Source organism: Klebsiella sp. K47 (genome assembly GCF_051858335.1).
GTDB classification, from domain to species: domain Bacteria; phylum Pseudomonadota; class Gammaproteobacteria; order Enterobacterales; family Enterobacteriaceae; genus Klebsiella; species Klebsiella pneumoniae.
Window position 1 is genome coordinate 1 of sequence record NZ_JBPYUI010000035.1, and the last position, 41,029, is coordinate 41,029.

General features: G+C 54.6%; 38 protein-coding genes. 26 read left to right on the top strand and 12 right to left on the bottom strand.

Annotated features, from left to right (window positions below):
- Window positions 1–187 (top strand): hypothetical protein (locus RRF55_RS24115; protein WP_049243997.1); only part of this gene is annotated, 187 nt, incomplete at its 5' end.
- Between the two features lie 162 nt (window positions 188–349).
- Window positions 350–1,081 (top strand): transporter substrate-binding domain-containing protein, encoded by a 732-nt coding sequence (locus RRF55_RS24120; protein WP_004177719.1) that lies wholly within the window; start codon window positions 350–352, stop codon window positions 1,079–1,081.
- A 43-nt stretch (window positions 1,082–1,124) separates the two neighbouring features.
- Here RRF55_RS24120 and orn read toward each other — a convergent pair whose 3' ends face one another.
- On the bottom strand, window positions 1,125–1,670 hold the full coding sequence (orn, locus tag RRF55_RS24125; protein ID WP_002885538.1) for an oligoribonuclease: 546 nt from the start codon (window positions 1,668–1,670) through the stop codon (window positions 1,125–1,127).
- Window positions 1,671–1,764: 94 nt separating this feature from the next.
- Here orn and rsgA point away from each other — a divergent pair, with 94 nt between their 5' ends.
- The 3 genes from rsgA (at window position 1,765) to mscM (ending at window position 7,302) form a co-directional block, all read left to right on the top strand.
- Window positions 1,765–2,826 (top strand): small ribosomal subunit biogenesis GTPase RsgA, encoded by a 1,062-nt coding sequence (rsgA, locus tag RRF55_RS24130; RefSeq protein WP_004178332.1) that lies wholly within the window; start codon window positions 1,765–1,767, stop codon window positions 2,824–2,826.
- A 160-nt stretch (window positions 2,827–2,986) separates the two neighbouring features.
- Complete coding sequence (asd, locus tag RRF55_RS24135; RefSeq protein ID WP_002885536.1) at window positions 2,987–3,949, top strand: archaetidylserine decarboxylase; 963 nt, start codon at window positions 2,987–2,989, stop codon at window positions 3,947–3,949.
- A 23-nt stretch (window positions 3,950–3,972) separates the two neighbouring features.
- Entirely contained in the window at window positions 3,973–7,302 is a 3,330-nt protein-coding gene (gene mscM, locus RRF55_RS24140; RefSeq protein ID WP_004146716.1) for a miniconductance mechanosensitive channel MscM, read from the top strand.
- Window positions 7,303–7,339: 37 nt separating this feature from the next.
- Here the strand turns inward: mscM and yjeM are convergent, their stop codons facing one another.
- Together yjeM and epmA are read right to left on the bottom strand one after the other, a co-directional pair.
- Window positions 7,340–8,842, bottom strand: a complete 1,503-nt coding sequence (gene yjeM / locus RRF55_RS24145) for a glutamate/gamma-aminobutyrate family transporter YjeM (RefSeq protein ID WP_004178330.1) — start codon at window positions 8,840–8,842, stop codon at window positions 7,340–7,342.
- Window positions 8,843–9,024: 182 nt separating this feature from the next.
- Window positions 9,025–10,002, bottom strand: a complete 978-nt coding sequence (gene epmA, locus RRF55_RS24150; protein WP_004146714.1) for an elongation factor P--(R)-beta-lysine ligase — start codon at window positions 10,000–10,002, stop codon at window positions 9,025–9,027.
- 275 nt (window positions 10,003–10,277) lie between these two features.
- Here epmA and frdA point away from each other — a divergent pair, with 275 nt between their 5' ends.
- From frdA to RRF55_RS24175, 5 genes are all read left to right on the top strand, one after another.
- Window positions 10,278–12,068: a fumarate reductase (quinol) flavoprotein subunit gene (gene frdA, locus RRF55_RS24155; protein WP_048332303.1), complete on the top strand. Its 1,791-nt coding sequence runs from the start codon at window positions 10,278–10,280 to the stop codon at window positions 12,066–12,068.
- The gene (frdB, locus tag RRF55_RS24160) at window positions 12,061–12,795 is read left to right on the top strand and encodes a fumarate reductase iron-sulfur protein (RefSeq protein ID WP_032439119.1); all 735 of its coding nucleotides are present in this window, start codon (window positions 12,061–12,063) and stop codon (window positions 12,793–12,795) included. The genes frdA and frdB overlap by 8 nt, the downstream gene beginning before the upstream one ends.
- A 10-nt stretch (window positions 12,796–12,805) precedes the next feature.
- Complete coding sequence (frdC, locus tag RRF55_RS24165; protein ID WP_002885530.1) at window positions 12,806–13,201, top strand: fumarate reductase subunit FrdC; 396 nt, start codon at window positions 12,806–12,808, stop codon at window positions 13,199–13,201.
- Between the two features lie 10 nt (window positions 13,202–13,211).
- Complete coding sequence (frdD, locus tag RRF55_RS24170; protein WP_002885526.1) at window positions 13,212–13,571, top strand: fumarate reductase subunit FrdD; 360 nt, start codon at window positions 13,212–13,214, stop codon at window positions 13,569–13,571.
- 113 nt (window positions 13,572–13,684) lie between these two features.
- Window positions 13,685–14,218: a lipocalin family protein gene (locus tag RRF55_RS24175; protein ID WP_048332302.1), complete on the top strand. Its 534-nt coding sequence runs from the start codon at window positions 13,685–13,687 to the stop codon at window positions 14,216–14,218.
- Here RRF55_RS24175 and sugE read toward each other — a convergent pair.
- From sugE to efp, 4 genes are all read right to left on the bottom strand, one after another.
- On the bottom strand, window positions 14,215–14,532 hold the full coding sequence (sugE, locus tag RRF55_RS24180) for a quaternary ammonium compound efflux SMR transporter SugE (protein WP_002885521.1): 318 nt from the start codon (window positions 14,530–14,532) through the stop codon (window positions 14,215–14,217). The genes RRF55_RS24175 and sugE overlap by 4 nt on opposite strands.
- A gap of 143 nt (window positions 14,533–14,675) precedes the next feature.
- The gene (ecnB, locus tag RRF55_RS24185; protein ID WP_002885518.1) at window positions 14,676–14,822 is read right to left on the bottom strand and encodes a lipoprotein toxin entericidin B; all 147 of its coding nucleotides are present in this window, start codon (window positions 14,820–14,822) and stop codon (window positions 14,676–14,678) included.
- 159 nt (window positions 14,823–14,981) lie between these two features.
- Window positions 14,982–15,113: an entericidin A/B family lipoprotein gene (locus RRF55_RS24190; protein ID WP_002885511.1), complete on the bottom strand. Its 132-nt coding sequence runs from the start codon at window positions 15,111–15,113 to the stop codon at window positions 14,982–14,984.
- Window positions 15,114–15,186: 73 nt separating this feature from the next.
- Window positions 15,187–15,753: an elongation factor P gene (efp, locus tag RRF55_RS24195; RefSeq protein WP_002885506.1), complete on the bottom strand. Its 567-nt coding sequence runs from the start codon at window positions 15,751–15,753 to the stop codon at window positions 15,187–15,189.
- 41 nt (window positions 15,754–15,794) lie between these two features.
- On the opposite strand from efp, the gene epmB reads away from it, so the two are divergent.
- Window positions 15,795–16,823 (top strand): EF-P beta-lysylation protein EpmB, encoded by a 1,029-nt coding sequence (gene epmB, locus RRF55_RS24200; RefSeq protein WP_032439117.1) that lies wholly within the window; start codon window positions 15,795–15,797, stop codon window positions 16,821–16,823.
- A gap of 121 nt (window positions 16,824–16,944) precedes the next feature.
- Here epmB and RRF55_RS24205 read toward each other — a convergent pair whose 3' ends face one another.
- On the bottom strand, window positions 16,945–17,589 hold the full coding sequence (locus RRF55_RS24205; RefSeq protein WP_016831379.1) for a winged helix-turn-helix domain-containing protein: 645 nt from the start codon (window positions 17,587–17,589) through the stop codon (window positions 16,945–16,947).
- A gap of 480 nt (window positions 17,590–18,069) precedes the next feature.
- Between RRF55_RS24205 and RRF55_RS24210 the strand changes: the two genes are divergently transcribed.
- From RRF55_RS24210 to yjeJ, 8 genes are all read left to right on the top strand, one after another.
- On the top strand, window positions 18,070–18,633 hold the full coding sequence (locus RRF55_RS24210) for a fimbrial protein (protein ID WP_004177738.1): 564 nt from the start codon (window positions 18,070–18,072) through the stop codon (window positions 18,631–18,633).
- A gap of 58 nt (window positions 18,634–18,691) precedes the next feature.
- Window positions 18,692–19,378, top strand: a complete 687-nt coding sequence (locus RRF55_RS24215) for a fimbrial biogenesis chaperone (protein ID WP_004177740.1) — start codon at window positions 18,692–18,694, stop codon at window positions 19,376–19,378.
- A gap of 35 nt (window positions 19,379–19,413) precedes the next feature.
- Complete coding sequence (locus RRF55_RS24220) at window positions 19,414–21,957, top strand: fimbria/pilus outer membrane usher protein (protein ID WP_023301363.1); 2,544 nt, start codon at window positions 19,414–19,416, stop codon at window positions 21,955–21,957.
- A gap of 23 nt (window positions 21,958–21,980) precedes the next feature.
- Window positions 21,981–22,997 (top strand): fimbrial protein, encoded by a 1,017-nt coding sequence (locus RRF55_RS24225; protein ID WP_004177744.1) that lies wholly within the window; start codon window positions 21,981–21,983, stop codon window positions 22,995–22,997.
- Window positions 22,998–23,332: 335 nt separating this feature from the next.
- Window positions 23,333–23,683: a hypothetical protein gene (locus RRF55_RS24230; protein ID WP_004177746.1), complete on the top strand. Its 351-nt coding sequence runs from the start codon at window positions 23,333–23,335 to the stop codon at window positions 23,681–23,683.
- A 103-nt stretch (window positions 23,684–23,786) separates the two neighbouring features.
- Window positions 23,787–25,073, top strand: coding sequence for an HlyD family secretion protein (locus tag RRF55_RS24235; RefSeq protein ID WP_004177748.1), 1,287 nt, complete (start codon window positions 23,787–23,789; stop codon window positions 25,071–25,073).
- Window positions 25,066–27,189 (top strand): peptidase domain-containing ABC transporter, encoded by a 2,124-nt coding sequence (locus RRF55_RS24240; RefSeq protein ID WP_439419181.1) that lies wholly within the window; start codon window positions 25,066–25,068, stop codon window positions 27,187–27,189. The genes RRF55_RS24235 and RRF55_RS24240 overlap by 8 nt, the downstream gene beginning before the upstream one ends.
- 14 nt (window positions 27,190–27,203) lie before the next feature.
- Entirely contained in the window at window positions 27,204–28,067 is an 864-nt protein-coding gene (yjeJ, locus tag RRF55_RS24245; protein ID WP_004177752.1) for a YjeJ family protein, read from the top strand.
- 54 nt (window positions 28,068–28,121) lie between these two features.
- Here the strand turns inward: yjeJ and RRF55_RS24250 are convergent, their stop codons facing one another.
- The 3 genes from RRF55_RS24250 to RRF55_RS24260 all read right to left on the bottom strand — a co-directional run bounded on the left by RRF55_RS24250 (window position 28,122) and on the right by RRF55_RS24260 (window position 30,713).
- Window positions 28,122–28,475, bottom strand: coding sequence for a DUF4156 domain-containing protein (locus RRF55_RS24250; protein ID WP_004152419.1), 354 nt, complete (start codon window positions 28,473–28,475; stop codon window positions 28,122–28,124).
- A 260-nt stretch (window positions 28,476–28,735) separates the two neighbouring features.
- Window positions 28,736–30,382 carry a chaperonin GroEL gene (gene groL, locus RRF55_RS24255; protein WP_032439114.1) on the bottom strand — a complete coding sequence of 549 codons (1,647 nt, stop codon included), beginning with the start codon at window positions 30,380–30,382 and terminating at the stop codon, window positions 28,736–28,738.
- Between the two features lie 37 nt (window positions 30,383–30,419).
- Complete coding sequence (locus tag RRF55_RS24260; protein ID WP_004152420.1) at window positions 30,420–30,713, bottom strand: co-chaperone GroES; 294 nt, start codon at window positions 30,711–30,713, stop codon at window positions 30,420–30,422.
- 232 nt (window positions 30,714–30,945) lie between these two features.
- On the opposite strand from RRF55_RS24260, the gene yjeH reads away from it, so the two are divergent.
- On the top strand, window positions 30,946–32,196 hold the full coding sequence (gene yjeH / locus RRF55_RS24265) for an L-methionine/branched-chain amino acid transporter (protein ID WP_025368533.1): 1,251 nt from the start codon (window positions 30,946–30,948) through the stop codon (window positions 32,194–32,196).
- Window positions 32,197–32,247: 51 nt separating this feature from the next.
- Here the strand turns inward: yjeH and RRF55_RS24270 are convergent, their stop codons facing one another.
- Entirely contained in the window at window positions 32,248–32,724 is a 477-nt protein-coding gene (locus RRF55_RS24270) for an FxsA family protein (RefSeq protein WP_002885425.1), read from the bottom strand.
- Between the two features lie 337 nt (window positions 32,725–33,061).
- Here RRF55_RS24270 and aspA point away from each other — a divergent pair, with 337 nt between their 5' ends.
- The 6 genes from aspA to RRF55_RS24300 all read left to right on the top strand — a co-directional run bounded on the left by aspA (window position 33,062) and on the right by RRF55_RS24300 (window position 40,883).
- On the top strand, window positions 33,062–34,498 hold the full coding sequence (gene aspA, locus RRF55_RS24275; RefSeq protein ID WP_002885424.1) for an aspartate ammonia-lyase: 1,437 nt from the start codon (window positions 33,062–33,064) through the stop codon (window positions 34,496–34,498).
- A gap of 115 nt (window positions 34,499–34,613) precedes the next feature.
- Window positions 34,614–35,915: an anaerobic C4-dicarboxylate transporter gene (locus RRF55_RS24280; protein WP_002885423.1), complete on the top strand. Its 1,302-nt coding sequence runs from the start codon at window positions 34,614–34,616 to the stop codon at window positions 35,913–35,915.
- A gap of 124 nt (window positions 35,916–36,039) precedes the next feature.
- The gene (gene cutA, locus RRF55_RS24285) at window positions 36,040–36,363 is read left to right on the top strand and encodes a divalent cation tolerance protein CutA (protein ID WP_002885422.1); all 324 of its coding nucleotides are present in this window, start codon (window positions 36,040–36,042) and stop codon (window positions 36,361–36,363) included.
- Window positions 36,339–38,117, top strand: coding sequence for a protein-disulfide reductase DsbD (locus tag RRF55_RS24290; protein WP_064153599.1), 1,779 nt, complete (start codon window positions 36,339–36,341; stop codon window positions 38,115–38,117). The genes cutA and RRF55_RS24290 overlap by 25 nt, the downstream gene beginning before the upstream one ends.
- Window positions 38,118–38,152: 35 nt before the next feature.
- A complete protein-coding gene (locus tag RRF55_RS24295) occupies window positions 38,153–38,728 on the top strand; it encodes a transcriptional regulator (protein WP_004218175.1) in 576 nt (191 codons plus the stop codon).
- Between the two features lie 67 nt (window positions 38,729–38,795).
- On the top strand, window positions 38,796–40,883 hold the full coding sequence (locus tag RRF55_RS24300) for a DUF1176 domain-containing protein (RefSeq protein ID WP_020325135.1): 2,088 nt from the start codon (window positions 38,796–38,798) through the stop codon (window positions 40,881–40,883).
- Window positions 40,884–41,029: the final 146 nt, after the last annotated feature.

Here is a 41,029-nt window from a genome sequence, read left to right on the forward strand (position 1 = left end):
AACTCGCGACCCCGACCTTGGCAAGGTCGTGCTCTACCAACTGAGCTATTCCCGCGTTACTGCATTTTTTGCCATATTTCGATGGCGTCGTAATTTGCATTTCTGCGTCGTTACGGGAGGCGCATTATACGAGAATTCGATGCCCCTGCAACCCCCTGACGATCACTTTTTTGCGTTTTTTGTTTAAATGGACATTTTCTCGCCATCTACGCCGCTGAATTGTATAAATAAGCGTCATAACGGGCAAAATCGCTTTTTCCGCCCGGCTGAATGACGCAAAATCGCTCGCATCATACAGCGGTGGCGCGACGTATAACGAGGCCACCCCGACGCCAAACAGGGAATTAGCATGAGAAAAGTCCTCACCGTCCTGCTGCTGAGCACGCTGGCCATCGGAACCGCGTCAGCCGAGACGCTCCATTTTGGCACCACCACGGCCAATCCACCGTTTGTCACCGCCAACGGCAAAAATCAGCCCGTTGGCTTCGATATCGATCTCGCGCACGCCCTGTGCCAGCAGATGCAGGCGCAGTGCCAGTTCACGGCGCAGCGTTTCGATACCCTGATCCCGGCTTTACGCTTTAAGAAATTTGACGCGGTGATTGCCGGCATGGAAGTGATCCCGATGCGTGAGAAGCAGGTCGCCTTCAGCCGCCCCTATCGCCAGGCGCTCTCCGGGGTAGTGATCGTCAACAAAGATGTCGCCCATACCTTTGCCGATCTGAAGGCTAAAAAAGTCGGCGTGGTGAAAGGCACGCTGCATCAGCGCTACCTGCGTGATAAACAGAAAGCCGTACAGGCTGTCCCTTACGACGATGTCGCCAGCGCCCTGGCCGCGCTGAAAGCCGGGCAAATAACCGGCGTCATGGGCGACTTCGCCACCCTCGACGCCTGGCAGCAGGAGAACCCTGACTACGCCATCATGGATGAACGGGCCACCGACCCGGCTTATTACGGTAAGCAGTATGCGATTGCGGTGCGCAAAGACGATCCGGAGCTGCTGAACGCCATCAACGATGCCCTGGCCGCGGTCATGGCGACACCTGACTTCCAGCAGATGCAGCAGAAGTGGTTTAAATAACGCAGAAAAGTGTACCGGGCCGCGCACAGGGCCCGGTCGCGGTTTACAGCTTAATGAAGTGTTCGCGGTAGTAAGCCAGCTCGGCGACCGACTCGCGGATATCGTCCATCGCCTGATGAGTGCCCTGCTTTTTAAAGCCGTCGAGAATTTCCGGCTTCCAGCGGCGCGCCAGCTCTTTCAGCGTGCTAACGTCCAGATAGCGATAGTGGAAATAGGCTTCCAGTTGCGGCATGTACTTAAACAGGAAGCGACGATCCTGGCCGATACTGTTGCCGCAGATCGGCGACTTGCCCGCCGGCACCCACTGCTTAAGAAACTCAATGGTCGCCAGTTCGGCATCGTGCTCGCTGACGGTGCTGGCCTTTACGCGATCCACCAGACCGCTGCCGGTATGCGTCCGCACATTCCACTCGTCCATTAATGCCAGCTGAGCGTCCGACTGATGCACCGCGATGGTCGGGCCCTCAGCCAGAATGTTCAGGTTGGCATCGGTCACCAGGGTGGCGATTTCGATAATGCGATCGCGCTCCGGATCCAGCCCTGTCATCTCAAGATCGATCCAAATGAGGTTGTTTTCATTTGCACTCATGCTATTTTCCACCCTTCTCGCGTGACTATATTCATCTAAAATAGCGTGTATCATAGAGGTTTTGCCCCATCAGGGCGACCAGGAGCCAGTTCGATTGAGTAAAAATAAACTCTCCAAAGGCCAGCAGCGCCGCGTCAAAGCCAACCACCAGCGCCGTCTGAAAACCACTGCGGAGAAGGCCGACTACGATGACAACCTGTTTGGCGAAACGTCGGAAGGCATTGTCATCAGTCGCTTTGGTATGCATGCCGACGTCGAATCCGCTGACGGCAGCGTGCATCGCTGCAATATCCGCCGGACGATCCGCTCGCTGGTCACCGGCGACCGCGTGGTCTGGCGGCCGGGCAAAGACGCCGCCGACGGCGTAAGCGTCAAAGGGATCGTCGAGGCGGTGCACGATCGCGCCTCCGTCCTGACGCGTCCGGATTTTTACGACGGCGTGAAGCCTATCGCCGCCAATATCGACCAGATCGTGGTGGTTTCCGCGATCCTGCCTGAGCTGTCGCTGAATATTATCGATCGCTATCTGGTGGCCTGCGAAGCGCAGGATATCGAGCCGCTCATTGTGCTGAATAAAATCGATCTGCTGGATGATGATGGTCTGCGCTTCGTCAATGAGCAAATGGATATCTACCGCAACATCGGTTACCGCGTGCTGCTGGTTTCCAGTCGGACTCAGGACGGCCTTAAGCCGCTGGAAGCGGCCCTGACCGACCGCATCAGTATCTTCGCCGGGCAGTCCGGGGTCGGTAAATCGAGCCTGCTGAACGCCCTGCTCGGGTTGAACGAGGATCAGATCCTCACCAATGATGTCTCGGACGTTTCCGGCTTAGGTCAACACACCACCACCGCGGCACGCCTCTATCACTTCCCGCACGGCGGCGATGTGATTGATTCACCGGGGGTACGTGAGTTCGGCCTGTGGCATCTGGAAGCGGAACAAATCACCAACGGCTTTGTCGAATTCCATGATTATTTAGGCCGTTGCAAATATCGCGACTGTAAACACGATACCGATCCTGGCTGTGCGCTTCGCGAAGCGGTAGAGAACGGCAAGATCGCCGAAAGCCGTTTTGAGAACTACCACCGCATCCTGGAAAGCATGGCGCAGGTACAGGTAAAAACGCGTAAAAACTTTTCCTCGTCCGATGACTGATCATTAAGCTGAGCATCACGTCAGGCGCTGCCGGGCAGCGATGATGACGCAGCTTACGCGGATGCCATTTGGCGAGTTTTACGTATAGAATCGTCCCCTTTTTTCAGGTCCCCGCCCGCAGGCGGGGTCAGGAACGACATATCATGGCCTGGAGGCTACTTTGTTAAACGATCTTAAACTTTCACTGCAATACATTCTGCCTAAACTGTGGCTCACCCGCCTCGCAGGCTGGGGTGCGAGCAAACGCGCAGGTTGGCTGACGAAGCTGGTCATCGATCTGTTCGTGAAATACTACAAGGTCGATATGAAAGAGGCGCAGAAGCCGGATACCGCGGCTTATCGCACCTTCAACGATTTCTTCGTGCGCCCGCTGCGCGACGACGTTCGCCCGCTGAATACCGATCCAAACGTGCTGGTGATGCCGGCCGATGGCGTGATCAGCCAGCTTGGCGCCATTGAGAACGATAAAATCCTGCAGGCTAAAGGTCATGACTACAGTCTGGAAGCCCTGCTGGCCGGCAACTATCAGATGGCCGACCTGTTCCGTAACGGCAGCTTCGCCACCACCTACCTGTCGCCGCGCGACTATCACCGCGTACACATGCCGTGCAACGGCATCCTGCGCGAAATGATCTACGTTCCTGGCGACCTGTTCTCTGTTAACCACTTGACGGCGCAGAACGTGCCGAACCTGTTCGCCCGTAACGAGCGCGTCATCTGCCTGTTTGATACTGAGTTTGGCCCGATGGCGCAAATTCTGGTGGGCGCAACTATCGTCGGCAGCATCGAGACCGTGTGGTCCGGCACCGTGACCCCGCCGCGCGAAGGCATTATTAAACGCTGGACCTGGCCCGCTGGCGACAACGAAGGCTCCATCGCCTTGCTGAAAGGCCAGGAGATGGGCCGCTTCAAACTGGGTTCCACCGTGATCAACCTGTTTGCTCCGGGCCAGGTGAAGCTGGTCGACACGCTGCAAAGCCTGTCCGTGACCAAGATCGGCCAACCGCTGGCGACAGCAGTGGAAGCGACCGCCGCCGCTGAACCCGCGCCGTTACCGGAAGAAGAGATCCGCGCCGAACACCGCGCCAGCCCGCTGGTTGACGATAAACAAGACCAAGGTTAATTCTTCAGCAAAAGGGTTATGCCGTGCGCCTGATATACACTTTCCTGTTGGCCTTGAGCCTCAGTTTCGGGGCGTACGCTGCGACAGCCCCGGATGCTAAACAGATAACCCAGGAACTGGAACAGGCGAAGGCGGCAAAGCCCGCCCAGCCTGAAACCGTTGAAGTTCTGCAGTCCGCGCTGAACGCGCTTGAGGAGCGAAAATCCTCCCTCGAGCGCGCCCGTCAGTATCAGGACGTTATCGACAATTTCCCCAAACTGTTTCAAAGCCTGCGTGCCCAGCTCAATAATCTGAGCGAAGAGCCGCGCCAGGTGCCAACCGGCCTGACCGCCGATGCGCTGAACCAGGAGATCCTGCAGGTCAGCAGTCAGCTGCTGGAATCGAGCCGCCAGGCGCAGCAGGAGCAGGATCGCGCGCGTGAAATCGCCGACTCCCTGAACCAGCTGCCGCAGCAGCAAACCGATGCCCGTCGTCAGCTCAATGAGGTTGAGCGCCGCATCGGCACGCAAACCGGCAACAATGCTCTCGCCCAGGCGCAAAATCTTGCCCTGCAGGCGGAATCAGCGCGTCTGAAGGCGCTGGTGGATGAACTCGACCTCGCCCAGCTCTCCGCCAACAACCGCCAGGAGCTGTCGCGCGCCCGTTCCGAGCTGGCGCAAAAACAGAGCGAGCAGCTGGATGCCTATCTGCAGGCGCTGCGCAATCTGCAAAACAGCCAGCGCCAGCGGGAGGCGGAAAAGGCGCTGGAGAGTACCGAACTGCTGGCGGAGAACAGTGAAAACCTGCCGCCGGACATCACCGCCCAGTTTAAGGTCAACCGTGAGCTCTCCCAGGCGCTGAACCAGCAGGCGCAGCGCATGGATCTGGTGGCGTCCCAGCAGCGGCAGGCGACGAATCAAACGCTGCAGGTGCGCCAGGCGTTAAACACCCTGCGCGAGCAGTCGCAGTGGCTGGGCTCCTCCAATCTGCTGGGCGAAGCCCTGCGCGCCCAGGTGGCGCGGCTGCCGGAGCGCCCTCGCCCGCAGCAGCTGGATACGGAAATGGCGCAGCTGCGCGTGCAGCGTCTGCGCTTTGAGGATTTACTCAGTAAGCAGCCGCAGCTGCGGCAGATCCGCCAGGCCGACGGCGAACCGCTGACCAGCGAGCAGAACAAGATCCTGCAGGCGCAGCTGCGCACGCAGAACGAGCTGCTGAACTCGCTGCTGCGCGGCGGCGACACCCTGATGCTGGAGCTCACCAAGCTGAAGGTCGCCAACGGCCAGCTGGAAGACGCGCTGAAAGAGATCAACGAAGCCACCCACCGCTATCTGTTCTGGACTTCGGACGTCAGCCCCATCGGCTTCTCCTGGCCGCTGGAGATCGTCCAGGATCTGCGGCGCCTGATCTCCCTGGATACCATCAGCGAACTGGGCAAAGCCAGCGCGATGATGCTTACCAGCAAAGAGACCCTGCTGCCGCTGTTTGCCGCCCTGCTGCTGGTTGGCTTTAGCATCAGCTCGCGGCGCCATTTCACCCGCTTTCTCGAGCGCTCCAGCGCCCGGGTGGGGAAAGTCACCCAGGATCACTTCTGGCTGACGCTGCGCACGGTCTTCTGGTCGATACTGGTGGCCTCGCCGCTGCCGGTGCTGTGGATGACGCTCGGCTATGGTCTGCAGTCCGCCTGGCCGTTCCCGCTGGCGGTGGCGATTGGCGATGGAGTCACCGCGACGGTGCCTTTGCTGTGGGTGGTGATGATCTGCGCCACCTTCGCCCGGCCAAACGGGCTGTTTATCGCCCACTTCGGCTGGCCGCGTAGCCGCGTGGCGAAGGCGATGCGCTACTACCTGATGAGCATCGGGCTGATTGTGCCGCTGATTATGGCGCTGATCATGTTCGATAATCTTAACGACCGCGAATTCTCCGCTTCGCTGGGCCGCCTGTGCTTCCTGCTGATCTGCGGCGCGCTGGCGGTGGTCACCCTGAGCCTTAAGCACGCCGGTATTCCGCTCTATCTGGATAAAGAGGGGAATGGCGACAATATGGTGAACCGCCTGCTGTGGAACCTGATGCTTGGCGCCCCGCTGGTGGCCATGCTGGCGGCCGCCGTCGGCTACCTCGCCACCGCCCAGGCGCTGCTTGCGCGTCTGGAAACCTCGGTCGCCATCTGGTTCCTGCTGCTGGTGGTCTATCACATCATCCGCCGCTGGATGCTGATCCAGCGCCGCCGGCTGGCCTTCGACCGGGCCCGCCATCGTCGCGCGGAAATTCTCGCTCAGCGCGCCCGCGGCGAAGATGAGCCCGTTCACGTCAGCAGCCCGGAAGGGTCGGTGGAGACGGAGGTCAGCGAGGTCGACCTCGATGCCATCAGTACCCAGTCGCTGCGGCTTGTGCGCTCCCTGCTGATGCTGATCGCGCTGCTATCGGTCATCGTGCTGTGGTCGGAGATTCACTCGGCGTTTGGCTTCCTTGAGAATATCTCGCTGTGGGACGTGACCTCGACGGTACAAGGGGTGGAAAGCCTTGAGCCTATTACGCTTGGCGCGGTGTTGATTGCCATTCTGGTGCTGATCATCACCACTCAGCTGGTACGCAACCTGCCCGCGCTGCTGGAACTGGCGATCCTCCAGCATCTCGATTTAACCCCCGGCACCGGCTACGCCATCACCACCATCACTAAGTATCTGCTGATGCTGGTCGGCGGGCTGGTGGGCTTCTCGATGATCGGTATTGAGTGGTCGAAGCTGCAGTGGCTGGTCGCCGCGCTGGGTGTGGGTCTCGGGTTTGGCCTGCAGGAGATCTTCGCCAACTTTATCTCCGGCCTGATTATCCTGTTTGAGAAGCCGATCCGCATCGGCGATACGGTCACCATTCGCGACCTGACGGGCAGCGTCACCCGCATTAATACCCGTGCGACCACCATCAGCGACTGGGACCGAAAAGAGATTATCGTGCCGAACAAGGCGTTCATTACCGAACAGTTTATCAACTGGTCGCTGTCGGACTCGGTTACCCGCGTGGTGCTGACGGTGCCGGCGCCTGTGGACGCCGATACCGAAGAGGTGACGAAAATTCTCATCGCCGCGGCGCATCGCTGCTCGCTGGTCATCGATACCCCGGCGCCGGAGGCGTTTCTCGTCGACCTGCAGCAGGGGATCCAGATTTTCGAGCTACGTATTTTTGCCGCGGAGATGGGGCACCGCATGCCGCTGCGCCATGAGATGCATCAGCTGATCCTGGCGGGCTTCCGCGAGCATGGCATTGATATGCCGTTCCCTCCGTTCCAGATGCGTCTGGAAAGTATTGACGGCAGGCAAAGCAGTAAAACCATGACCTCGGCCGGAAAAACCAGCCGCCGTACGGCTGGTAGCCTGTAAACCATCCCCTGCCCGGCTGCACCGCCGGGCAGGTTCTTTAACTCTCCATCACCAGCGCGCCGGACGCCATGCGCCGACGGTAGCTTTCGTAGATCCCCAGCGCCAGCAGTGAGAAGAAGATCGGCCCACCGACCATCCACAGGGTGCTGTTCCAGTCCCCGCTGTCGATGACGGGTTGGATAATGGTGAAGATATTGGCGAAGGTCACCACCAGCAGCACCACGCCGGTCGCCAGCAGCGTCGACGGACGGTTTTTGAAGATCACGAACGGCCGGTCAAGATGGGTTTTCGCCTTGAAGAACGGGAAGGCGATGGTCAGGAACAGATAAGGCAAGGTCATAGAGACATTGGCCATCAGCGTCAGCTTGTTATAAAACGCGGAAGCGCTATCCCCACCGAACGATACCAGTACGATAAACACCCCGACCAGCAGACACTGCAGCCACATCGCCGCGGCGGGCATTCCGTTGACGTTGAGACGGGTCATCACCGACGGCCAGAGCGCTTTTGGCGTGCCCTGGATAATCGCTTTCAGGGGAGAATAGCTGAGGGTGAAGAACGCGCCGGTGTAAGCGAGAAACATCGACAGGCCGGTAATACGGGCGAACCAGACCCCGGTCAGGGCTGACGCCGCAGGGGTCAGGTGCAGGGCCTGGCCCAGCGTCGCCCCGAGGCTGGTCATCAGCACATAGGTGATGTTGCCGAGGTTGGTCGAACGCGCGCCAAGCACCTGCTGCCAGTTGGCGCTCACGCCCCACAGCACAATCGCCAGCGAGTAACCGATCGAGATAACAATCGCCGCGATGATAATACCTTTGGCAAAGTTCTTTTCCGGCTTATCGGTCTTATCCACTAAGCCGCCAACCGCCTCAATTCCGCCATAGGCAAAGATGGCAAATACCACAAACGACAGCATCGCCATGCCCGACTGATACCCGGGATTAGGCGAAAGGGTGAAGTTTAACGGCTGGGCGAAATGACCGCCGTTAAGCAGAAGGATCGCCCCGCTCACCAGCAGCAGCACCAGGTTAAGCCCCATCACCGCGATACCGCCGACGGCGGTAATTTTAGCGATTTTATTGATCCCTTTGACGGCAATAAAGGTCACCACGACCATCCAGCAGGCCGCCAGAATACCGACCGTCTGCGTCGGCGTCAGGCTACCCAGCGCCCAGGTCTGGGTTTTGTCCGCGCCAAACAAAAAAGTAGAGAGCGGGACCCAGATCTTAGCGGCGGTACTCACCATCCACACTACGTACGAGGCAAACCACATAAAGGTACCAATGAAGGCAAAGCGCGGCCCGACGCTGTGGTTCATCCAGGAATAGATCCCGCCCTCTTCGCGACGATAAGCTGAGCCCATCTCCGCCATCATCAGCGCGAACGGGATAAAGAAAAAGAGGGCGGAAAAAAGGTAAAACGGCATCGCGCTATAGCCCATCAGATAAAACGCCGATGGGCTGTTGGCAAAGCCAAACACCGAGGTGAAGATCATCAGAATCAGCCCGATCAGGCTCATCTTCTTGAGTTGTTGATGCATAAATCTATCCAAACGTGGGCATCGCCCGACGAGCGACGCCTGGCCTCATAAAAAGAGCGCGGATAGTAGCAAAATCACGGAGGGAAATTGTGGGTATTCGGGCTAAAGCCGGGGCGAGGGTGTCAGGTTCAGAGTCGTCTTTCACCTCCCCCACCCGGCGGCGGAGGGAGGTGAAAAAGCGATCAGGCGCGGTCTACCGTAAAGGCGATCACTTCGCCGATGCTTTCAGCGCCCAGCGCCAGCATGACCACGCGGTCAACGCCCAGCGCCACGCCGGAGCAGTCCGGCAGACCCGCCTCCAGCGCCGCCAGCAGGTTGTTATCGATGGGCTGCTGCGGAAGGCCGCGCGCGGCGCGTTTGCGGTTATCCTGCTCAAACCGCAGGCGCTGTTCATGGGCGTCGGTCAGCTCGTGGAAACCGTTCGCCAGCTCAATACCTTTGTAATAGACCTCAAAGCGCTCAGCGACCCGATGATCTTCCGGGCTGATCTGCGCTAAAGAGGCCTGAGTCGCCGGGAAATGATAAATGAACGTTGGTCGATCTTTGCCGATGTGCGGCTCCACGCCCATGGTGAACAGCAGCTGCAGCAGGGTATCGCGATCTTCTTCAGTATCGGCGATATTGCTCAGATCCAGCTTCGCTGCGACTTCACGCAGCTGTGCTTTATCGGCAGAGAGCGGGTCAATTTCCAGATGGCGCTGAAACGCCTGCTGATAGGAGAGACTTTCCGCCGGTTGGCACTCCAGCACCTGCTGCAGCAGATCGTCCACCTCATTGATCAGGCGATACATGTCATAGCATGGACGATACCACTCCAGCATGGTGAATTCCGGATTGTGATGACGCCCCATCTCTTCATTACGGAAGCTGCGGCACAGCTGGAAGACCGGGCCGCAACCTGCCGCCAGCAGGCGCTTCATGTGGTATTCCGGACTGGTCATCAGGTACAGGTTAAGCCCCTGAGAATGGCCCGGGCCGACGAAACGGGTTTCGAACGGGAACAAATGAATATCCGTTACCGTCGCCTGACTCATGCAAGGCGTCTCCACCTCCAGCACGCCGCGATCGGTAAAGAAACGGCGGATTTCCGCCATCACCGCCGCGCGCTTCAACAGATTGGGAATGGGTGCGCTCGGCTGCCAGGTTGCCGTCTCGCTCATGGTACTTTCTCCGATTGCAAATTAAGGGCACGAAGTCTACTCGCAACCGGCGAGTGAAACAAATTTTGTGCAATCTCCGGCAGACTACATGCCATTAATCTATCGTTAACCCTGACGCATAAATACCACTGATAAATAACCGCACATATCGATAAAAAAATCGAACACGTCAATTTTCCATACTGACCCTAAGGCTATACTCCTGTACCTATAAAGGAGCAGTGATACTTTTTCGCCAGCCCGGCGGCGAAATACACTAAAACTGGAGGAATGTCGTGCAAACTTTTCAAGCCGATCTCGCCGTAATTGGCGCCGGCGGGGCAGGCCTTCGTGCCGCTATCGCCGCCGCTCAGGCCAACCCCAACGCTAAAATCGCCCTGATTTCTAAAGTCTATCCGATGCGCAGCCATACGGTCGCTGCAGAAGGGGGGTCCGCAGCCGTTGCCCAGGATCACGATAGCTTTGAGTACCATTTTCACGACACCGTCGCGGGAGGCGACTGGCTGTGCGAGCAGGATGTCGTCGACTATTTTGTTCATCACTGCCCGACGGAAATGACCCAGCTGGAGCAGTGGGGATGCCCATGGAGCCGCCGCCCCGACGGCAGCGTCAACGTCCGGCGCTTCGGTGGCATGAAAATCGAACGCACCTGGTTTGCCGCCGACAAAACCGGCTTCCACATGCTGCATACCCTCTTCCAGACCTCCCTTCAGTTTCCCCAAATTCAGCGCTTTGACGAACATTTCGTCCTTGACCTGCTGGTCGATGACGGGCAGGCCCGCGGCCTGGTGGCGATGAATATGATGGAAGGCACCCTGGTGCAGATCCGCGCTAACGCCGTGGTGCTGGCTACCGGCGGCGCCGGGCGCGTCTACCGCTACAACACCAACGGCGGCATCGTCACCGGTGACGGGATGGGGATGGCTCTGAGCCATGGCGTGCCGCTGCGCGACATGGAATTCGTTCAGTATCACCCGACCGGCCTGCCGGGCTCCGGGATCCTGATGACCGAAGGCTGCCGCGGCGAAGGCGGGATTCTGGTCAACAAAAACGGCTACCGCTATCTGCAGGATTACGGCATGGGCCCGGAAACCCCGCTCGGCGAACCGAAGAATAAATATATGGAGCTGGGCCCACGCGACAAAGTGTCCCAGGCCTTCTGGCACGAGTGGCGGAAAGGGAACACCATCCCGACGCCGCGCGGCGACGTGGTCTACCTCGATCTCCGCCACCTCGGCGAGAAAAAACTACTGGAGCGTCTGCCGTTTATCTGTGAACTGGCGAAAGCCTACGTCGGCGTCGATCCGGTGAAAGAGCCGATCCCGGTGCGCCCGACCGCGCACTACACCATGGGCGGTATTGAAACCGATCAGCAGTGCGAAACCCGAATCAAAGGGCTGTTTGCCGTGGGCGAATGCTCGTCCGTAGGCTTACATGGCGCCAACCGTCTGGGCTCCAACTCGCTGGCCGAGCTGGTGGTCTTCGGCCGCCTGGCCGGGGAGCAGGCCATGCAGCGCGCCGCTCAGGCGGGCGAGGCAAACGGCGCCGCCCTCGATGCGCAGGCTACCGATGTGAAGCAGCGCCTGAAAGATCTCGTCAACCAGGAAGGTAACGAAAACTGGGCGAAAATTCGCGATGAAATGGGGCTGTCGATGGAGGAAGGCTGCGGCATCTACCGCACGCCGGAGCTGATGCAGAAAACGATCGACAAGCTGGCTGAACTGCAGGAGCGCTTTAAGCGCGTGCGCATTACCGATAACTCCAGCGTGTTCAATACCGATCTGCTTTACACCATTGAGCTGGGGCACGGTTTAAACGTTGCCGAATGTATGGCGCACTCGGCCATCGCCCGTAAAGAATCGCGCGGGGCGCACCAGCGTCTGGATGAAGGCTGTACCGAACGCGACGACGTCAACTTCCTCAAGCACACTCTCGCCTTCCGCGAGGCCGATGGCACTACCCGTCTGGAATATGGCGATGTGAAGATCACCACGCTGCCGCCGGCAAAACGTGTCTATGGCGCAGAAGCGGACGCGGCTGAGAAGAAGGAGACCACCCATGGCTGAGATGAAAAACCTGAAAGTCGAAGTGGTGCGCTACAATCCGGAGGTCGACACCGCACCGCACAGCGCATTCTATGACGTGCCTTATGATGAACAGACCTCGCTGCTGGACGCGCTGGGCTACATCAAAGACAACCTGGCGCCAGACCTGAGCTACCGCTGGTCCTGCCGAATGGCAATCTGCGGTTCCTGCGGCATGATGGTCAACAAGGTGCCGAAGCTGGCCTGCAAAACCTTCCTGCGCGATTACACCAAAGGCATCAAGGTGGAGGCATTGGCCAACTTCCCGATCGAGCGCGATCTGGTGGTGGACATGACCCACTTTATCGAAAGCCTGGAAGCCATTAAGCCGTATATCATCGGCAATAACCGCACGCCTGACCAGGGGCCAAACAAGCAGACCCCGACCCAGATGGCGAAATACCATCAGTTTTCCGGCTGCATCAACTGCGGGCTGTGCTATGCCGCCTGTCCACAGTTCGGGCTGAACCCGGAATTTATCGGCCCGGCGGCGATCACCCTCGCCCACCGTTATAACGAAGACAGCCGCGACCACGGTAAAAAGGAACGCATGGCGCAGCTTAACGGCCAGAATGGCGTCTGGACCTGTACTTTCGTTGGCTACTGCTCGGAAGTGTGTCCGAAGCACGTCGACCCGGCGGCCGCGATCCAGCAGGGCAAGGTGGAAAGCTCGAAAGACTTTCTTATCGCCACCCTGAAACCACGCTAAGGAGTGCATTATGACGACGAAACGCAAACCCTACGTGCGACCAATGACCTCCACCTGGTGGAAAAAGCTGCCGTTTTATCGCTTCTACATGGTACGGGAAGGCACGGCGGTACCGACGGTATGGTTTAGCATTGTGCTGATTTATGGGCTGTTTGCCCTCAAGCACGGCGCCGAGAGCTGGGCGGGATATATCGGATTCCTGCAAAACCCGGTGGTGGTGATCCTCAACCTGATTACTCTGGCGGCGGCGCTGCTGCACACCAAAACCTGGTTTGAGCTGGCGCCGAAAGCCGCCAACGTCATCATCAAAGGCGAAAAAATGGGGCCAGAGCCGGTCATTAAAGGGCTCTGGGTGGTGACGGCGGTGGTCACCGTGGTGATCCTGTTTGTCGCCCTGTTCTGGTAAGGAGGCTGAGATGATTAATCCCAATCCGAAACGTTCCGATGAACCCGTATTCTGGGGGCTGTTTGGCGCAGGCGGCATGTGGGGCGCGATTGTCGCGCCGGTGATGGTGCTGCTGGTCGGCATCCTGCTGCCGCTGGGGCTCGCCCCGGCCGACGCCTTTAGCTATGAGCGTGTGCTGGCCTTTGCCCAAAGCTTTATCGGCCGCGCATTCATCTTTCTGATGATTGTCCTGCCGCTGTGGTGTGGGTTGCATCGTATTCACCACGCCATGCACGATCTGAAAATCCATGTGCCCAACGGTAAATGGGTCTTCTACGGCCTGGCGGCAATCCTCAGCGTCATCACCCTCGTTGGCGTACTGTTTATCTGATCCTGCAAGAGCCCGGTCGCATTTCTGCTACCGGGCTCGCTTCATAGAAAAATCTTGCCGCCTTTTCCCTGCTGGACTCTACACTTAGCTTAAAAGCCAGCAAGGAGCATGCCATGCGTATCCTGCCGATAATCACCGCGATTGCCGTCTCGTTCCTGTCTGTCGCCTGCAGCACGCCCGCCCCGCCGCCGGGCGTCACCGTGGTCAGTCCCTTCGACGTTCAGCGCTATCTGGGTACCTGGTATGAAATCGCCCGCTTTGACCACCCTTTTGAAAGCGGGCTGGAAAAAGTCACGATCGCCTGGCACCCACGTGATGACGGCGGTCTGGATGTGGTGAATAAAGGTTATAACCCCGACCGCGGCATGTGGCAGAAAACGGACGGGGTAGCGTACTTTACCGGGGAGCCCAGCCGCGCCGCGCTGAAGATTTCCTTCTTCGGCCCTTTCTACGGCAGCTATAACGTCATTGCTCTGGATAAGGAGTATCGTTACGCGCTGGTCTGCGGCCCCGATCGCGACTATCTCTGGCTGCTGGCCCGGGCGCCGACCATCGCCCCGGAGGTCAGGCAGCAGATGCTGAACATTGCCACCCGACAGGGCTTTGATGTCGGCAAACTGGTCTGGGTCAATCAGCGCTATGATTAGTGCGCGCTGATCTTCAGGCCAATGATGCCAATCACGATACAGACAAGGCTGGCGATACGCATGGCGCTGGCGGATTCCCCTAACAGCACAATACCGGTCACGGCGGCCCCCACGGCGCCGATCCCGGTCCAGACGGCGTAGGCGGTACCTACCGGTAGGGTTTTCATCGCCCATGAGAGCAGCGCCATGCTGGCCACCATCGCCACGATGGTGATAACGCTGGGAACCAGGCGGCTAAAGCCATGGGTATATTTCAGGCCGACGGCCCACACCACTTCCAGCAGGCCAGCGATAAACAAGACTATCCAGGACATAAGGCTCCTTTGCTGGGGCCGTCCCCGGATGAGAAACGCTTACGGGTCGTCCCGTAAGGTGGATGAAAAGTCGTGGTGAGTATATCCAACGGAATGAGAGAAGTGAAGAACGGTACGGCGCTAAACCGTACCGTTGACGGCGTTTATTGCTGAGCTTTGGTTGCCGCGCCAGAGATTGCGTTGCCGCCGTCTGAAATATCCTCACCGACACCGCGCGTGGTGTTACAAGCGGTCAGTGCTGAAGAGAGGACCAAAACCGTAAAGAACGCTGCAATCGTTTTTTTCACCATAATGTCATCCTTAGTGTCAGTTTTGTTTTCATGCCCTATAAGCATAGACAAACCGTCCAAAGATGAAGGGATCTTTGCGATTTTTAAGAGAAAAGGAGTATGCGTGGAGGAGGCTGACATACCGGGAGGCAAGCGCCATTAACGAAACGGCAGGGAAATTCAGCTCACAGCGTGAGAGATAGCGTGGCCCAGGCCCTGAATATCTTCACCCACACCGCGGGCGGTGTTGCAGCCAGCCAGTAACGCGCTGCTCAGAAAGAGTAACACCAGGAGTTTAACGCTACGCTTCATGTATCGTGCTCGTTGTGCCTGTACGAAAAGAGCGGCGCAGCACGGAGGCTACGCCGGTCATCATGACGCGAAATTACTTCACGCGGGATACATATTCGCCAGAGCGAGTATCCACTTTGATCACTTCGCCGATCTGAACGAACAGCGGAACTTTAACCACCGCGCCAGTAGACAGGGTCGCCGGTTTACCGCCGGTACCCGCGGTGTCGCCTTTCAGGCCTGGATCGGTTTCAATGATTTCCAGCTCAACGAAGTTCGGCGGGGTGACCGCGATCGGCTGGCCGTTCCACAGGGTCACGATGCACTCAGCCTGATCCAGCAGCCATTTAGCGTTATCACCGATCGCTTTCGCGTCAGCAGACAGCTGCTCGAAGGTTTCGTTGTTCATGAAGTGCCAGAACTCACCGTCGTTGTACAGGTAAGTCAGGTTCATATCGACAACGTCCGCGCCTTCTGCGGAATCGGTAGATTTGAAGGTTTTCTCAACGCGGGTACCGGTCAGCAGACGGCGCAGCTTAACGCGCGCAAACGCCTGGCCTTTACCTGGTTTAACGAATTCGCTGGCTTCTACCGCATAAGGTTCGCCATCTAACATGATTTTAAGACCAGCACGAAAATCGTTGCTATAGTAAGTCGCCATAAGGCCCTCTGAAATTGTTTAACTGGTAGCTAAGCCACAAAATGGCGCATATTGTAACCCTAAATACCCCATCCAGAGAAGATTGGATAACGCAACTTGCCAATGTTGTGACCAGTCCTGATGAACTGCTGCGTCTTTTAAATGTAGACGCTGATGAAAAACTGCTGGCCGGACGCGAGGCCAGACGCCTGTTCCCGCTGCGCGTCCCGCGCGCGTTTATCGCCCGCATGGAGAAAGGCAACCCTAACGATCCACTGCTTCGTCAGATACTTACCGCCGAGGAAGAGTTTATCGTCGCCCCCGGCTACTCCACCGATCCGCTGGAAGAACAGCAAAGCGTGGTGCCCGGTCTGTTGCACAAATATCGCAACCGGGCCCTGCTACTGGTGAAAGGCGGTTGTGCAGTCAATTGCCGTTATTGTTTCCGCCGCCACTTCCCTTATGCCGAAAATCAGGGCACCAGGCGCAACTGGCAGACAGCGATGGACTACATCGCGGCGCATCCGCAGCTTGATGAAATCATCTTCTCCGGCGGCGACCCGCTGATGGCAAAGGACCATGAGCTTGACTGGCTAATGACCCAGCTGGAAGCTATTCCGCACGTTAAGCGCCTGCGTATTCACAGCCGCCTGCCGATTGTGATCCCGGCGCGCATCACCGAGACGCTGGCCAGTCGCTTCCAGCGTTCGTCGCTGCAGGTAATCCTGGTTAACCACGTCAACCACGCGAATGAAATTGACGGTGAGTTTCGCGCGGCGATGGCCATGCTGCGTCAGGCGGGCGTCACGTTGCTCAACCAGAGCGTGCTGCTGCGCGGGGTGAACGACAACGCGCAAACCCTGGCCGACCTCAGTAATGCGCTGTTCGACGCCGGGGTAATGCCCTACTACCTGCACGTGCTGGATCGGGTGGAGGGAGCGGCGCACTTCATGGTCAGCGATGATGAAGCCCGTGAAATCATGCGCGAACTATTGACCCTCATCTCTGGCTATATGGTGCCGAAGCTGGCGCGCGAGATTGGCGGGGAACCCAGCAAGACGCCGTTGGATTTGGGTCTGAAGCAGCGTTAATAAACTGAAGGTCTGCCAGGACGTTCTGGCAGACCTTCGGATAGGAAGATTTCGACAGACGGGTGTTAAGGTGACCAGCAAATGACTATCGCACCGCGCTATAACCCCTGGCTGTGACGAGCTACCGGTTTAGCACGACCAACACAATAATATTAATTACAATCATCACGACAATTAGCGCGATTAACCATACGGGTATTTTAAAAGTAACATGCAACCGCTCAGATGCTTTTTCACCTTCTTCCGGTTTATTTGCCATCAAATCACTGCCATGCTTTGATGAGTTTTCTATTAGTGGAAGATTTAAATGAGTGTCAGGCTTTTCCTTTTCTTCAGAAATAAAGTCGACAACTTTATTATTCTGATAATGCGTTAATGTCACCCGATTCATATTCTTGCACTCTTCATCAGAGAGAGGAATGACCAATGTATTCGGAGCGACGCTAAAGCCTTTTTGCCGGACGGTGATAATGATATCCTCAGATAGCCCAGCTTTTACCAGCGATTTTCGCAGCAAAGAGATATTTTGATAGAACGTATTTTGCGAAACGACCACCCCCCGTGTTTCCCATACAGCCGCCAGGAACTCATCCCGTGAAATGACTTTGCCGCAATTCTGCAAAAGCAGCAGCAAGCATCTGGCGGTTGGCGCATTGAGGCTGATGCACTCCCCGTCCCCGGCAAGCGGCCGCAGCTCATTCATATTGGCATTAAATATAATCTCCTGATTAATTATACACCCATTAAATAATACTGCGTCATCCATATCCTTGCCCCACGTAACCCTATTATCCATAATAAAATCAAATGATTTCAACCAAACGATTATGTGAACATTCTTGTTTCAGATGAAAACAGGTACATTTCACATTGAAGTTCAGCCCACAGGATACCGCAGATAAAAAAACAAGCGATAGCTAACTTGCTTAATGGTCAGATTTTCAGATTAAATTAATCTCAACTGGAATCCACATCTCATCAGAGAGGGGGGCAGCATTAAATTCACAGGTGCTTCATCAACAATTCACAAGCATTTTTTGCACCAGACTTTTAAATTACTCCCGCTTCTCCATGGTTCGCTATGGCAAGCGATATGGTAGCGTTGTTCAACAGGATGATTTGTCTCAGCACTATATAAAGGAATGCTGGCGCTTATTTTCAATATCAATGCGAATGCATACTCCATTCCCTTGATAACTGTTATCAACTCTACACAGGACTAAGTATCTATATATGGATTAATTAAATGAAAAAGACAATCGTAGCTGTAATGGTCGCTGCATCTGCAGTGCTGAGTGCTCAGGCAATGGCAACCAACACCGCTCAGGTAACTGTACTGGGTGAAGTCTCTGATGCAGCTAACTCTTGCGTCGTGACTCCGACTGGTACCCTGAACAACGGTATCGTTCAGCTGATCACTGTGACCACTGCGGAAGCAAATGCTGAAGCTGCAGGTACTCTGTTCAAAACTCAGGACTTCGGTTTTAAAGTTACTGACTGCGCACAGGGCAGCGCTAACCCGGTTACCGGCCTGACTGTAAACGTTGCCGGTGTCACCTCCAGCGATAAAACCATCCTGGACAACACCGCAGCTGGCGGCGCTACCGGTATCGGTATCGGTATCCAGCGTCTCAGCGATTCACATCGCGTAGCCTTCGACGGTTCTGACACCATGACCGAAAGCTACTCTGCTACTACCGGTACTCAGCTGAAGTACACCACTGGTTATGTAAAAGTGAACTCTGCTACTCCGGTCACCGAAGGCCCGGTTAAAGGTGTTGCGACCTTTACTATCGATTACACCATCTAATTTTTCCCCAAAGGGCCCCGCTTCACGGCGGGCCCTTTTTTGCATTCAGAGAAAAAACATGTTCAGGACTTTATTAACTTTCACCGCTTCCTGTGCATTACTCCTCAGCAGTATTGCCCATGCCGGTATTGTAGTGGGATCCACCCGCTATCTGTATAAAGAAGGCGCACGTGAAATCACCGCGCAAATAGAAAATAAAGATGATATTCCCTATCTGATTAAATCCTGGGTTGAAGCGCCGGCAGGAAAAGCGCCCTCTTTTATGGCCACGCCGCCGCTGTTCCGCCTTGAAGGGAAACAACAGAATACGGTTCGTCTGTTTTCTAACGGAAACGTTAATGCGCCGACCGACCGGGAATCCATGTACTATTTTAATGTCATGGCGATTCCTCCGGCAGATGATGCCAAAGCGAATAACAACACCATTCAACTAGCAGTCCGTCACCGTATGCGTCTGGTCTATCGTCCTAAAGCACTTTTCGACCTCTCCCCTAATACGGAAGCGAAAAAGCTCGAATGGCGAAAGTCTGGCACTAAGCTGACGATCAAAAATCCAACGCCCTTTTTCTTCTATTTCCATAGCATCCAGATTGGCAGCAAAGAAGTGAAGCCGGAAGTCAACTCGGTCGCCCCGATGACGACTAAAGAAGTGACGTTAAAAGAAAATATTAATGCCTCCAGCATTACCTGGAAAGTTGTCAATGATTATGGCGGAGCTGGGTCGCTCTACTCCTCATCGCTGTAATAAGAAATTTATTTTATCATTATAGGGATGTGTCTATGCCAAATAAGAATAATGGATTATTCAAACTATCCACCATCTTCTTTGCAATGCTTCCGGCATTGCTTTCTGGTTTGAATAATAAAGCGCAAGCACGTGACTTTTTCGATCCCTCATTCATTAGCTCATTGAATGGTAGCGATCCATCAACCACTCCTGACTTATCCGTATTTCAGACCCAGAACGCGCAGGCGCCGGGGGATTATCGGGTCGATATCATGTTTAATGGCCGCTACCTGGATACCAGGACGATAAAGTTTGTCGCCAACAATCGCGCCAGCAGCGATAACCGCGAACCCGCTCTGGTTCCCTGCCTGAGTCTAAAAGCTCTCGCGGAATATGGCGTAAGGATAAAATCCTTTCCAGAGTTAGCCGAGGATCAAAACGGCTGTGCAAACTTTTCTGTCATTCCGGACACCAAAGCGGATTTTGACTTTACCGCCCAGCGCTTAAATATTTCTATTCCGCAGGCGGCCTTATCCACCACCGCGCAGGGATATATCCCACCGGATCAGTTTGATGATGGCATCAACGCCCTGCTGGTGAACTACCAGTTCAGCGGCTCGAACGACATGCAGGCCAATGATGAATACTACAGCTTGAACCTGCAGTCTGGCCTCAACGTTGGCCCATGGCGTATCCGCAACCTCAGCACATGGAATAAAAACAATGGCGATGCCGGGGACTGGGACTCCGCCTATCTCTATATGCAGCGAAGTATTCGCTCGATCAACAGTAACCTGGTGATGGGCGAAAGTTCATCGCTCTCAACCATCTTCGACAGCGTGCCGTTTACCGGTATTCAGCTGGCCACCGATACCACGATGTTGCCGGAAAGTATGCGCGGCTATGCGCCGATTATTCGCGGTATCGCCAAAACCAACGCCCGCGTCGTCATTAAACAGAACGGCTACCAGGTTTACCAGACCTACGTGGCACCCGGGGCATTTGAAATCACCGATATGTACCCGAGCGGCGGTAGCGGCGACCTTTACGTCAGCGTGGAAGAGTCCGACGGATCCAAGCAAGAATTTGTTGTGCCGTTCGCCACCCTACCGGTCATGGTGCGTGAAAATCAACTGGAGTATGAGATTACTTCCGGTAAATATCGTCCTTACGATGGTGGAGTCGATGAAACGCCATTTACTCAGGCCACCGCGACCTATGGCGTCTCCAGCAGCCTGACGCTTTATGGCGGTATGCAGGCGGCCTCGCGCTACCAGGCGCTGTCGACGGGCCTCGGCTATAACCTGGGCGAGCTTGGCGCCGCCTCGGCAGACGTCACCCAGGCATGGTCGAAAAAGAAAGACGATGAAAAGACCTCAGGACAGTCCTGGCGGGTCCGTTATGGTAAAAACATTGTCGAAACTGGCACCAATGTCACCATCGCGGGCTACCGCTATTCCACCCGCGGCTTTAATACCCTCTCGGAGGTGCTGGATAGCTACTCTAATGACGGTAATTATACCTCTCGCTCACTGCGCAATCGCACCAACCTGACGGTTAACCAAAGCCTGGGTAAAGGCCTCGGTAGCCTGTCGATAAGCGGGTTGATTGAAGATTACTGGGACGATAAGCGAACCAACAAGTCAATTAGCGTAGGTTACAACGGCGGTTTCCGTAATGTGAACTACTATCTGGGCTACAGCTATAACCGCTACACCTGGAGCGGAAATAACTCAGGTAAGGATGCCCAGGACGATCAGCGCATCACCCTGACGGTGACGCTACCGCTGAGCAACTGGCTGCCGGGTACCTATACCAGCTATCAATTAACCAACAGCAATCCGGGATCTACCGATCAGTCGGTCTCCATTGGTGGCGTCGGGCTAGATAACGACAGCCTGGAATGGAGCCTGCAGCAAGGGTACAGCAACCGGGAATATTACAGCGGCGATATGCGTGGGACCTATAACGGTGCCCGCGGCAGCCTTAATGCCGGCTATAGCTATGACAATAACAGCCAACGTATTGACTACGGCGCCAACGGCAGCATCGTCGCTCATGCCGATGGCATTACACTTGGCCAGGACATCACTGACGCCGCCGTGCTGGTTAAAGCGCCGGGCCTGGATAACGTCAAGTTGACCAACGATAACACCATCTCCACCGACTATCGCGGTTACGCTATCGTCCCGTACGTTACACCTTACCGTCGTACCGACATCACCCTTGACAGCACTTCACTGGGTGAAGATATGGAGCTTCCAGAAACTACGCAAAGCGTCGTGCCGACCCGTGGTGCCATCGTGCGTGCTAATTATGACGGCAATATCGGCCAGAGGGCCTTTGTGCATCTGAAAACCGCCAGCGGTCAGGACGTGCCTTATGGCGCGATGGTTCTACTCGCCGGCGACAGCAAATCGCAGCCAAGCATCGTCAGCGACGCCGGTATGGTCTATATGTCCGGGTTGCAGCAGACCGGGATCCTTAACGTCCAGTGGGGCAAAAGCGCCGCGCAGCAGTGCAATGCTTCCTTTACTTTACCAGCCAGGGAAGGCAAAGCGTCTGGCATCAGTCAAATCGAAACGGTTTGTCGCTAATATTGACCAAGGAACAATAAAGAATGAGAAAAATACTTCTTTTTTTATCCCTACTATGCTGTTGTAGCGAGGTAATTGCCAAATGCGATTATTCTGGTTCCGCTGGACAAGCAATGTTTAACATAAGTCCTAAAATCGCAACAGACCCAACAATTCCGGTGGGTACAGTCCTCTATACTAAAAAAGTCGGTACCGGACATTATAAAACATTTGAGTGCAGCAAAATAATGGGAGACCAGTATATTGTTGAATCAACAGCACCGGAAGTTACCGGCGTCACGGGTATAAGGGGCAAACCAGTCTATGAAACCGGCATAGATGGAATTGGCTTTCAGTTTTCAGATCTTCTGAGCAGCAAAAATGGTTCTATTAATCCTGCTGTTGCTCAATCTACAATCGTACCTATTTTAGAATCGAATGAAGATTATAAATTTATGACGGTATGGTTAATTAAAACAAAGCAGGTCATCGATACATCCGGCACCAGTACAAACCCGGTATTTAAATTCTCAGCAGGTAACTTAAGCACCAACCCAAGGGCAGCTGACCGCCTTTTGTTAACAGCAACCCTGAAGTTCAAGACTATTTCATATAAAGATACCTCTTGCGATATTTCAGTATCAGGGCCTAGCCAAATCACCCTGAATAAAATTGAAAAAAACACATTAATGTCCATTTCTCGAGGAGGTACAACTCCATCACAAAAAACTATCAAAATGGATGTGACTTGCCCACAAGGTTCAGTTGGCAACAAGCTTTACTACTGGTTTAACCCTGTTAATGGCACCAGTTCTGCCGGGGATGGGATCATCGATAACATGATAACTGGAACCGAAGCCGCAAATAACGTTGGCGTTATCTTCAAAATTGACAACAAGCCTATAATATTTTACGACGCCGAAACTTATAGCTTCGCCAAGGCACAGGCATCACAAAACTTTACCTTCACCGCCGACTATTATCGCATGAGTGACAATAGCGCTGAAGTCTCTTCCGGTCATGTAAAAGCTATGCTTGAAGTTGTCATACAGGAAGAGTAAAAGTATAACCTCCATACCCCTACAAAAGGTGGATAATGATATCCACCTTTTTTTATTTTTATGTCAACAACCAAAAAAATGTCATATATGAATGCAAGAATAAATCAATATATCTGCAGCACATCGATAATAGCTGCGTGCCACCACCTGCTGAATTAGTTACTGTTTTATGAACCTATAAATAGTTTAGATTTGATTCACTATTAACCTCTAATTTCATCAACAATTCATATTTAGTTGAGTTGATTCATACTACAGCAACGACTATCTTTTCTGCGGACCAAATTCTGGTCTGGAATGAATATATAATTTTAATTTTAGTTAAAGGACTAATCATGCACCAATTAACTGTATTTGAAATGGAAGAAATTTCTGGCGGTGCGCTGACCGATACTCTTACCGATATCGTCACCTGGGCCGCAAAAGAAGTTGGCGCTATCGCACTGGGCGCCTCTCTGGGCGCTATTTTTGGTACAGCGTACGCCGGACGTTGGGGTGGCGTAAGTGGCGGTATCTTCGGTATCGGCTCAATCGGCCAGGGTGTAGGGATGATCGCCGGGGTTATTCTCGGTGGCGTTTGCTTTGGTATTGCAGCGGGTATCGTTGGCTGGGATATGACTCTGGATTATGCTCAGGGCGTAATGGATGCTATTTATGACGGCACCCTGAACTTCTGGAGCAACTAAGTTTACGCGCCAATGATTAGCTCAACAGTTTGTTGACAAGCATTCATTAGTAATTAAGGCCTGACGTATCGGGCCTTTTCATTTTATAATTTAAGCGATAACTATGTTAAAAAAAATCTATCGCAAGGAAGCGATTGAGTATAAAAAGCATCACTGGAAAGGAAAGGCACTGCTGCTCGCAGGGCTTCCAGCATGGCTTGTTGCATTACTCTCTTTTGCTTTTCTTGCGATCCTGATAGCCACCACAGTATTTTGCTCCTTTACCCAGAGAATCGACGTTCAGGGAGAGGTCATTACTCTACCTCACTCTGTCAACGTTTATGCCCCGCAGCAAGGCTTTGTTATCTCCCAATATGTAAAAGTCGGCGATATTGTGACCAAAGGCCAGCCGTTATATGAGATCGACATTTCCCGGAACACCACAACGGGTAATGTTAGTGCGGTACAAATAGAGGTCATTAATGAAAAGATCGCAAATGCTGAAGATATCATTTCAAAACTGAATCATAATAAAGAAGAAACAACCATTTCTTTAGAGAAGCAGTTAAAAACAATCAATGATTCGTTAAAAGAAACTAATCGCATGTTGGCTAACGCCCAGGCTGGATTAAAGAAAATGCATGATAATCTATCCAGCTATGATAAGTATTTAAGTGACGGACTGATTACCAAAGACCAATATAACTATCAACACTCTTTGTATTTTCAACAACAAAGCACTTACCAGTCTCTGGTGAGTCAGAAAATGCAACTGGAATCGCAGGTCACTCAGCTCAATAGTGATAAAATTACAAAAATAGCTGATTTTGACAATCAAATCTCGTCACAAGAAAACCAGATTAATGATTATAAAAATCAACTGGTTGAATCAAACGCAAACGGTAACATTATTATTAAAGCAACGACTGAAGGCCGTATTGAATCATTGACCGTCACTAAAGGCCAAATGGTTGATAAAGGCAGCAGTCTAGCACAGATAAAACCTACCGGTGATATAGAGTATTATCTTATTTTATGGTTACCTAACAATAGTATACCTTATGTAAAACCTGGGGATGAAATTAACATTCGTTATGCTGCATTCCCATCAGATAAATTTGGTCAATTCCCGGGAAAAATACTTTCAATATCTTCTGTTCCCACATCTCGACAAGAAATGTCTGAGTATACCAATGTTACGAACGGCACAAACCAGCAGGAACTGGCGCTCTATAAGACCATTGTGAAAATTGAAAACAAAACCTTTGAATATAATGGTAAAACGCTTTCGCTTTCAAATGGCCTCAAGGCTCAAGCTGTTGTATTCCTGGAAGAGCGTCCGCTCTATATGTGGATGTTTACCCCTGTGTATAAGATAACTCAAAGCATTACTGGGCCGATCCATGACTAACGAACTTTTCAAAACTGTTGTTGCAAAGTTAAATTTTTCTCTTGTTAACAAAACGCCCGTTATTCTTCAGTCAGAATCATCAGAATGTGGAATTGCCTGTCTGGCAATGGTCTGTGGTTTTTATGGGTTGAATATCGATCTGTTTAATTTCCGTCAGCGGTTTGGTAGCCCCTCCCAGGGCTCCTCACTAATGTCTCTAAGCAAAACTGCAGAGCATGCCGGCTTAAAAAGCCGGGCGTTAGCTCTTGACCTTGATGAAATAAAGCAGCTTAAACTCCCCTGCATCATCCACTGGGGGATGAACCACTACGTTGTTCTTACAAAGGTAAGGAAAAACGCATTTGTTATTCACGATCCGGCGTTGGGTAAAAGAATCATTGGCATCAATGAGATGTCAAACAATTTTACCGGTGTAGCGCTTGAACTTTGGCCCGATCATAACTTCCAGCAAGAAGAAGCAAAATCCCGATTACGATTGCTGGATTTAATGCATAAAATTGTTGGTTTAAAATCAGCACTGATTAAGATCTTTGCTTACTCTGTAGTGGTAGAAGCTATCGGACTCCTGTTACCGATTGGTACACAGCTAGTCACTGACCATGTGATTATGGCTCACGACCAAAGCTTACTGTCTGTTATCTGTATCGGGTTGATATTTTTTACCCTATTCCGCACGTTTATTAGCATACTACGTGCATGGACGTCGTTAACGTTAAATACCCTGACAAATATTCAATGGAAAACGACGTTATTCGATCATCTGACAAGTTTGCCATTATCCTTTTTTGAGAAAAGGCATTTAGGTGATATTCAGTCTCGCTTCTCGTCTTTGGATACGATTCGCTCAATATTTACCAATAGTATCGTTACCGGCATCATCGACTCGATAATGACAATCGGTTTATTGGTGATGCTGACCTTATATGGTGGTTGGTTAGTCTGGGTCGTCATCGGCTTTACCATTTGCTATGCGATTATGCGCTTTGCTACCTATAGCTTTTATCGTCGCGTAACGGAAGAACAGGTCGTCAAAGGCGCACGTGCTAACTCCCACTTTATGGAGTCACTTTATGGCATTTCTACGATCAAAGCACTGAATTTAAAAGAACGTCGCTCACAGCATTGGCTGAATCTTAACGTTGACGCCAGCAATGCAGGTATAAAGCAAACTCGATTCGATATGATGTTTGGTGGCATTAATACCTTTATCACCTCAATCGATCAGGTAGTGGTACTGTGGTTGGGTGCCATTATGGTAATTGATAATGAGATGACGCTCGGTATGTTTATGGCATTTAACGCCTATCGGGGTCAGTTTTCTCAACGTGCATCGAATCTCATTGATTTGGTGATGCAGCTTCGTATGCTCTCACTGCACAACGAACGTCTATCAGAAATAGCATTTAGTGAACCAGAAAAAGAACTTCCATCGCGGCGTGTTTTTACGGAAAACACTGGCGTAAAACTCGAAGTGAGAAATCTTAGTTATCAATACGATCCTTTTTCACAACCCATCTTTACAAATTTGAACATAACCGTTGCTCCTGGAGAATCAGTTGCGTTAATTGGCCCATCTGGCGTAGGGAAAACCACACTATTAAAAGTTATGTGCGGACTGCTCTCGCCGGATTCCGGCGAAATACTGGCGGATAATCTGGAGATTAAAAAGATTGGTTTGAATAACTATCGTCTTGGTATCGCCTGCGTACTCCAGGAAGACCGTCTCTTTTCCGGCTCCCTTATTGATAATATAAGTGGCTTCGATGATAGCGCCGATCTTGATTTTGTGATGGAGTGTGCCAGACGGTGCAACATTCATGATGAAATTATGAAGATGGCTATGGGATACGAAACCATTGTCGGCGAACTTGGGCTGGGTATTTCAGGTGGGCAAAAGCAGCGTATCCTGATCGCCCGCGCACTGTATCGCAAACCGAGTATTTTATTCATGGATGAGGCTACCGGCCATCTTGACCTCAGAAATGAGTCGGTTATCAATCAGTCTATTTCAGCGCTAAGTATCACCCGCATTATCGTCGCGCATCGACCATCGACCATTGCATCCGCCGATCGTGTTATCGATCTCTCACAATCGAAGTCGGTGACTACTGCTTAATAAAGGAGAAGAATATGCAAGGAACGTTTATAGGTTTTAATACCGCAGGAATTACCTTTGAAGAGCGATTTTTAGCGTTGCTGCTGAAAGTTAAGAAGGAAAATGGCTTTTGCGAGATTTACTATCTTCAGGCACCGGTGCTAGCTGATCTGCTCCTGATACTGCAGAGCAGAATGGCTGTGATTTTCCAGCGGCTTGAAAACCAGGGAGAGGCCTATAAAGATGAGCTTATCACGTATAATGAGGCACTTGTTGCCAATATTCCTCAGGTTGAGACGGCTGAAATACAGCAACCATCCCCTGAGCGGCGAATCATGTCCATTACGCTCAAACCTGGCGAAACACAGTCAACGTTAATTCTTGTATTTCAGGATGAACAAATTAGTACTTTATGTATTGACGATCTGCAAATCGAAGCATTAATTATCGGTATTCAACAAGCATTAAAAACAGTCGGCGACCAGGAACTGGTTCAGTATTTAAGTTCAAATATGGATTTTTTAATGTGCTATACCGTCGACTTAACCACTCAGCCCAATATCGATTACCAGCAGTATCCCCAGGAAGACTGGAAGCTAAACCTGTTTTCCCATTATCTGGGCGTGCTGTACTGCTGCGAGACAGACGAAGGCAAGAAAATTGTCTCCGGAGCGGTGGTCAAAACCAGCGCGCCGCATTTATCAGAACTGGAAAATAACGTTGTGACGCGGATTATCGAGAAAAGCCCCAAGCTCAAGGCGATGCACGCGGAGCTGGCGCCATGCCAGATCTTCAGTACTGTCATCCCTTCCCAGCCGGGAAGAATGCTCAGTCTGGAAGAGTGCCTGCGTCCTCTGCACGCCTTCTATCTGGAGAAGAAAGCGGAGCTTAACGCCTGATCCTCATCTAACGACCACGCCTCTCTCTGCGCTCGCAGAGAGAGGCGTCACGCATCAGTTCGGGCACTTATAAACCTGGCCGTTCATTTCGCTGTCGGTAGGTACAAAGCTCGACAACAGGTTTTGTGTCGGGCTGCTGACGCCGTAAATCACGTTGCCACCCATTGCTGCTGCCTGGTTACGCAAGGCGTTCGCCGCACCGCGCATGGAACCGCCCTCATCGCCATTCTGGCCGGAGAGCCAGTTGCTCTGTTTACCCGTCGCGGTCCCTAACAGCTGACATTCTGCGCCCGGCTTCTCCTGCACGAAACGCACATTCTGGCCGGCAGAGGTTAATTCATTGCTGGAACTGCAACCTGCCAACAGTAAGGCTGCGCCGACAATCCCTGCTAAATATTTTACCTGCATGTTATTCCCCATGATCGATGAGCTGGACGCACTGGCCCGGATGTAAATCTGTCATCCTTCAAACTGCGTCGGCATGAGCCGCGTTCATTCCCTCCCCGGCTGCGCTTACCAGGTCGCTACCGAAACGGAGGTGCTTGCCGCTCTGATGCAGCTTAAATGATTTTTATGTATAAGCCTTATACTAAAAAGCGCGCCAAAAGAAAAACCCCCAGCCATTGCTGGCCAGGGGTTTCTGCTTTTTTATGCCGTAGAGCGCACGATTACATCATGCCGCCCATACCGCCCATGCCGCCCATGCCGCCAGCAGCACCTAAGTCAGGCGCGTCGCCTTTCGGCAGGTCGGTCACCATGCACTCGGTGGTGATCATCAGGCCAGCCACGGAAGCCGCGTACTGCAGTGCAGAACGGGTGACTTTGGTTGGGTCCAGGATACCGAAGTCGATCATGTTGCCGTATTCTTCAGTTGCTGCGTTGTAACCGTAGTTACCTTCGCCTGCTTTCACGTTGTTTGCCACAACAGACGGCTCTTCACCGGCGTTGGAAACGATCTGACGCAGCGGCGCTTCCATTGCGCGCAGCGCAACTTTGATACCGACGTTCTGATCTTCGTTCTGACCGGTCAGGCCAGCGAGTTTCGCCGCAACGCGAACCAGCGCTACGCCGCCGCCAGCCACCACGCCTTCTTCAACCGCAGCACGGGTTGCGTGCAGGGCGTCGTCGACGCGTGCTTTTTTCTCTTTCATTTCAACTTCGGTAGCCGCACCGACTTTGATTACTGCCACGCCGCCAGCCAGTTTAGCGACACGTTCCTGCAGTTTTTCACGATCGTAGTCGGAGGTCGCTTCTTCGATCTGCTTACGGATCTGAGCTACACGGCCCTGGATTGCGGATTCTTCGCCAACGCCATCGATGATGGTGGTGGTGTCTTTGTTGATAACCACGCGTTTCGCCTGGCCCAGGTCTTCCAGAGTCGCTTTTTCCAGCTCCATACCGATCTCTTCAGAGATAACGGTACCGCCAGTCAGAGTAGCGATGTCCTGCAGCATAGCTTTACGACGGTCGCCGAAGCCCGGTGCTTTCACCGCAGCCACTTTAACGATGCCGCGCATGGTGTTAACCACCAGGGTCGCCAGCGCTTCGCCTTCAACGTCTTCAGCGATGATGACCAGCGGTTTGCCAGCTTTCGCTACGGCTTCCAGAACCGGCAGCATTTCGCGGATGTTGGAGATTTTTTTGTCAGCCAGCAGGATGAACGGGCTTTCCAGCTCAACGGCACCGGTGTCCGGCTTGTTGATGAAGTACGGAGACAGGTAGCCGCGGTCGAACTGCATACCTTCAACTACGTCCAGTTCGTCTTCCAGACCGGTACCGTCTTCAACGGTGATCACGCCTTCTTTGCCAACTTTATCCATCGCTTCCGCGATCAGTTTACCGACGGTTTCGTCGGAGTTAGCGGAGATGGTACCTACCTGAGCGATAGCTTTGGAGTCAGAGCACGGAACGGACAGCGCTTTCAGCTCTTCTACTGCAGCCAGTACCGCTTTGTCGATACCGCGTTTCAGATCCATCGGGTTCATGCCTGCTGCAACAGCTTTCAGGCCTTCGTTCACGATAGCCTGAGCCAGTACGGTTGCGGTGGTGGTACCGTCGCCTGCCGCGTCGTTCGCTTTAGAGGCAACTTCTTTCACCATCTGCGCGCCCATGTTTTCGAACTTGTCTTCCAGTTCGATTTCACGTGCAACGGAAACACCATCTTTGGTGATGGTCGGCGCGCCGAAGGATTTGTCCAGAACTACGTTACGGCCTTTCGGGCCCAGGGTCACTTTAACTGCATCTGCCAGTACGTTTACGCCGCGCAGCATTTTTACACGAGCGTCGTTACCGAATTTTACGTCTTTTGCTGCCATTTCTTTTATTCCTCAAATTCGTTCAGGGTCGTGCGAATTAAGCTTCAACAATTGCCAGGATGTCGCTTTCGGACATGATCAGTACTTCTTCGTTGTCGATCTTTTCAGTCTTCACGCCGTAGCCATCGTTGAAAATCACGATGTCACCAACTTTAACGTCCAGCGGCTGCACGGTCCCGTTTTCCAGGATGCGGCCTTTACCGACAGCGATGATTTCGCCACGAGTTGACTTAGCTGCTGCAGAACCGGTCAGAACGATGCCGCCCGCAGATTTGGTTTCAACTTCTTTACGTTTGACGATCACACGATCATGTAACGGACGAATACTCATTGATAGCTCTCCTTCGAGAAAGTCATTATCAGTTATGGGTGACGCCGGGCCGAACGCGGTTTACCGGCTAGTGCAGAGAGAGATGGGGATGGCCATTTCCGGCTTCAAGGGCAAAATTAAAAAAAATTTTTACCTTTGCGCTGGCGCACAAAAAGCGGCCATGTCAGGCAATCGGTCATAAGGAAAAGCGATTGTGATACTCTCTTTTTTTTCACTGGCGCAGGATTGAATCATGAGTGGTTTAAAACAGGAGTTAGGGCTGGGACAGGGAGTTGGGTTGCTTTCCACCTCATTGCTGGGTACCGGCGTCTTCGCCGTCCCGGCGCTGGCGGCGCTGGTCGCTGGCGATAACAGCCTGTGGGCATGGCCGCTGCTCATTCTCCTTGTTTTCCCGATTGCCATCGTCTTCGCCCTGCTCGGCCGCCATTTTCCCAGCGCGGGCGGCGTGGCCCACTTTGTCGATATGGCCTTTGGGCCACGTCTGGCCAGCGTCACCGGCTGGCTGTTTTTATCGGTTATCCCGGTCGGACTCCCCGCCGCCCTGCACATCGCCACCGGTTTTGGCCAGGCGCTGTTCGGCTGGCATGATGCGCAGCTGCTGCTGGCGGAGCTGGGCACCCTGGCCATCGTCTGGTGGGTCGGTTCGCGTGGCGCCAGCTCCAGCGCCAACCTGCAGACGTTGGTTGCCGTACTGATTGTGGCGCTGATCGTCGTAGTCTGGTGGCGCGGCGGGATAAGCCCGGCGCAGATCCCCTTCCCGGCCCCGGCGGAGATTGACCGCGGGCAGCTCTTTTCGGCGCTGTCGGTGATGTTCTGGTGCTTTGTCGGTCTGGAAGCCTTCGCGCATCTCGCCTCGGAGTTTAAACATCCCGAGCGTGATTTCCCCAGGGCGCTGATGATAGGCCTGCTGCTTGCCGGCTCGGTCTACTGGGCCTGCACCGTGCTGGTGCTGCACTTCCACGCCTTTGGCGAGGAGATGGCGGCGGCGGCGTCATTACCGAATATCGTGGTCCGTCTGTTCGGCGTCGAAGCGCTGTGGGTAGCCTGCGTCATCGGCTATCTCGCCTGTTTCGCCAGCCTCAACATCTATATTCAAAGCTTTGCCCGCCTGGTCTGGTCGCAAGCGCAGCATAAGCCACACAGCTACCTCGCAAGGCTGTCGCCACGGCAGATCCCGCGCAACGCCCTCAACGCCGTGCTGGGATCCTGCGTATTTAGCACCCTTGGCATCTATCTGCTCGATATCAATCTGGACGCGCTGATCGTTTACGCCAATGGCATTTTCATCATGATCTATCTGCTGTGCATGCTGGCGGGTTGTCGTTTGCTGCGCGGTCGCTATCGGCTATTGGCGGTGGTGGGCAGCATTCTCTGTCTGCTGCTGCTGGCGATGGTCGGCTGGAAAAGCCTGTACGCGCTGGTGATGCTGGCGGGGCTGTGGCTGTTTTTACCCAGGCGCAAGCTGGCGACGGGAAGCGTGTAGGCCTGCAAAGAAAGCGGCCCGGTCGCATCTGCTGACCGGGCCGGGGGAATGTTAATCGCGGCGATCGTCCTTATGGTCCAGACGGTCGCGCTGCTCATCTTTGCGCTGGAATTCCCCTTCGAAGGTCTCTCCGCCGCCAGTTCCGGCGCTAAAGCCGCCGCCCGGCATCCGGCTGAAGCGCAGGTGCGGCATCAGCTTCATCGTCAAATGCTTTTGCACCGGCGGCAGCAATAGCAGCAGGCCGAGGAAGTCGGTAAAGAACCCCGGGAGCAACAGCAGCAGACCAGCGATAATCAGCGATACGCTCTTGATCATCTCCGCCGCCGGGCTCTCGCCCGCGGCCATCTTCTGCTGCATCAGCAGGAAGTTTTTGAAGCCCTGGTTACGCACCAGCGACATCCCTACCACCGAGCTAAAGATCACCAGGATCAGGGTCATAAAGACGCCCAGCACGTGCGCAACCTGGATAAAGATCGATATCTCAATGTAAACGTAAAGAAAAAAAGCAATAAACGGAATCCAACGCACCGGCGTCTCCTTCATCAACGGGCGCTGCGTTCAGCGCCCGTAATCATCAATTTGCTGATCGCATCCCACTAACATGGGGATGCTGAGCGGCTTTTCAATCAGCGGAAAGGCTTATTTTTCTCAGGAATAAGAAAGCGGTGACCCATTTCACAGATTAATAAATCTTCTCATACCCGCAATGTAATAAGTGATCAAGCTTACTGATATTCGCTATCATCAGCATATGATCTTGGGCACCGGGCCGGTTAAGGAAATAATCGTCGGCCAGAAAATATACTGAATACTGGATATTCTGTGTGTTTGGTGAATTCATTGGCAGCTTGAAAAGAAGGTTCACATGTTAAACAACATTCGTATCGAAGAAGATCTGTTGGGCACCAGGGAAGTTCCCGCGGACGCTTACTACGGCGTTCATACTCTGCGAGCGATTGAAAACTTCTACATTAGCAACAGCAAAATCAGCGACATACCAGAATTCGTGCGCGGCATGGTCATGGTTAAGAAAGCCGCCGCGCTGGCGAACAAGGAGCTGCAGACCATTCCCAAAAGCGCGGCAAATGCGATTATTGCCGCCTGTGACGAAGTCCTGAATAACGGCAAATGCATGGACCAGTTCCCGGTCGATGTCTTCCAGGGCGGGGCCGGTACCTCCGTAAACATGAACACCAACGAAGTCCTGGCGAACATTGGCCTTGAGCTGATGGGCCACCAGAAAGGCGAATACCAGTACCTGAACCCAAACGATCACGTCAACAAATGCCAGTCCACCAACGATGCTTACCCCACCGGGTTCCGCATTGCGGTGTATGCCTCCATCCTTAAGTTAATCGATGCGATTAAACAGCTGGGCGAAGGCTTCCAGGCGAAAGCCGTGGAGTTCCAGGACATCCTCAAAATGGGCCGCACCCAGCTGCAGGACGCGGTGCCGATGACCCTCGGCCAGGAGTTCCATGCCTTCAATGTGCTGCTTAATGAAGAGACCAAAAGCATTCTGCGCACTGCGGAGCTGCTGCTGGAGGTGAACCTCGGCGCCACCGCCATTGGTACTCGCCTCAACACCCCGGACGGCTATCAACAGCTGGCGGTGCAGAAGCTGGCTGAAGTAAGCAACTTACCGGTCGTCCCGGCGGAAGATCTGATTGAAGCCACCTCGGACTGCGGGGCGTACGTTATGGTTCACAGCTCGCTGAAACGCCTGGCGGTGAAACTGTCAAAGATCTGTAACGACCTGCGCCTGCTCTCTTCCGGTCCGCGCGCGGGCCTCAACGAAATCAACCTGCCTGAGCTGCAGGCTGGCTCTTCAATCATGCCGGCGAAGGTTAACCCGGTGGTGCCGGAGGTGGTCAACCAGGTCTGCTTCAAAGTTATCGGCAACGATACCACTGTGACCATGGCCTCCGAAGCCGGTCAGCTGCAGTTGAACGTGATGGAGCCGGTGATCGGCCAGGCGATGTTCGAGTCGATTCATATCCTGACCAACGCCTGCTACAACCTGCTGGAGAAATGCGTTAACGGCATCACCGCCAATAAAGCGGTATGTGAAGGCTACGTCTACAACTCCATCGGCATCGTCACCTACCTCAACCCGTTTATTGGCCACCACAATGGCGATATCGTCGGCAAGATCTGTGCCGAAACCGGCAAGAGCGTACGGGAAGTGGTGCTGGAGCGCGGACTGCTGACGGCGGCGGAGTTGGATGATATTTTCTCTGCGCAAAACCTGATGCATCCCGCTTATAAAGCAAAGCGTTATACCGATGAAAGCGAACAGTAATCTTTCAGGTTAGTCATTCAAAGGCATGTCAGCGATGACATGCCTTTTTTGCTTTTTGGTTTTACTAAAATACAACAATTCAATATCAACTTGTTAAAAAACAAGGAAGGCATATATGTTTGGTGCAGAACTGGTTATTGTCCTGCTGGCGATTTATCTCGGCGCCCGGCTCGGCGGCATCGGTATCGGCTTTGCCGGTGGCCTTGGCGTCCTTGTCCTGACGCTTATTTTTCAAATTAAACCGGGTGCGATCCCCTTCGACGTTATTGAAATCATTATGGCGGTGATTGCCGCTATCGCCGCCATGCAGGTCGCCGGCGGGATGGATTACCTGGTCAGCCTCGCCGAACGGATGCTGCGCCGCCACCCGAAGTACATTACCTTCCTTGCCCCGCTGGTGACCTGGTTTATGACCGTGCTCGCTGGCACCGGCCATACCGCCTTCTCCACGCTGCCGGTGATCACCGAAGTTGCCAAAGAGCAAGGCATTCGTCCGTCTCGTCCACTGTCGATTGCGGTAGTGGCCTCCCAGATAGCGATCACCGCCTCGCCCATTTCCGCCGCAGTGGTCTTTTTCGCAGGTATCCTTGAACCGCTGGGCGTTAGCTATTTGACGCTGCTGGCCATCTGTATTCCGGTCACGCTGCTGGCGGTGATGCTCACCGCTATCGTCTGCAACTTCCTCGGCTGCGAACTGAAAGACGATCCGGTTTACCAGGAGCGGCTGGCCAAGGGGGAAGTCAGACTGCGCGGCAGCCAGGTATTTGAGCTGCAGCCGCACGCCAAACGTTCCGTTCTGCTGTTTTTGATCGGCATCGTGGCGGTGATGTTCTACGCCACGGCCATCAGCGATACCGTCGGCCTGATTAAGAACCCGGTGCTGCCGCGTAACGAGGCGATCGTGGTATTTATGCTGACCATCGCCACCCTGATTAGCATCACCTGTAAAATCGACACCGGCGAAGTGCTCAACGCCAGCACCTTTAAGTCCGGGATGAGCGCCTGCGTCTGCGTCCTCGGCGTCGCCTGGCTGGGAGATACCTTCGTTAAAGCGCATATCAGCGACATCCAGGCCGTGGCCGGCGATCTGCTGCATAATTACCCATGGCTGCTGGCGGTGGTACTGTTTTTCGCCGCCACGCTGCTCTACTCGCAGGCAGCCACCACCAAGGCGTTGATGCCTGCCGCGCTGCTGCTGGGCGTCAGCCCGCTGACGGCTATCGCCTCGTTTGCCGCGGTCTCGGCGCTGTTCGTTCTGCCGACCTACCCAACCCTGCTGGCGGCGGTAGAGATGGACGACACCGGCTCAACCCGCATTGGTAAATATGTCTTTAACCACGCCTTCCTGATCCCCGGCGTTATCGCTATCACGCTGTGCGTGATCCTCGGCTTTATCTTTGGCGGGATTATGCTGTAAATACCGCTGGCGGCGGGCCCACTACGGGCCCGCCTTCCGTTGCCCTCACTTTCCCCGCTCGTTACGCTAATATCCCCGCATCTTGCGTGTTATAGTGCCTCTTTTCGCTGATACGAGGTTCATGATGACTACGCCTGATGCTGTTGTTGTGCTCTGTACCGCGCCGGACGAAGCGACCGCCCAGGATCTGGCGGCAAAAGCGCTGGCGGAAAAGGTGGCAGCCTGCGCTACGCTGCTGCCGGGAGCCACCTCTCTGTATTACTGGGAAGGGAAACTCGAGCAGGAGTATGAAGTGCAGATGCTACTCAAAACTGACCTTGCCCATCAGCAGGCGCTGCTGGACTGCCTGAAGTCACACCACCCGTATCAAACCCCAGAACTGCTGGTTCTACCCGTCACGCATGGAGACAACGATTACCTCTCATGGCTTACCGCATCATTACGCTGATCCTGCTGCTGTGCAGCACATCAGCCACCGCCGGGTTATTCGACGCGCCGGGGCGCTCGAACTTCGTGCCTGCTGATCAAGCTTTCGCCTTTGACTTTCAGCAGCAACAGCATGACGTCAACCTGAGCTGGCAAATCAAGGATGGTTATTATCTTTATCGTCAACAGCTTACCTTCAGCGCCGCCGGGGCGACGATCGACGAACCGGCGCTGCCGGCGGGAGAGTGGCATGAAGATGAGTTTTACGGCAAAAGCGAGACCTTTCGCCAACGCCTGACCGTGCCGGTGACGGTGAAGGAGGCGGACAAAGAGGCTACTCTCACCGTCACCTGGCAGGGCTGCGCCGATGCCGGATTCTGTTATCCGCCGGAGACTAAAGTGATCCCGCTGAGCGCCGTGCGGGCGGCCTCAAACGACGCTCAGCCAACCGCCGCCGCGCCCGTGTTGTCGCTGAACCATCGCCCGGCCTTCAATCCGCCGCTGCCGGTTGAGCCGCGCCCGATGGAGGAGAACGCCATGGCGCCGCCAGCAGACGTCCCCGCTCGTCTGCCCTTCACCGCCCTGTGGGCGCTGCTGATTGGCATTGGTATCGCCTTCACCCCCTGCGTGCTGCCGATGTACCCGCTGATTTCGGGCATCGTGCTGGGCGGAAAACAGCGGCTTTCCACCGCGCGCGCCCTGCTGCTGGCCTTTATTTACGTCCAGGGGATGGCCCTGACCTATACCGCGCTGGGGCTGGTGGTAGCCGCCGCCGGGCTGCAGTTCCAGGCGGCCCTGCAGCACCCGTATGTCTTGGTCGGCCTGTCGGCGGTGTTTATACTGCTGGCGCTCTCCATGTTCGGCCTGTTCACGCTGCAGCTGCCGTCGTCGCTGCAGACCCGGCTGACGCTGCTCAGCAATAAGCGCCAGGGCGGCTCGCCCGGCGGGGTCTTTGCGATGGGCGCTATTGCCGGGCTGATCTGCTCCCCCTGCACCACCGCGCCGCTAAGCGCCATTCTGTTGTATATCGCCCAGAGCGGTAATCTGTGGCTGGGCGGCGGCACGCTGTACCTTTACGCGCTGGGCATGGGTCTGCCGTTGATCCTTGTGACCGTGTTTGGCAATCGCCTGTTGCCGAAAAGCGGCCCGTGGATGAGCCATGTGAAAACCGCCTTCGGGTTTGTGATCCTTGCCCTGCCCGTCTTCCTGCTGGAACGCATACTCGGCGACCAGTGGGGGTTACGGCTGTGGTCAATGCTCGGTGTCGCCTTCTTCAGCTGGGCGTTTATCACCTCTCTGGGCGCTACCCGGCCGTGGATGCGGCTGGTACAGATCATTCTGCTTGCCGCCGCGCTGGTCAGCGCGCGGCCTCTGCAGGACTGGGCGTTTGGCGCCACGGCGGCCGAGCAGCAGGCGCACCTGGCTTTCACCCGCGTCAGCTCGGTGGCCGAGCTTGACCAGGCGCTGGCGCAGGCGAAAGGTCAACCGGTGATGCTCGATCTTTACGCCGACTGGTGCGTGGCCTGCAAAGAGTTTGAAAAATACACCTTTAGTTCACCTGACGTGCAGCAGGCGCTGAAAGGCTCCGTGTTATTACAGGTTGATGTGACGAAGAACAGCCCGCAAGACGTCGCGCTGCTGAAACACCTGCAGGTGCTGGGTCTGCCAACGATCCTGTTCTTCAACGCTGAGGGTCAGGAACAGCCTGAGCGGCGAGTCACCGGCTTTATGGATGCCGCGGCATTCAGCGCCCATTTGCGCGATTGGCAAGCGTGAGCGACACTTTAGGAGGAAAGATGGAGGAGAACACCGTGCTACGTGAAGACGTCCTGGCAGAAGCCATTAAGATTCTTGAAATTGAAGGTATCGCCAACACGTCGCTGGAGATGGTCGCTGAGCGCGTGTCCTGCCCGACGAGCGACCTGAAACGCTTCTGGCCTGACCGCGAAGCGCTGCTGTACGACGCGCTTCGCTATCTGAGCCAGCAGGTGGATGCCTGGCGTCGTCAGCTCCTGCTGGACGAGACCTTAAGCGCAGAGCAAAAGCTGCTGGCACGCTATGCCGCACTCACCACCTGCGTAAGCAACCAGCGGTACCCGGGCTGCCTGTTTATCGCCGCCTGCACCTTCTACCCGGATCCTCAGCACCCCATTCACCAGCTGGCGGAACAGCAGAAGCAGGCTTCGCTGGCCTACACTCACGAGCTGCTGACTCAGCTGGAGGTGGATGACCCGGAAATGGTCGCCAAGCAGATGGAGCTGATTGTCGAGGGCTGTCTGAGCCGTCTGCTGGTCAAACGTAGCCAGACGGATGTGGATACCGCCCGGCGGCTGGCTGAAGATATTCTACGCTTCGCCCAGTGCCGTATGGGCGGCGCCTTGACCTAATTCTGATATCCTAACCGCCACGTCGCGCCTATAATTTCCCCCTCACTGATTGCTGACAGGGATTGATATGCGCGCGTTCTTCTGGGCTGCCTGGCTGGGCCTCTGCTCTACGCCCCTGCTGGCGGCTCCCCTGCAAGGTTTTTCCTTTGCACAAAAAGACTGGGAGCTCGCCTGCGATAATACCGGCGCCTGCCGGGCGGCGGGTTACGGCGTCCGCATGGGTGAGGTCAGCGTGCTGTTGACCCGCAACGCGGGCAGCGAACAGCACCTCACCGCCACGGTAACCTTTGCGCAAATCGAGCACGATATCCCCGCCGACTCCACCGCCAGCCTGCTGATCGACGACCGGGATTTTGGCGCGCTGGACGCTCTCGACGACAGCCACTTTCGCCTCGACAGCGATCAGACCACCGCCCTGCTACAGGCGTTAACGAATCAGCGCAAAATCGAATTCACCCTTAACGGCCAGCACCTGCCGCTTTCCAGCGCCGGCAGCCGCGAGGTGCTGGGTAAAATGGATGCGTTTCAGCGACGCACCGGCACCGCCGATGCGCTGCTGGATAAAGGCGATGCCGGCGACGATGCCATTTTGCCAGCCACTCCCGCCCCGGAAATTATCGCCGCCCCGGTTCTCCATAACGCGCAGCCAGTGCCGTTGAGTATGCTTCAGCGCCAGAAACTGCTGCCCATCCTGACGCCGCTGCTGAACCAGCGCTGCGACGACTGGCAGAATCAGGCCATTCCGGCGGCAGATCGCCAGATCACGCTGACCGCGCTGGATAAAACCCATTCTCTGGCGCAGGCGCTCTGCTGGCGAGCGCCCTATAACGACGGTTACGCCCTGTGGCTGGTCGATAACGCCCAGTTGAGCAAACCGCGGCTGCTCACTACCGAAGCCTCCAGCTACGCCGACGGCGCTATCGTCTTTTTGCACAAAGAACGGGGCATGGCCGACTGCGTCACCGGCGAGACGCGCGTTTGGGATGGTAAAACCTTTACCCCGAGCCTGAAGTACAGCACCGGTATGTGTCGGGAAATCACCCCGGGTGGCACCTGGATGCTGCCGACCTTTGTCAGCCAGGTGATCCCCAGGCAGCAGAAAGAGGCGGATAACCTGGCTCTGCGCACGTTGTATAACGCAGTGTTGAAAGCGCAAAAAAGCGATCCAGAATTGTCGCTGAATAAGGTCGCCGAGCAGTTTCCGTTAACCGGCCATATTACCGACTTCACGCTCACTTACGCCGACGATACGCTGATCACGACCAGTAAACCGTCCCCGGATATCAGCGATGATGAGTGGCAGGCGTTTCTGCGCTCCTCGATTAGCGCGGATTCAGAAAACGGCAAAGTCAGCTTTACCCTTATCGACCTCGACGGCGACGGCAAACGCGACCTGATCATCGACAGCTACGTGGGCGGCACCGGGCTCTTCAGCTACACCGGGGTGCTCAAGCGAGGTGATGATGATTTTGCCGCCGTCAACGGCAGCGACAGTGATAATGGTGATGATTTCGATGCCGGGGTGCCCGGCGCTCTCTTTTCCATTAATGGCCGCGGGGCTAACCAGTGGAACCACTGGGTCAAAATCAACGGCCAGGTGTATGCCCTGTGGTACAATGGCCAGTTTGGCGAAGATAACCTCTACCTGCTACGCCCGTTCAGCACCACCAGCCAGACGCCCGCGGTGACGGTTCGCTATCGCTATACGCTGAACAGCATCCGCTCCCCGGAGAAAGACCAGCCGCTGACCCCCAGCCTGAGCGACGGCGATAAAGCGGACCTGCTGCGCTCGCTGGAGGTAATGCAGGGCAGCCTGCTGAAAGACAGACCCGCCAGCGACAACGACGCGCCGATCTGCCCCATCCCGCCGGGCACCTCCGCTGACGAGGCGGATAACTACTACAGCGGCGTCGCCGTTAACTATATCTATGAGACGGTGGCCTATATTCCGGTCTGGCTGAACGGGAAGTGTTATATCGGCACCATTTTCAGCCATCATGGCGCCTATCGCCACGGCGTGGATGCGGAAATTACCCTGAGCTCGCCGCGTGAGGACGAGGAGGTCATTGGCGATTATCTCATCTCCGGACTACGCCACGTTATCGCCATTACCAGCGGCTGGAAAACCCGCGAGGGCGATAACGGCATGCAGTGAAGTTAAGCCAAAACGCGCCTTTGAACGCAGAATTGCCGCAAAGATAAGCAATCGATAAGTAATTTAAGAAATTTGGTTGACGGGGTGGGCGGATTACGGTTTAATGCGCCCCGTTGCCCGGATAGCTCAGTCGGTAGAGCAGGGGA

Coding starts and splice junctions, on each gene's coding strand:
- RRF55_RS24120 (WP_004177719.1), top strand. CDS start 350: ATGAGAAAAGTCCTCACCGTCCTGCTGCTGAGCACGCTGGCCATCGGA.
- orn (WP_002885538.1), bottom strand. CDS start 1,670: ATGAGTGCAAATGAAAACAACCTCATTTGGATCGATCTTGAGATGACA.
- yjeM (WP_004178330.1), bottom strand. CDS start 8,842: ATGCATCAACAACTCAAGAAGATGAGCCTGATCGGGCTGATTCTGATG.
- epmA (WP_004146714.1), bottom strand. CDS start 10,002: ATGAGCGAGACGGCAACCTGGCAGCCGAGCGCACCCATTCCCAATCTG.
- frdB (WP_032439119.1), top strand. CDS start 12,061: ATGGCTGAGATGAAAAACCTGAAAGTCGAAGTGGTGCGCTACAATCCG.
- frdC (WP_002885530.1), top strand. CDS start 12,806: ATGACGACGAAACGCAAACCCTACGTGCGACCAATGACCTCCACCTGG.
- frdD (WP_002885526.1), top strand. CDS start 13,212: ATGATTAATCCCAATCCGAAACGTTCCGATGAACCCGTATTCTGGGGG.
- RRF55_RS24175 (WP_048332302.1), top strand. CDS start 13,685: ATGCGTATCCTGCCGATAATCACCGCGATTGCCGTCTCGTTCCTGTCT.
- sugE (WP_002885521.1), bottom strand. CDS start 14,532: ATGTCCTGGATAGTCTTGTTTATCGCTGGCCTGCTGGAAGTGGTGTGG.
- ecnB (WP_002885518.1), bottom strand. CDS start 14,822: ATGGTGAAAAAAACGATTGCAGCGTTCTTTACGGTTTTGGTCCTCTCT.
- RRF55_RS24190 (WP_002885511.1), bottom strand. CDS start 15,113: ATGAAGCGTAGCGTTAAACTCCTGGTGTTACTCTTTCTGAGCAGCGCG.
- efp (WP_002885506.1), bottom strand. CDS start 15,753: ATGGCGACTTACTATAGCAACGATTTTCGTGCTGGTCTTAAAATCATG.
- epmB (WP_032439117.1), top strand. CDS start 15,795: ATGGCGCATATTGTAACCCTAAATACCCCATCCAGAGAAGATTGGATA.
- RRF55_RS24205 (WP_016831379.1), bottom strand. CDS start 17,589: ATGGATGACGCAGTATTATTTAATGGGTGTATAATTAATCAGGAGATT.
- RRF55_RS24210 (WP_004177738.1), top strand. CDS start 18,070: ATGAAAAAGACAATCGTAGCTGTAATGGTCGCTGCATCTGCAGTGCTG.
- RRF55_RS24215 (WP_004177740.1), top strand. CDS start 18,692: ATGTTCAGGACTTTATTAACTTTCACCGCTTCCTGTGCATTACTCCTC.
- RRF55_RS24220 (WP_023301363.1), top strand. CDS start 19,414: ATGCCAAATAAGAATAATGGATTATTCAAACTATCCACCATCTTCTTT.
- RRF55_RS24225 (WP_004177744.1), top strand. CDS start 21,981: ATGAGAAAAATACTTCTTTTTTTATCCCTACTATGCTGTTGTAGCGAG.
- RRF55_RS24230 (WP_004177746.1), top strand. CDS start 23,333: ATGCACCAATTAACTGTATTTGAAATGGAAGAAATTTCTGGCGGTGCG.
- RRF55_RS24235 (WP_004177748.1), top strand. CDS start 23,787: ATGTTAAAAAAAATCTATCGCAAGGAAGCGATTGAGTATAAAAAGCAT.
- RRF55_RS24240 (WP_439419181.1), top strand. CDS start 25,066: ATGACTAACGAACTTTTCAAAACTGTTGTTGCAAAGTTAAATTTTTCT.
- yjeJ (WP_004177752.1), top strand. CDS start 27,204: ATGCAAGGAACGTTTATAGGTTTTAATACCGCAGGAATTACCTTTGAA.
- RRF55_RS24250 (WP_004152419.1), bottom strand. CDS start 28,475: ATGCAGGTAAAATATTTAGCAGGGATTGTCGGCGCAGCCTTACTGTTG.
- groL (WP_032439114.1), bottom strand. CDS start 30,382: ATGGCAGCAAAAGACGTAAAATTCGGTAACGACGCTCGTGTAAAAATG.
- RRF55_RS24260 (WP_004152420.1), bottom strand. CDS start 30,713: ATGAGTATTCGTCCGTTACATGATCGTGTGATCGTCAAACGTAAAGAA.
- yjeH (WP_025368533.1), top strand. CDS start 30,946: ATGAGTGGTTTAAAACAGGAGTTAGGGCTGGGACAGGGAGTTGGGTTG.
- aspA (WP_002885424.1), top strand. CDS start 33,062: ATGTTAAACAACATTCGTATCGAAGAAGATCTGTTGGGCACCAGGGAA.
- RRF55_RS24280 (WP_002885423.1), top strand. CDS start 34,614: ATGTTTGGTGCAGAACTGGTTATTGTCCTGCTGGCGATTTATCTCGGC.
- cutA (WP_002885422.1), top strand. CDS start 36,040: ATGACTACGCCTGATGCTGTTGTTGTGCTCTGTACCGCGCCGGACGAA.
- RRF55_RS24290 (WP_064153599.1), top strand. CDS start 36,339: ATGGCTTACCGCATCATTACGCTGATCCTGCTGCTGTGCAGCACATCA.
- RRF55_RS24300 (WP_020325135.1), top strand. CDS start 38,796: ATGCGCGCGTTCTTCTGGGCTGCCTGGCTGGGCCTCTGCTCTACGCCC.